The 56,086-nt window shown below is 66.2% G+C and carries 49 protein-coding genes; 34 read left to right on the forward strand and 15 right to left on the reverse strand.

The features are described from left to right. Window positions 1-203: 203 nt before the first annotated feature. The 10 genes from ACUTAF_RS07570 to gntR all read left to right on the forward strand — a co-directional run bounded on the left by ACUTAF_RS07570 (window position 204) and on the right by gntR (window position 13,469). Window positions 204-1,880 carry an AMP-binding protein gene (locus tag ACUTAF_RS07570; protein ID WP_445579394.1) on the forward strand — a complete coding sequence of 559 codons (1,677 nt, stop codon included), beginning with the start codon at window positions 204-206 and terminating at the stop codon, window positions 1,878-1,880. A gap of 68 nt (window positions 1,881-1,948) precedes the next feature. Then, entirely contained in the window at window positions 1,949-2,971 is a 1,023-nt protein-coding gene (locus ACUTAF_RS07575; protein WP_445579395.1) for an AraC family transcriptional regulator, read from the forward strand. Window positions 2,972-3,682: 711 nt separating this feature from the next. Further along, on the forward strand, window positions 3,683-5,302 hold the full coding sequence (locus tag ACUTAF_RS07580) for an acyl-CoA synthetase (RefSeq protein ID WP_445579396.1): 1,620 nt from the start codon (window positions 3,683-3,685) through the stop codon (window positions 5,300-5,302). Window positions 5,303-5,320: 18 nt separating this feature from the next. Next, window positions 5,321-6,088 carry a 3-hydroxyacyl-CoA dehydrogenase gene (locus ACUTAF_RS07585; RefSeq protein ID WP_445579397.1) on the forward strand — a complete coding sequence of 256 codons (768 nt, stop codon included), beginning with the start codon at window positions 5,321-5,323 and terminating at the stop codon, window positions 6,086-6,088. A 10-nt stretch (window positions 6,089-6,098) separates the two neighbouring features. Beyond that, entirely contained in the window at window positions 6,099-7,283 is a 1,185-nt protein-coding gene (locus ACUTAF_RS07590; RefSeq protein ID WP_445579398.1) for an acetyl-CoA C-acyltransferase, read from the forward strand. A 14-nt stretch (window positions 7,284-7,297) separates the two neighbouring features. After that, the gene (locus tag ACUTAF_RS07595) at window positions 7,298-8,425 is read left to right on the forward strand and encodes an acyl-CoA dehydrogenase family protein (RefSeq protein WP_445579399.1); all 1,128 of its coding nucleotides are present in this window, start codon (window positions 7,298-7,300) and stop codon (window positions 8,423-8,425) included. A gap of 223 nt (window positions 8,426-8,648) precedes the next feature. Continuing rightward, window positions 8,649-9,770: a gluconokinase, GntK/IdnK-type gene (locus tag ACUTAF_RS07600; protein WP_445579400.1), complete on the forward strand. Its 1,122-nt coding sequence runs from the start codon at window positions 8,649-8,651 to the stop codon at window positions 9,768-9,770. Between the two features lie 48 nt (window positions 9,771-9,818). After that, window positions 9,819-11,096: a TRAP transporter large permease gene (locus ACUTAF_RS07605; protein ID WP_445579401.1), complete on the forward strand. Its 1,278-nt coding sequence runs from the start codon at window positions 9,819-9,821 to the stop codon at window positions 11,094-11,096. A gap of 58 nt (window positions 11,097-11,154) precedes the next feature. Further along, window positions 11,155-12,168 carry a TRAP transporter substrate-binding protein gene (locus ACUTAF_RS07610; RefSeq protein WP_445579402.1) on the forward strand — a complete coding sequence of 338 codons (1,014 nt, stop codon included), beginning with the start codon at window positions 11,155-11,157 and terminating at the stop codon, window positions 12,166-12,168. 281 nt (window positions 12,169-12,449) lie between these two features. Continuing rightward, window positions 12,450-13,469 (forward strand): HTH-type transcriptional regulator GntR, encoded by a 1,020-nt coding sequence (gene gntR, locus ACUTAF_RS07615; RefSeq protein WP_445579403.1) that lies wholly within the window; start codon window positions 12,450-12,452, stop codon window positions 13,467-13,469. Between the two features lie 5 nt (window positions 13,470-13,474). Here the strand turns inward: gntR and ACUTAF_RS07620 are convergent, their stop codons facing one another. The 3 genes from ACUTAF_RS07620 to thpR all read right to left on the reverse strand — a co-directional run bounded on the left by ACUTAF_RS07620 (window position 13,475) and on the right by thpR (window position 16,245). After that, window positions 13,475-14,506 carry a lipase secretion chaperone gene (locus ACUTAF_RS07620; protein ID WP_445579404.1) on the reverse strand — a complete coding sequence of 344 codons (1,032 nt, stop codon included), beginning with the start codon at window positions 14,504-14,506 and terminating at the stop codon, window positions 13,475-13,477. 52 nt (window positions 14,507-14,558) lie between these two features. Beyond that, entirely contained in the window at window positions 14,559-15,512 is a 954-nt protein-coding gene (locus ACUTAF_RS07625; protein ID WP_445579405.1) for a triacylglycerol lipase, read from the reverse strand. A 187-nt stretch (window positions 15,513-15,699) separates the two neighbouring features. Next, on the reverse strand, window positions 15,700-16,245 hold the full coding sequence (gene thpR / locus ACUTAF_RS07630) for an RNA 2',3'-cyclic phosphodiesterase (RefSeq protein ID WP_445579406.1): 546 nt from the start codon (window positions 16,243-16,245) through the stop codon (window positions 15,700-15,702). 192 nt (window positions 16,246-16,437) lie between these two features. Between thpR and ACUTAF_RS07635 the strand changes: the two genes are divergently transcribed. Continuing rightward, window positions 16,438-16,746 carry a class I SAM-dependent methyltransferase gene (locus ACUTAF_RS07635; RefSeq protein WP_445579407.1) on the forward strand — a complete coding sequence of 103 codons (309 nt, stop codon included), beginning with the start codon at window positions 16,438-16,440 and terminating at the stop codon, window positions 16,744-16,746. Between the two features lie 135 nt (window positions 16,747-16,881). On the opposite strand, the gene greB is transcribed toward ACUTAF_RS07635, so the two are convergent. The 3 genes from greB to ACUTAF_RS07650 all read right to left on the reverse strand — a co-directional run bounded on the left by greB (window position 16,882) and on the right by ACUTAF_RS07650 (window position 20,694). After that, on the reverse strand, window positions 16,882-17,379 hold the full coding sequence (gene greB, locus ACUTAF_RS07640; RefSeq protein WP_445579408.1) for a transcription elongation factor GreB: 498 nt from the start codon (window positions 17,377-17,379) through the stop codon (window positions 16,882-16,884). Window positions 17,380-17,506: 127 nt separating this feature from the next. Beyond that, window positions 17,507-20,011, reverse strand: coding sequence for an ABC transporter permease (locus ACUTAF_RS07645; RefSeq protein WP_445579409.1), 2,505 nt, complete (start codon window positions 20,009-20,011; stop codon window positions 17,507-17,509). Beyond that, on the reverse strand, window positions 20,011-20,694 hold the full coding sequence (locus tag ACUTAF_RS07650) for an ABC transporter ATP-binding protein (protein WP_122109752.1): 684 nt from the start codon (window positions 20,692-20,694) through the stop codon (window positions 20,011-20,013). The genes ACUTAF_RS07645 and ACUTAF_RS07650 overlap by 1 nt, the downstream gene beginning before the upstream one ends. A 10-nt stretch (window positions 20,695-20,704) precedes the next feature. On the opposite strand from ACUTAF_RS07650, the gene ACUTAF_RS07655 reads away from it, so the two are divergent. The 3 genes from ACUTAF_RS07655 (at window position 20,705) to ACUTAF_RS07665 (ending at window position 22,675) form a co-directional block, all read left to right on the forward strand. Next, window positions 20,705-21,310, forward strand: a complete 606-nt coding sequence (locus ACUTAF_RS07655) for an arylesterase (protein WP_445579410.1) — start codon at window positions 20,705-20,707, stop codon at window positions 21,308-21,310. A gap of 56 nt (window positions 21,311-21,366) precedes the next feature. Then, a complete protein-coding gene (locus tag ACUTAF_RS07660; RefSeq protein WP_445579411.1) occupies window positions 21,367-21,648 on the forward strand; it encodes a hypothetical protein in 282 nt (93 codons plus the stop codon). Between the two features lie 70 nt (window positions 21,649-21,718). Further along, the gene (locus ACUTAF_RS07665; protein ID WP_445579412.1) at window positions 21,719-22,675 is read left to right on the forward strand and encodes a L,D-transpeptidase family protein; all 957 of its coding nucleotides are present in this window, start codon (window positions 21,719-21,721) and stop codon (window positions 22,673-22,675) included. A 139-nt stretch (window positions 22,676-22,814) separates the two neighbouring features. Here ACUTAF_RS07665 and oprI read toward each other — a convergent pair whose 3' ends face one another. After that, window positions 22,815-23,066 carry an outer membrane lipoprotei OprI gene (oprI, locus tag ACUTAF_RS07670; protein ID WP_003239826.1) on the reverse strand — a complete coding sequence of 84 codons (252 nt, stop codon included), beginning with the start codon at window positions 23,064-23,066 and terminating at the stop codon, window positions 22,815-22,817. Between the two features lie 264 nt (window positions 23,067-23,330). Here oprI and ACUTAF_RS07675 point away from each other — a divergent pair, with 264 nt between their 5' ends. Both ACUTAF_RS07675 and ACUTAF_RS07680 read left to right on the forward strand, forming a co-directional pair. Beyond that, window positions 23,331-24,704 carry a GntP family permease gene (locus tag ACUTAF_RS07675; protein ID WP_445579413.1) on the forward strand — a complete coding sequence of 458 codons (1,374 nt, stop codon included), beginning with the start codon at window positions 23,331-23,333 and terminating at the stop codon, window positions 24,702-24,704. Window positions 24,705-24,844: 140 nt separating this feature from the next. After that, window positions 24,845-25,123, forward strand: coding sequence for a GNAT family N-acetyltransferase (locus ACUTAF_RS07680; protein ID WP_445579414.1), 279 nt, complete (start codon window positions 24,845-24,847; stop codon window positions 25,121-25,123). 62 nt (window positions 25,124-25,185) lie between these two features. Here ACUTAF_RS07680 and ACUTAF_RS07685 read toward each other — a convergent pair whose 3' ends face one another. Both ACUTAF_RS07685 and ACUTAF_RS07690 read right to left on the reverse strand, forming a co-directional pair. Next, window positions 25,186-26,262 (reverse strand): 3-deoxy-7-phosphoheptulonate synthase, encoded by a 1,077-nt coding sequence (locus ACUTAF_RS07685; RefSeq protein WP_445579415.1) that lies wholly within the window; start codon window positions 26,260-26,262, stop codon window positions 25,186-25,188. Window positions 26,263-26,425: 163 nt separating this feature from the next. Further along, on the reverse strand, window positions 26,426-26,839 hold the full coding sequence (locus ACUTAF_RS07690) for a PilZ domain-containing protein (protein ID WP_445579416.1): 414 nt from the start codon (window positions 26,837-26,839) through the stop codon (window positions 26,426-26,428). Here ACUTAF_RS07690 and ACUTAF_RS07695 point away from each other — a divergent pair. The 5 genes from ACUTAF_RS07695 to cysB all read left to right on the forward strand — a co-directional run bounded on the left by ACUTAF_RS07695 (window position 26,838) and on the right by cysB (window position 30,757). Next, window positions 26,838-27,221, forward strand: coding sequence for a YbbN family protein (locus tag ACUTAF_RS07695; RefSeq protein WP_445579417.1), 384 nt, complete (start codon window positions 26,838-26,840; stop codon window positions 27,219-27,221). The two genes, ACUTAF_RS07690 and ACUTAF_RS07695, sit on opposite strands and share 2 nt — an antisense overlap. After that, window positions 27,221-28,174 carry a putative 2-dehydropantoate 2-reductase gene (locus ACUTAF_RS07700; RefSeq protein WP_445579418.1) on the forward strand — a complete coding sequence of 318 codons (954 nt, stop codon included), beginning with the start codon at window positions 27,221-27,223 and terminating at the stop codon, window positions 28,172-28,174. Before ACUTAF_RS07695 ends, ACUTAF_RS07700 begins: the two co-directional genes overlap by 1 nt. 3 nt (window positions 28,175-28,177) lie before the next feature. Then, window positions 28,178-29,101, forward strand: a complete 924-nt coding sequence (locus tag ACUTAF_RS07705) for a 5'-nucleotidase (protein WP_445579419.1) — start codon at window positions 28,178-28,180, stop codon at window positions 29,099-29,101. 91 nt (window positions 29,102-29,192) lie between these two features. Further along, window positions 29,193-29,693, forward strand: coding sequence for a universal stress protein (locus ACUTAF_RS07710; RefSeq protein WP_445579420.1), 501 nt, complete (start codon window positions 29,193-29,195; stop codon window positions 29,691-29,693). Between the two features lie 89 nt (window positions 29,694-29,782). Continuing rightward, on the forward strand, window positions 29,783-30,757 hold the full coding sequence (gene cysB, locus ACUTAF_RS07715) for an HTH-type transcriptional regulator CysB (protein WP_445579421.1): 975 nt from the start codon (window positions 29,783-29,785) through the stop codon (window positions 30,755-30,757). Window positions 30,758-30,807: 50 nt separating this feature from the next. Here the strand turns inward: cysB and ACUTAF_RS07720 are convergent, their stop codons facing one another. Continuing rightward, the gene (locus ACUTAF_RS07720) at window positions 30,808-31,542 is read right to left on the reverse strand and encodes a phosphoadenylyl-sulfate reductase (protein WP_445579422.1); all 735 of its coding nucleotides are present in this window, start codon (window positions 31,540-31,542) and stop codon (window positions 30,808-30,810) included. A 189-nt stretch (window positions 31,543-31,731) separates the two neighbouring features. Here ACUTAF_RS07720 and thrH point away from each other — a divergent pair, with 189 nt between their 5' ends. Then, complete coding sequence (gene thrH / locus ACUTAF_RS07725; RefSeq protein WP_445579423.1) at window positions 31,732-32,349, forward strand: bifunctional phosphoserine phosphatase/homoserine phosphotransferase ThrH; 618 nt, start codon at window positions 31,732-31,734, stop codon at window positions 32,347-32,349. A 265-nt stretch (window positions 32,350-32,614) separates the two neighbouring features. On the opposite strand, the gene pabB is transcribed toward thrH, so the two are convergent. After that, entirely contained in the window at window positions 32,615-33,961 is a 1,347-nt protein-coding gene (pabB, locus tag ACUTAF_RS07730; RefSeq protein WP_445579424.1) for an aminodeoxychorismate synthase component I, read from the reverse strand. Between the two features lie 163 nt (window positions 33,962-34,124). On the opposite strand from pabB, the gene ACUTAF_RS07735 reads away from it, so the two are divergent. From ACUTAF_RS07735 to ACUTAF_RS07765, 7 genes are all read left to right on the forward strand, one after another. Further along, window positions 34,125-36,839 carry a LuxR C-terminal-related transcriptional regulator gene (locus ACUTAF_RS07735; RefSeq protein WP_445579425.1) on the forward strand — a complete coding sequence of 905 codons (2,715 nt, stop codon included), beginning with the start codon at window positions 34,125-34,127 and terminating at the stop codon, window positions 36,837-36,839. Continuing rightward, window positions 36,836-39,559 (forward strand): helix-turn-helix transcriptional regulator, encoded by a 2,724-nt coding sequence (locus tag ACUTAF_RS07740; protein WP_445579426.1) that lies wholly within the window; start codon window positions 36,836-36,838, stop codon window positions 39,557-39,559. The genes ACUTAF_RS07735 and ACUTAF_RS07740 overlap by 4 nt, the downstream gene beginning before the upstream one ends. Before the next feature lie 240 nt (window positions 39,560-39,799). Then, the gene (locus ACUTAF_RS07745; RefSeq protein WP_445579427.1) at window positions 39,800-40,222 is read left to right on the forward strand and encodes a DUF6160 family protein; all 423 of its coding nucleotides are present in this window, start codon (window positions 39,800-39,802) and stop codon (window positions 40,220-40,222) included. A gap of 82 nt (window positions 40,223-40,304) precedes the next feature. Next, window positions 40,305-41,066 carry a C39 family peptidase gene (locus ACUTAF_RS07750; protein WP_445579428.1) on the forward strand — a complete coding sequence of 254 codons (762 nt, stop codon included), beginning with the start codon at window positions 40,305-40,307 and terminating at the stop codon, window positions 41,064-41,066. A gap of 38 nt (window positions 41,067-41,104) precedes the next feature. Further along, the gene (locus tag ACUTAF_RS07755) at window positions 41,105-42,109 is read left to right on the forward strand and encodes a transporter (protein WP_445579429.1); all 1,005 of its coding nucleotides are present in this window, start codon (window positions 41,105-41,107) and stop codon (window positions 42,107-42,109) included. Window positions 42,110-42,127: 18 nt separating this feature from the next. Further along, window positions 42,128-43,717 (forward strand): outer membrane protein transport protein, encoded by a 1,590-nt coding sequence (locus ACUTAF_RS07760; protein WP_445579430.1) that lies wholly within the window; start codon window positions 42,128-42,130, stop codon window positions 43,715-43,717. Window positions 43,718-43,721: 4 nt separating this feature from the next. After that, window positions 43,722-44,873: a MalM family protein gene (locus ACUTAF_RS07765; protein WP_445579431.1), complete on the forward strand. Its 1,152-nt coding sequence runs from the start codon at window positions 43,722-43,724 to the stop codon at window positions 44,871-44,873. Between the two features lie 153 nt (window positions 44,874-45,026). On the opposite strand, the gene ACUTAF_RS07770 is transcribed toward ACUTAF_RS07765, so the two are convergent. The 3 genes from ACUTAF_RS07770 to rloA are packed head-to-tail and all read right to left on the reverse strand — an operon-like array spanning window position 45,027 to window position 48,087. Further along, on the reverse strand, window positions 45,027-46,013 hold the full coding sequence (locus ACUTAF_RS07770) for an alpha-L-glutamate ligase-like protein (RefSeq protein ID WP_445579432.1): 987 nt from the start codon (window positions 46,011-46,013) through the stop codon (window positions 45,027-45,029). A gap of 4 nt (window positions 46,014-46,017) precedes the next feature. Continuing rightward, window positions 46,018-47,544 carry an osmotic stress tolerance membrane protein RloB gene (gene rloB / locus ACUTAF_RS07775; protein WP_445579433.1) on the reverse strand — a complete coding sequence of 509 codons (1,527 nt, stop codon included), beginning with the start codon at window positions 47,542-47,544 and terminating at the stop codon, window positions 46,018-46,020. A gap of 6 nt (window positions 47,545-47,550) precedes the next feature. After that, a complete protein-coding gene (gene rloA, locus ACUTAF_RS07780) occupies window positions 47,551-48,087 on the reverse strand; it encodes a retropepsin-like aspartic peptidase RloA (protein ID WP_445579434.1) in 537 nt (178 codons plus the stop codon). Window positions 48,088-48,385: 298 nt separating this feature from the next. Between rloA and ACUTAF_RS07785 the strand changes: the two genes are divergently transcribed. The 5 genes from ACUTAF_RS07785 (at window position 48,386) to prpF (ending at window position 55,111) form a co-directional block, all read left to right on the forward strand. Continuing rightward, on the forward strand, window positions 48,386-49,108 hold the full coding sequence (locus ACUTAF_RS07785; protein WP_445579435.1) for a GntR family transcriptional regulator: 723 nt from the start codon (window positions 48,386-48,388) through the stop codon (window positions 49,106-49,108). Next, window positions 49,105-49,989, forward strand: a complete 885-nt coding sequence (gene prpB, locus ACUTAF_RS07790) for a methylisocitrate lyase (RefSeq protein ID WP_445579436.1) — start codon at window positions 49,105-49,107, stop codon at window positions 49,987-49,989. Before ACUTAF_RS07785 ends, prpB begins: the two co-directional genes overlap by 4 nt. Before the next feature lie 30 nt (window positions 49,990-50,019). Then, complete coding sequence (prpC, locus tag ACUTAF_RS07795; protein ID WP_445579437.1) at window positions 50,020-51,174, forward strand: bifunctional 2-methylcitrate synthase/citrate synthase; 1,155 nt, start codon at window positions 50,020-50,022, stop codon at window positions 51,172-51,174. Window positions 51,175-51,176: 2 nt separating this feature from the next. Further along, entirely contained in the window at window positions 51,177-53,786 is a 2,610-nt protein-coding gene (gene acnD / locus ACUTAF_RS07800) for a Fe/S-dependent 2-methylisocitrate dehydratase AcnD (RefSeq protein ID WP_445579438.1), read from the forward strand. A 137-nt stretch (window positions 53,787-53,923) separates the two neighbouring features. Then, window positions 53,924-55,111 carry a 2-methylaconitate cis-trans isomerase PrpF gene (gene prpF, locus ACUTAF_RS07805; RefSeq protein WP_445579439.1) on the forward strand — a complete coding sequence of 396 codons (1,188 nt, stop codon included), beginning with the start codon at window positions 53,924-53,926 and terminating at the stop codon, window positions 55,109-55,111. Window positions 55,112-55,213: 102 nt separating this feature from the next. Here the strand turns inward: prpF and ppsR are convergent, their stop codons facing one another. Next, on the reverse strand, window positions 55,214-56,032 hold the full coding sequence (gene ppsR / locus ACUTAF_RS07810) for a posphoenolpyruvate synthetase regulatory kinase/phosphorylase PpsR (protein WP_445579440.1): 819 nt from the start codon (window positions 56,030-56,032) through the stop codon (window positions 55,214-55,216). Window positions 56,033-56,086 lie beyond the last annotated feature (54 nt).

Consider the following 56,086-nt stretch of genomic DNA (forward strand, 5'->3'; position numbering starts at 1 on the left):
GCCCGGCTCTCAGACCGAGGCATGTGCTCAGACCCGCCATGGCCGCGAGACCTTTAGGTGGCGCAGGCGCTATCGGCGCGGGGTATTCGACCAACAGATGACTGGACAGGAGCGGGGTCGGTGATCTAGGTTGCCGTTTGCGTAAACGGCAAAGCCGGGCCCGGCCCAGGCGTCCCATAACAAGCACAAGATCGAGGGAACCCATGACTTCACCCAGCTATACCCGCGGCCCGCAGGACAAGCCCCTGCTGGCGATGACCATAGGCGCGGCGTTCGATCAGACCGTGGCGCGCTTCGCCGAGCGCGAGGCGCTGGTGGTGCGCCATCAGCAACTTCGCTACAGCTGGGCGCAGCTGGCCGAGCAGGTCGAGCGCTGCGCCCGCGCGCTGCTGGCCATCGGCATGCAGCCGGGCGAGCGCCTGGGCATCTGGGCGCCGAACTGCGCGCAGTGGTGCATCGCCCAGTTCGCCAGCGCCAAGATCGGGGTGATCCTGGTTAACATCAACCCGGCCTATCGCCTGAGCGAGCTGGAGTACGCGCTCAAGCATTCCGGCTGCCGCTGGCTGATCTGCGCCGATGCGTTCAAGACCAGCGACTACCACGCCATGCTCGGCGAGCTGCTGCCGGAGCTGGCGGCCAGCGCCACCGGCGCGCTGCACAGCCGCATGCTGCCGGAGCTGCGCGGGGTGATCAGCCTGGGCCGCGAGCCTGCCGCCGGCATGCTCGGCTGGGACGCGCTGCTCGCGCACGCCGAGGCGGTCGGCGCCGAGCAGCTGCGCGCCTGCAGCGCCCAGCTGCAGTTCGACGAGCCGATCAATATCCAGTACACCTCCGGCACCACCGGCTTTCCCAAGGGCGCGACGCTGAGCCACTACAACATCCTCAACAACGGCTATATGGTCGGCGAGAGCCTGGGCCTGACCGAGCACGACCGCCTGGTGATCCCGGTGCCGCTGTACCACTGCTTCGGTATGGTGATGGGCAACCTTGGCTGCCTGACCCACGGCAGCACCATGATCTACCCGGGCGACGCCTTCGATCCGCTGACCACCCTGCAGGCGGTGGCCGAGGAGCGCGCCACGGCGCTGTACGGCGTGCCGACCATGTTCATCGCCGAACTGGATCACCCGCAGCGGGCGGAGTTCGATCTGTCCAGCCTGCGCACCGGGATCATGGCCGGGGCGACCTGCCCGATCGAGGTGATGAAGCGGGTGATCGGCGAGATGCACATGGCCGAGGTGCAGATCGCCTACGGCATGACCGAGACCAGCCCGGTGTCGACCCAGACCGCCGCGGACGACGACCTGCAGCGCCGCGTGGCCAGTGTCGGGCGCACCCAGCCGCACCTGGAGAGCAAGGTGGTCGACGAGCACGGGCGCATCGTCGCGCGCGGGCAGATCGGCGAGCTGTGCACCCGCGGCTACAGCGTGATGCTCGGTTACTGGAACAACCCCGAGGCCACCTTCGATGCCATCGACGGCGCGCGCTGGATGCACACCGGCGACCTGGCGGTAATGGACGAGGCGGGCTACCTGAGCATCGTCGGGCGCAACAAGGACATGATCATCCGCGGCGGCGAGAACGTGTACCCGCGCGAGATAGAGGAGTTTCTCTTCGGCCATCCGGCGGTGGCCGACGTGCAGGTGGTGGGCATCCCCGACGAGCGCTACGGCGAGGAGATCGTCGCCTGGATCAAGTGCCACCCCGGCCAGGCGGTCGACGACGAGCAGCTGCGTGCGTTCTGCAAGGGGCGCATCGCCCACTTCAAGGTGCCGCGGCATTTCCTCTTCGTCGATGCCTTCCCGATGACGGTGACCGGCAAGGTGCAGAAGTTCCGCATGCGCGAGATCAGCATCGAGCAGTTGAGCAGGACCGGCTGAGGCGATTGCCTGCGCGCCGGGCGCCTGCCACAGTGCGCGTCCCAGGTCCGTGACCGGCAAGGAGCACCATGAGCGCCAGCACCGGCGAGAAAGGCACCATCTCCGTTCAACTGGTGACCGAGGCGCTGCTCGAGTGGCGGCGCCGCGGCCTGCCCGATGAGCCGCTGCTGGAGCAGGCCGGCATTGCCCCGGCGCAACTGCTGCGGCCCTACGCGCGGGTGCCGGCGCAGGCCTATGCGCGCCTGTGGCTGGGTATCGCCGCGGCGATGGACGACGAGTTCTTCGGCATGGACGCGCGGCGCATGAAGTCCGGCAGCTTCGCCTATATGGCCCATGCGGCCCTCGGCGAGGCGGACCTCGGCGCCGCGCTGCAGAGCATGTTGCGCTTTCTCGCCCTGGTGTTCGACGACCTGCAGCCGCGCCTGGAGCACCAGGGCAGCCTGGTGCAGATCGTCTTGGGCGAGCGCGGCGAGGAGCCGGCGCGGGCCTTCGCCTGCTTCACCCTGTGGCTGATGCTGCACGGTCTGGCCTGCTGGCTGGTGGGACGGCGCATCGCCATTCTCGGCGTCGAGCTGCACGGCCCGGCGCCGGGCTACTGTGGCGACTACCGGGTGATGTTCAGCGACAACCTGCGCTTCGACCGCCCGCACAACCGCCTGCTGCTCAACGCCGACTGCCTGGCCCTGCCGGTGCGGCGCAGCGCGCGCGAGCTCAAGCGTTTTCTCGCCGGCGCACCGGGCAACATCCTGGTGCGCTACCGCGACCCGCAGAGCCTCGGCGCGCGGATCAAGGCCTACCTGCGCAGCCTAAAGCCCGAGCGCTGGCCGGATCTTGACGCGCTGTCCGGGCATTTCTACATGGCTCCCTCCACCCTGCGGCGCAAGCTGGCCCAGGAGGGGCAGTCCTACCAGGGACTCAAGGACCAGGTGCGCCGCGACCTGGCCATCGCCCGCCTGGATGCCGGCGCGAGCAACTTCACCGAGCTGGCCTTCGACCTGGGCTTCGCCGACACCAGTGCCTTCTACAAGGCCTTCAGGAAGTGGACCGGTACCACGCCGGGGCAATACCGCGCCCTGCATCATCCGGACTGAGAGCGGCCATCGAAGTGGTGCCCGCCAATCCGGTAGGAGCCGCGCCCCGCGGCGAATGGGCCAGTTCAGACCACGGAAAGGCTTCGCCCCGGGGCGGGGCTCCTACTGGCGGCCGCCGGCAGCTTGCGCGGGCACTGTCCAAAACGCTCGGACCGATCGACGCCTTTCGACACTGCCGGTAGCCAGCGCCGGCGCGAGCATCGCGGCACTCCAACAAAAACAAATATCCGGACTGAGGGCCGCCATCGAAGCGGCGCCCGTCAGTCCGGTAGGAGCCGCGACCCGCGGCGAAAGGGCCAGTTCAGACCACGGAAAGGCTTCGCCCCGGGGAGGGGCTCCTACTGGCGGCCGTCGGCAGCTTGCGCGGGCGCTGTCCAAAACGCTCGGACCGATCGACGCCTTTCGACACTGCCGGCAGCCAGCGCCGGCGCGAGCATCGCGGCACTCCAACAAACCCAAATATCCGGACTGAGGGCCGCCATCGAAGCGGCGCCCGTCAGTCCGGTAGGAGCCGCGCCCCGCGGCGAAAGGGCCAGTTCAGACCACGGAAAGGCTTCGCCCCGGGGAGGGGCTCCTACTGGCGGCCGTCGGCAGCTTGCGCGGGCGCTGTCCAAAACGCTCGGACCGATCGACGCCTTTCGACATTGCCGCTAGCCGGCGCCGGCGCGAGCATCTCGGCACTCCAACAAAAACAAACCGGGAGGCTACCCGATGCGCGATTACTTCACGGCTGCCCGCGAGTTCGATTACGCCAGTGCCGCGTCCAGCACCCTGGCGGGTGATCTCGATGCCATGAACGCCTGTGTCGAATGCTGCGACCGCCATGCCGACCCCGGGCGCATCGCACTGCATTGGGAGGGGCGCAACGGTGAGCGCGCCAGCTGGACTTTCGCCCAGCTCAAGGCGGCTTCCGCGCGCTTCGCCAACCTGCTGCAGGCCCGTGGCGTGGGCCCTGGCGATTGCGTGTCGGGCATGCTGCCGCGCACCCCGGAGCTGCTGATCACCATCCTCGGTACCTGGCGCGCGGGGGCGGTGTACCAGCCGCTGTTCACCGCCTTCGGGCCCAAGGCGATCGAGCACCGCGTACAGGGCGCCGGATCGAAACTGCTGGTCACCGACCTGGCCAACCGCGGCAAGCTCGACGAGGTCCGGGATGCGCCGCCGCTGCTGACCCTGGGCGAAAACTTCTGGGCCGAACTGGAGCGCCAGCCGGACGGTTTCGAACCGGTCATGCGCAAGGCCAGCGACCCGTTCCTGCTGATGTTCACCTCCGGCACCACCGGCCTGGCCAAGCCGCTGGCCGTGCCGCTGAAGGCCATAGTCGCCTTCGTCAGCTACATGCGCGATGCGGTCGACCTGCGTCCCGAGGACAGCTTCTGGAACCTGGCCGACCCGGGCTGGGCTTACGGCCTCTACTACGCGGTGACCGGGCCATTGGCCATGGGCCACGCCACCACCTTCTACGAAGGCGGTTTCAGTGTCGAAAGCACCTGCCGGATCGTTCGCGAGTACGGCATCACCAACCTGGCCGGCTCGCCCACCGCCTACCGCCTGCTGCTGGCGGCCAAGGACGAGGTGCAAGCGGCGCTCAAGGGCCAGCTGCGCGCCGTCAGCAGCGCCGGCGAGCCGCTGACCCCGGAGGTGATCCGCTGGTTCGCCGAGGGGCTGGGCTGCACCATCCACGATCATTACGGCCAGACCGAGCTGGGCATGGTGCTGTGCAACCACCACGCCCTGCAGCACCCGGTGCGCCTCGGCGCCGCCGGTTTCGCCATGCCCGGTCACCGCGTCGTGGTGCTGGACGACCAACAGCGCGAACTGCCGGCCGGCCAGCCCGGCATCCTCGCCCTGGACATGCCGCGTTCACCGCTGTTCTGGTTCCCCGGCTACCAGGGCATGGAAACCCGCGCCTTCGTCGGCGACTACTATCTGAGTGGCGACACAGTGGAGTTGAACGAGGATGGCAGCATCAGCTTCGTCGGCCGCGCCGATGACGTGATCACCACCTCCGGCTACCGCGTCGGCCCCTTCGACGTGGAGAGTGCGTTGATCGAACACCCGGCGGTGATCGAGGCCGCGGTGATCGGCAAGCCCGACCCGGAGCGCACCGAACTGGTCAAGGCCTTCGTCGTGCTGCATGCCGGCCACGAGGCCGACGCCGAACTGGCCGAGGCGCTGCAGCAGTACGTGCGCAAGCGCCTGTCCGCCCATGCCTATCCGCGTGAGATCGAGTTCGTCGCGGAGCTGCCCAAGACCCCGAGCGGCAAGATCCAGCGCTTTCTCCTACGCAACCAGGAGATCGCCAAGGCCCAGACGGCCGCCGCTCACTGATCCCAAGGAGTCAACAACGTGCGTATCGAGAATTCCGTTTTCCTGGCCACCGGTGGCAGTTCCGGCCTGGGCCTGGCCACTGCCCGCGAACTGCTGGGGCAGGGCGGCAAGGTGGTGCTGGTCGACATCAATGCCGAGGCCGGCGCCGCCCGCGCCGAAGAACTGGGCGAGGGTGCCCGCTTCGTCAAGGCCGACATCACTCGCGAGGAGGACGCCCGCGCCGCGGTGAGCGCCGCCGTCGAGGCCTTCGGCGGCCTGCACGGGCTGGTCAACTGCGCGGGGGTGGCGCCGGCCGAGAAGGTCATCGGCCGCAACGGCGTACATGGCCTGGACAGCTTCGCGCGGACCATCAGCATCAACCTGGTCGGCAGCTTCAACATGCTGCGCCTGGCCGCCGAGGCCATGGCCCAGGGCCAGCCGAACGCCGAGGGCGAGCGTGGGGTGATCATCAACACCGCCTCGGTCGCCGCCTTCGACGGGCAGATCGGCCAGGCCGCCTACTCGGCCTCCAAGAGCGGCGTGGTCGGCATGACCCTGCCGATCGCCCGCGAACTGGCGCGTCACGGCATCCGCGTGATGTGCATCGCCCCCGGTATCTTCGAAACCCCGATGATGGCCGGCATGCCGCAGGAGGTTCGCGACTCCCTCGGCGCTGCCGTGCCGTTCCCGTCGCGCCTCGGCCGTCCGGCCGAGTACGCCGCGCTGGTGCGCCACATCGTCGAGAACGCCATGCTCAATGGCGAGGTGATTCGTCTCGACGGTGCCATCCGTATGGCCGCGAAATAAGGAGCACGCCATGAACAAGAATTCCATCGTCATCGTCAGTGCCGCGCGTACCGCCATGGGCGGCTTCCTCGGCGACTTCAAGGACATGAGCGCCGCCCAGCTCGGCGCCGCCGCCAACCGTGCCGTGCTCGAGCGCGCCGGCCTCGCCGGTGAGGCCGTCGACGAGCTGATCATGGGCTGCGTGCTGCAGGCCGGTCAGGGCCAGGCGCCGGCGCGCCAGGCGGCCCTCGGCGCGGGCCTGCCGCAGGGCGTGGCCTGCTCCACGGTGAACAAGATGTGCGGCTCGGGCATGAAGGCGGTGATGCTGGCCCATGACCTGCTGCGCGCCGGCAGCGCCGAGGTGGTGCTGGCCGGCGGCATGGAGAGCATGTCGGGCGCACCCTACCTGCTCGAGCGCGCCCGCTCCGGCTACCGCATGGGGCATGGCAAGGTGCTCGACCACATGTTCCTCGACGGCCTGGAAGACGCCTATGACAAGGGGCGCCTGATGGGCACCTTCGCCGAGGATTGCGCCCAGGCCTACGGCTTCACCCGCGAGCAGCAGGATGGCTTCGCCATCGCCTCGCTGACCCGCGCGCAGCAGGCCATGGCCGAGGGCCGCTTCGCCGCCGAGATAGTGCCGGTGCAGGCCAGGTCAGGCCGCGAGGAGGTGACCATCAGCCAGGACGAACAGCCGCCCAAGGCCCGCCTGGACAAGATCCCCACCCTCAAACCGGCCTTCCGCGAGGGCGGCAGCGTGACGGCGGCCAACTCCAGCTCGATTTCCGATGGCGCGGCGTCCCTGCTGCTGATGCGCCTGGAAGAAGCCGAGAAGCGCGGCCTGACGCCCCTGGCCCAGGTCGCCGGGCATGCGTCGTTTGCCCAGGCGCCGAACCTGTTCACTACCGCGCCGGTGGGCTCCATCCAGCGGCTGCTGGCGCGCACCGGCTGGAGCCTGGGTCAGGTCGACCTGTTCGAGATCAACGAAGCCTTCGCCGTGGTGCCCATGGTCGCCATGCGCGACCTCGACATTCCCCGCGACAAGCTCAACGTGCATGGCGGCGCCTGCGCCCTCGGCCACCCCATCGGCGCGTCCGGCGCGCGCATCCTGGTGACTCTGCTCAATGCGCTGAGCCAGTACGACCTCAAGCGCGGGGTGGCCTCGGTGTGCATCGGCGGCGGCGAGGCCACCGCGGTGGCCATCGAACGTATCTGAAAAGGAGCTGCGAGATGATTCCATCCGAACAGGACATCCAGATTCGCGACATGGCCCAGCAGTTCGCCCAGGAACGCCTCAAGCCCTTCGCCGCCGACTGGGACCGCGAGCACCGCTTTCCCGCCGAGGCCATCGCCGAGATGGGCCAGCTGGGCTTCATGGGCATGCTGGTGCCGGAGCAGTGGGGCGGCGCCGAGACCGGTCACCTGGCCTACGCCCTGGCGCTGGAGGAAATCGCCGCCGGCGACGGCGCCTGCTCCACCATCATGAGCGTGCACAACTCGGTGGGCTGCATGCCGATCCTGAAGTACGGCAGCGAGGCGCAGAAACAGCGCTTCCTGCGTCCGCTGGCCGAAGGCCGAATGCTCGGCGCCTTCGCCCTCACCGAGCCGCAGGCCGGCTCCGACGCGAGCGACCTGCGCACCCGCGCGCGACGCGACGGAGAGCACTACGTGCTGAGCGGCAGCAAGCAGTTCATCACCTCCGGTAACCACGCCGGCATGGTCATCGTCTTTGCCGTCACCGATCCGGGGGCCGGCAAGAAAGGCATCAGCGCCTTTATCGTGCCCACCGATACGCCGGGGTTCTCCGTGGTGCGGGTGGAGGACAAGCTCGGCCAGCACGCTTCGGACACCTGCCAGATCCAGCTCGACGAAGTGCGCATCCCGGCCGAGCTGCGCCTGGGCGAGGAGGGCGAGGGCTACCGCATCGCCCTGGCCAACCTGGAAGGCGGGCGTATCGGCATCGCTGCGCAGGCGGTAGGCATGGCCCGTGCCGCGTTCGAGGCGGCGCGCGACTATGCCCACGAGCGGGTCACCTTCGGCAAGCCGATCATCGAGCACCAGGCGGTGGCGTTCCGCCTGGCCGACATGGCCACCCAGATCGCCGTGGCGCGGCAGATGGTGCACCACGCCGCCAGCCTGCGCGAAGCCGGCATGCCCTGCCTGAGCGAGGCGTCGATGGCCAAGCTGTTCGCCTCGGAGATGGCCGAGCGGGTGTGCTCGGCGGCGATCCAGACCCTCGGCGGCTACGGCTACCTCAAGGACTTCCCGGTCGAGCGCATCTACCGCGACGTGCGCGTCTGCCAGATCTACGAGGGCACCAGCGACGTGCAGCGGATGGTGATCGTGCGCAGTCTGTGATCGGTCCGGCGCCTCGCCGGCTGGGCCCGCGTAGGGTGGATCACGCTTCATCGATCCACCGTTGCAAGCGGATAGAGGGTAGGGCGGGTGAAACCCGCCAGGTCGGCGATGGCGGGTCTCCCCGTCCTATGAGCAACAAGTTAGGCTTGTCGAACGATTTGGATAGCGCTAACATCCGGCCAAACAATGAGCGGCACCACGCAGATGGCGCCCTGGAGTTCCCATGCAGCAACAGCCTTTCGTACTGCCTGCCCGCACCACCCTGGTGGTCATGGGCGTCAGCGGCTCCGGCAAGAGCGAGATCAGCCAGGCGGTGGCCACCACCCTCGGCTGGCGCCATATCGAAGCCGATCACTTCCATCCCCGCGAGAACGTCGAGCGCATGCGCGCCGGCATCCCCCTGAGCGACGACGACCGCAGCCACTGGCTGGACGCCTTGAGCGAGCAGATGCGCGCCGCCCAGGCGGCGGGCGATGGCTTCGTGCTGGCCTGCTCGGCGCTCAAGCGCGCCTACCGCGAGCGCCTGCGCGCGGCGGTGCCGGGCCTGCAGTTCGTCCACCTGCATATCGACCATGCCACCGCGTTGCAGCGGGTCGGCGCGCGTCCCGGGCATTTCATGCCCACCTCGCTGGTCGACAGTCAGTTCGCCACCCTAGAGGTGCCCGCCGACGAAGCCCATGTGCTGATTCTGGAGGCGACCGCCAGCCGCGAAGCGCTGCTGGCGGATATCTGTGCCTGGCTGCGCCGCGACATGCCGGAGGTCGCCCTGGTCGAAGCCGATGCTGCGTCCGTGGCTGAGATTGATAGCGCTAACCAAGGGTCGCAGCTGGGCGCGGAGCCGATCTACGAGGGGCGCCTGGCGCGCGCCTTCGATCGCCTCACCGACGGCATGATGGCCGTGCTGATGGCCTTCATGGTGCTGGCGGTGTTCACCAACGTGGTGCTGCGCTACGCCTTCGGCACCGGCTGGCCGGGCGCCGAGGAGCTGTCGCGGCTGGCGTTCGTCTGGCTGGTGTTCGTCGGCGTGGCCTCGGGCATGCGCCGCGGCGAGCTGATGACCTTCCGCATGATCCGTGATCGCTTCCCGCTACTGGCGCAGCGCCTGGTGGATTCGCTGAGCTGGCTGCTGGTCGCCGGCGCTAGTCTGCTTTCGGCCTGGGGCGCCTGGAATCAGGTGCAGTACGGCTGGGGCAACCACAGCACCGTGGTCGGCTATCCGGTGGTGCTGGCCATGCTGCCGGTGCTGGGGTGCATGGCGGTGCTGGCCGTCCTCGCTCTGGTGCAACTGGTCAATCTGTGGCGCCGCGCGCCGCAGGCAAGCCTGGCTCACGCGCAGGCCGAATAGGCCGCGTCAATTCGAACAATACGGGCACAGCCCGCCGAGGACCTGTCGATGACCGTCGCCGTCTTCCTTTCATCCCTGCTGGGCTTCATGGCCTTCGGCATGCCCATCGCCTTCGCCCTGATCCTCACGGCGGCGGTGCTGATGTGGTACCTGGACTTCTGGGACGTGCAGCTGCTGGCGCAGAACCTGCTCGCCGGCGCCGACAGCTTCCCGCTGTTGGCCGTGCCCTTCTTCATTCTCGCTGGCGAGCTGATGAACGCCGGCGGCATCTCGCGGCGCATCATCGCCATGGCCCAGGCCTATTTCGGTCACCTGCGCGGCGGCCTCGGCTACGTCGCCATCGCCGCCGCGGTGCTGCTGGCGAGCATGTCCGGCTCGGCCCTGGCCGACACCGCCGCGCTGGCCACCCTGTTGCTGCCGATGATGCGCCAGCGCGGCTACCCGCTGCATTCCTCGTCCGGCCTGGTGGCCGCCGGCGGCATCATCGCGCCGATCATCCCGCCGTCGATGCCCTTCGTGATCTACGGCGTGGTCACCAATACCTCGATCAGCCAGCTGTTCATGGCCGGCCTGGTGCCGGGGCTGATCATGGGAGCCGGGCTGATCGTCGCCTGGACCCTGATCGCCCGCGGCTTCACCGAGCCGACCCCGCCCAAGGCCAGCGCCGCCGAACGTCGCCGGGTGCTGGTCGACGGCGCCGCGGCGCTGATGCTGCCGGTGATCATCGTCGGCGGCCTGCGTTTCGGCATCTTCACCCCGACCGAGGCGGCCGTGGTCGCCGCGGTCTATGCCCTGGCAGTGTCGACCCTGCTGTACCGCGAACTGAGCTGGAACGACCTGATCGAGACCCTGACCCGCGCCAGCCGCACCACCGCCTCGGTGATGTTCCTCTGCGCCGCCGCCACGGTATCGGCCTACATGATCACCCTGGCCCAGTTGCCGGACGAGATCGGCGCCATGCTCGGGCCGCTGGCCGAGCACCCGCAGCTGCTGGTGCTGGCGATCATGCTGCTGATGATCGCGGTGGGCATGGTGCTCGACCTGACCCCGACCATCCTCATCCTTGCCCCGGTGCTGGCGCCGATCGCGATCAAGGCCGGGGTCGACCCGGTGTACTTCGGCGTGATGTTCGTGCTGATCGGCTCCATCGGCCTGATCACCCCGCCGGTGGGCACCGTGCTAAACGTGGTCGGCGGAATCGGCCGGCTGCGCATGGAGGTGCTGGTGCGCGGGGTGATGCCGTTCTTCCTGATCTACCTGGGTATCGTCGCGCTGCTGATCGCCTTCCCGCAGATCGTCACCGTGCCGCTGGCCTGGCTGCGCTGAATCCACCCCACCGGCGCGGGTGCGCCGGCTTCGTTCACAACAATAAGAGGTAGTCCCGATGAAACGTCCGCTGCTCGCCATCCTCACCGCTGCCATGCTGTGCAGCCCACTCGCCGCCGTCGGCGTCCACGCCGACGAGGTCCGCTCGCGGATGATCCGCTTCGGCTACGGCCTCAACGAGAACAGCAACCAGGGCCGCGCGGCCAAGCTGTTCGCCGAGGAGGTGGCCAAGGCCTCGGACGGCAAGCTCAAGGTGCGTACCTTCGGCGCCGCCAGCCTGGGTTCGGACGATCAGATGCAGAGCGCGCTGATCGGCGGCGCCCAGGAAATGATGGTCGGCTCCACCGCCACCCTGGTCGGCATCACCAAGGAAATGGCGGTGTGGGACACGCCCTTCCTGTTCAGCAGCGCCGAGCAGGCCGATGCCGTGCTCGACGGCCCGGTCGGTCGCCAGGTGATGGACAAGCTGGAGGAGAAGGGCCTGGTCGGCCTGGTGTACTGGGAGAACGGCTTCCGCAACCTGACCAACAACGCCCGGCCGATCAGCAAGCTGGAGGACTTCTCCGGCATCAAGCTGCGCGTGATGCCCAACCCGGTGTTCCTCGAGACCTTCAAGCTGATGGGCGCCAACGCCGTGCCGCTGCCATTCTCCGAGCTGTTCACCGCGCTGGAGACCAAGGCCGTGGACGGTCAGGAGAACCCGTTCAACACCATCCTCTCCTCGAAGTTCTACGAGGTGCAGAAGTACCTGACCGTGACCAACCACGTGTACAGCCCGTGGATCGTCACCGTGTCCAAACGCTGGTGGGACGGCCTGTCTGCCACCGAGCAGGGCATCCTGCTGGAGGCGGCGAAGAAGGCCCGCGACTTCGAGCGCCGGGACACCCGCGAGGAGGCCGCCCGCGCGCTGGCCGAACTGAAGGACAAGGGCATGCAGATCAACGAGGTGGACGCCGCCGAGGTGCAGCGCATGCGCGAGCAGGCCGCGCCGGCGATCCAGAAGGTGGTCGATACGGTCGGCCAGCAGCTGTTCGATCAGGTGCAGGCCGAGGCCGAGAAGGCGGCGCTGTAAGAACCTGTTCACGATCTCGCGAGCTAGAGCCATACAAGGCAAAAACAGGCGAGGAACGGTCGGAGTCGCGCTCGACTTTACGAGCTGTAAATGAGCAGTCCGAGCCTGTTTTTAACGCAGTAGGGCCGACGCGCAGCAGATTGTGGATAGGTTCGTGGTTTCGCGGGGCACGTTGGGACGGCCGCTCCTTGCATGGTGGCGGCCTCCCGGGCGGCGTGTTTCCGCGCTTTATTCGTCGTCCGGGCTGGTAGAATCGCCGCCAGCCCAGTCCTGGAGGCGCTATGAGTCAACGCCGTCGCCGTTCCGCCGAACGCGTCACCCTGTCCGATGTAGCCAAGGCCGCCGGCTGCTCGCTGATGTCCGCCTCGCGCGCGCTGTCGCAGCCGGGACGGGTTTCCGACGCCTTGCGCGAGCAGGTGATGCGCGCCGCCAAGGCGCTCGGCTACGTGCCCAACCCGGCGGCGCGGGCACTGGCCAGTTCGCGCTCGAACTTGGTGGCGGTGGTGATTCCCTCGCTGTCCAACTCGGTGTTCGTCGACACCGTCGAGGCGATCCAGCGGGTGCTGATGCCGGCCGGCTTCGAGATGATGATCGGCGTCAGCCACTACCGGGTCGAGGAGGACGAACGCCTGCTGCGCTCCTACCTGGCGCACCAGCCGGCCGGCCTGCTGGTCACCGGCTTCGAGCGCAGCGACGCGGCGCGCGAGATTCTCGGCGCCAGCACCTGCCCGCTGGTGACGCTGATGGAGCTGAGCGACGAGCCGGAGGACTACTGCGTCGGCTTCTCCCAGGTCGAGGCCGGCGCCGCCATGACCCGCGCCCTGGTGCAGCGCGGCTATCGCCATATCGCCTTCGCCGCGGCGCAGCTCGACCCGCGCACCCTGCAGCGCGCCGAGGGCTATCGCCAGGTGATGCGCTACCTGGACCGCCACGACCCGGCGCTGGAACTGCTCACCCCCGAGCTGTCGTCCATCGGCCTCGGTGCCGAACTGCTCGACCGCCTGCTGGCGCAGCAGCCGCAGATCGATGCGGTGTTCTTCAACAACGACGACCTGGCCATGGGCGCGCTGTTCCGCGCCCGCCAGCTGGGCCTCGAGGTGCCGGGGCGCCTCGCCATCGCTGGCTTCAACGACCTGCCGGCGGCGGCCTGGATGCATCCGGCGCTGAGCACCGTGCGCACCACCCGCGGACGCATCGGCGAGCTGGCGGCGAACATGCTGCTGGCCCTGATGCGCGGCGAGACGCCGGCGCAGCACTGCATCGACGTCGGCTTCGAGCTGGTGATGCGCGACAGCGCCTGACGGCGTTACTGGCGTTTGTCGGCGGCTGCCAACTGTTCGGCTGCATCCAAACGCAGACGCTCGCGTTCGTCGAAACGTTCCGCCGCCAGTGCCTCGATGGCGGCGCGCTTGTCGCCGCTGCTCAGTCCGTCGTTGGCCTGGATACCCGCCTTGGCGGCGAGATACTCATCGAGACGCTTCTGCCAGCCCTGGCGCTGGCTGTCCAACGCCTCCAGGCGCGCGGTGGCCTCGGCGCCGACCAGCTGCTGGCGCAGCTGGCGAATCTGTGCGGCGCTGGCGCCTTCTGCCTGCAGGCGCGTGGTGTGCTGGCGCAGCTCCTGCTGCAGCTGCGGCAGCACCATGTCCTGCAGCTCCTCGGGCAACGACGCGCGCAGCCGGTCGACGGCCAGACCCTTTTCCTCGTCACTCAGTCCGGTGTCCTGGCGGATCGCCAGGCGCTCCAGGGTGAAGCGGTTGTAGCCTTCCTCGCGGGCGAAGAAGGCCTGATGGGTCTCGCCGTCGAACAGCCGCGCGCGCAGCGCCTGCACTGCCGCTTCGCGCTGACGCATGGCGTCCAGGCTGGCCAGTTGCGGCAGGTCGCGCTCCAGCAGCACCAGCTCGCGCTTGTAGGCCAGGTACTGGTCGAGCAGCGCCTGCGCGCGGGCCCTGGCCGGCTCCTGCAACTGGCCGTCGATATAGCCGCGCAGGCGCGTGACGCTGGCGTCCAGGCTCTCCTCGCCGAGGCTGGCGAGGAAGTAGTCGAAGATGCGGCGAACATCCTCGCTGACGATCAGGTTGCCGGTGGCATCGACGCGAAAGCGGCCGTCGACCTCGGTGCCGACGAAGGACGCCGGCAAGCCGGGAACGGCGATTTTTCCTTGCGGCGTGTCGGGTGCAGGCAGCGACTCCAGCGACGCGGGTGGCGACGCTGGCGCCGAGGTGCGGCCGGCGGCAGTGGGTGGATCCAGTCGATCGGGCAGATGCCCGGGCTCGAGATAGAGCATCAGCGCCAGGCAGGCGGCGAACAGCAGGGGCAACAGAAACAAAGTTTTGCTCACGGCAGGTTTCCCTACTGCGTCCGGGCTGGACAGCTCCGGCCCGGACAGTGGCTCAAAGCCCGGCGTTCTTCAGGCGGTTGGCATGCTGGCGGTAGACGCTCACCGGGTCGGTCTCGAACAGGCTGGTCAGGCCCAGGGTCTGGTTGACCTCGTCGAGGTGATTCATCCGGTAGTCGTCGCGGATCACCTGGCCCATGTGCGAGCTGCAGCGACCGACCAAACCGTCGTTGGCTTCGCTGCCGAAGGTCAGCGACGAGGCGCCCATCAGCAGGTCGCTGGGGTCGAGCAGGTTGGTCAGCGGGCTGGTGCCGCTCCAGGAGTAGTAGCGCACGCCGTTCACGCTGTAGGCGCCTTCGCCGCAGGCGCTGGTGGGAATGCCTTGCGGGAACTTGGCATTGAAGCGCGCGGCGCCCTCGCTGTTGAGCGATTCCAGCGAACCCAGGGCGTTCTGCTCCGTGGTGCTGGAGCTGCCGGAGAGGAAGTTGATCAGCGTGCCGAGGCCATTGATGATGCCCGCCAACAGCGGGGTAGCGACCGGGCCGGCCGGGCCGTCGCTGATGCCCTTGAGGAAGTCGGCGGTGGCCGAGCCCTTGTGCGGGGCGCCGACGCTGGTGACCGAGGCGACCAGGTCCGGCCGCACGGCGGCGACGTAGCGGGTGGTGGGGCCGCCATGGCTGTGGCCGATCAGATTGACCTTGGCCTTGCCGCTGATGGCGACGATCTCCTCGACCTGCTGCAGCAACTGCTCGCCGCGCGCCTCGGAGGTATCCAGCTGGCTGACTTCGGTGATGTAGACGCTGGCGCCGTCGCGGCGCAGGGCGGCGGGGATGCCGTACCAGTAGTCGACGCCGAGGATGCTGTCGAAGCCGAGCATGCCGTGGCCAAGGACGATGGGGTACTGGGTCTGGGTATAGCCGGAGGAACCGAACCAGAAGGCCTGGGTCTGGCCGCTGGCGAGCAGGCCGGCGCCGAGGCAGAGGGCGAGCAGTGTCTTGTTCTTGTTCATGGGCGCTCTCGATGGGAATTGGTCGAAGTGCTTCCTGCAGCAAGATCGCGCCCATCCCGTGGCGCGTGCGGCCAGAGCTCGGTGGCAGGAAACATGCCAGCGATGGGTTCTCCCGATTGAGCCCTCTAACGCGGCACTTTTCCGGAGATTGCCCTGTTTTCCCCGCGATATCGCCCAGGCTTCGCTGTTACGGGGCGCTACGCCCGGCTGGGGTCGCAGGCCGCAATGGCCACCGCCCGAGCTGCCGATAGAGCGTGCCCCGGCGATCATTTTCCGAGCAAAACAGGGCGAAATGGCGCAGCGGCCAATCGAAGGTTGGGGCGACGCAGGTTGGCGGGTGCGGGTAATGGCGCGCCAGCGTCAGGTGCGGGCGGAAGGCGCGCTCTTCCAGCTCGAAGCCGGCCGCCAGCAGGCGTGCATGCAACTGCTGCTGCAACTCGTCCAGCGTCGGCGGTACCCGGCTGGGCGCGAGATGCAGCAGGCCGCCGCGCCACAGGCCGAGGCGATCCAACTGCAGGGTGCAGCGCTCGCCCTGCAGCTCGGCTGCCAGCGTCAGCAGCGGCGCCAGGCGACTGGCCGGCTGCGAGCCGAGAAAGGCCAGGGTCAGATGCAGGTTGCGCGCCTCCACCGCCTTGCCTGCCGGCAGGGCGTCGGCACGCCAGGCGCAGATCGTCGCGGCCAACGAGGGTGGACAGGGCAGGGCGAAGAACAGGCGCAACGGATCGCTGGTCATGACATCTCGCTATCGATGGGCGCCTTGACAGTATCGCGCGGGCTTCTCTAGGATGCCCGCTGCGCCGATTTAAACAGCTACTTGCGGGGCGCCACAGGGTGTTGCTTCCAGCACCTGAAATTCCGCTAAAGCGCTGGTTCGGTGTCGCCTCCCACCGCTGCCCAGCGGGATTTCCGAGGCGGAGACTCGAGCATGACCTGTCCCCAACCGCACATTCGCCTGGCCCCCATCACTTCGGGGCTGTTGCTGCGCAACCCGCGCATCCTGCTCGGCGGCAATCACCAACCGACCCTGCTGCGCTACCTCGACGGCTGGCCCAAGCGCTGGAGCGGGCCGCGTACCTTTCGCATCCAGTTCGTGCAGGCCGGCGAGTCGCTGGCGCGCTTTCCTCGCGACAGCTTCGACCTGGCTGTGGTCCAGGCGTCGACCGCCGATGCCCTGGCGGAAACGGTCGCCGAACTGGTGCGGGTGGCGCGCCAGGGGCTGATTACCCGGCGGTAGGGGCGTGCGCTGCCCGCCTGATTGTTCGTTGCAGCCCGGAGGCAATCCGGGGCGGGCTGCGAAATATCCCCCGGATTTCATCCGGGATTCTTCTTTATGTTTCGTAGGGAGCACCAGGCGCCGCAGCGCATCGCCTCAGGGGTAATCGATCTCGACTATGTAGCAGGTCTGCTCGCCGCTCGGGCTGTGTACCCGCACCTCGGCCTCCAGCTCCTTGCCCACCAGGGCGCGGGCCAGCGGCGAGTCGATGCTGATCAGCCCCTGTTTGAGGTCGAGTTCGTCCGGGCCGACGATGCGGTAGCGCGACTGTTCGCCGTCTTCATTCTCGATGGTGACCCAGGCGCCGAAGTAGACCTTGTGCGGGTCCGAGGGCCTGTCGCTGACTACCTTGAGCTTTTCCAGGCGCTTGGTAAGGAAGCGTACGCGGCTGTCGATCTCACGCAGCATCTTCTTGCCGTAGGTGTATTCGGCGTTCTCCGAGCGGTCGCCCTGGGCGGCGGCCTCGCTGACGGACTGGGTCACCTGCGGCCGGCGTACGTGCCACAGCTCGTGCAGCTCGGCACGCAGGCGTGCCTCGCCTTCAGGAGTGATCAGCGGCGTGCCGGCGGGGCGAGGGGGGCGGTAGCGGCTCATGATGTCTCTGGTGGCTGGGTGGGGGGGGCCAGTCTAGCAGGCCGCTCAGGGCAGTCCCATGGAGCAGGCGTAGGGTGGATCACGCCTCACCGATCCACCGTGCGGGCTCCGATCCACCTCAGGTTCTTCAACCCTCGCGCAGCACGCTCAGCGGGCTGGCGTTGAGCGCGCGGCGGGTGCCGAGCACTCCGGCGGTGCCCACCAGCAGCGCGCCGATCAGCGGCAACAGCAGCAGCCAGGGGTGCGGTTGCCAGCTCATGTCGAAGGCATAGCGATAGAGCAGGAAGCTGACCAGTTCGCAGCCGAGCGCGGCGAGCAGGCCGGCAGCGGCGCCGAGCAGGCCGAATTCGGCACGGCGGGCGCTGACCAGCAGCTGGCGTTCGGCGCCCAGGGCGCGCAGCAGGGCGCCCTGGCGGATGCGTTCGTCGAGTGTCGCCTGCAATCCGGCGAGCAGCACGGTGATGCCAGCGGCGAGCACGAACAGCAGCACGTACTCGATGGCCAGGGTGACCTGGGCGAGGATGCTGCGCAGCTGCGCCAGCAGCGCGTCGACCTGCAGCAGGGTAACGCTGGGGAAGGCGCGGCTGAGGGTGACCAGCTCGGCGTCCTGGCCCGGCGGCAGGTAGAAGCTGGTCAGGTAGGTGGCGGGCAGGTCCTGCAGGGTCTGTGGCTCGAAGATCATGTAGAAGTTGGGCTGGAAGCTGTCCCAGTCCACTTCGCGCAGGCTGCTGACCTGCGCCTCGCGTTCGATGCCGCCGACGTTGAAGCGCAGGCGGTCGCCCAGCTTGAGCTGCAGGCTCTCGGCCAGTTCGGCTTCCACCGACACACCCGGCAGTTCGCTGGCATGCGCCGCGCCCCACCAGCGGCCGCTGGTGATCTGGTTGTCCGCGGGCAACTGTTCGGCCCAGGTCAGGCTGAGGTCGCGCTGGATCGCCCGTTCGCCGCGGCTCTCCTTGCTCACCAGTTGGCGCACAGGCTCGTCGTTGATCGTCACCAGACGGCCCGGCACCACCGGGTAGAGCGGCGCCGGATGCGGCGAGAGTTCGGCCAGGCGCGCGGCGAAGGCGTCGCGCTCGGCCGGCAGCACGTTGAGGGCGAAGTGGTTGGGTGCGTCTTCCGGCAGCTGATCCTGCCAGGTATCGAGCAGCTCGCCGCGCAGCAGGGCGATCAGCGCCATGGCCAGCAGAATCAGGCCGAAGGCCAGCGACTGGCCAGCGGCGGCCAGCGGGTGACGCAGCAGTTGGCCGAGGCCCAGGCGCCAGGGCAGGGCGGCGCGTTGCAGCAGGCGGCGCAGGCTCTGCAGGCCGAGCAGCAGCAGGCCGCCGAGCAGCAGGGCGGCGAGCAGGCCGCCACCGAGCAGCGCCAGGGTCAGGCGCAGATCCAGGCTCAGGCGCCACATGATCAGGCCGAGCGCCAGCAGCGCCGCGCCGTACACCAGCCAGGAGCTGGCCGGCACCGGCAGCAGGTCGCGGCGCAGCACCCGCAGCGGCGGCACGCGGCCGAGTGCGGCCAGCGGCGGCAGGGCGAAGCCGGCTAGCGCCACCAGGCCGGTGGCCATACCGGCCAGGGCCGGCCAGACGCCGGCCGGCGGTAGATCGGCGGGGATCAGCCCACGCAACAGATGGAACAAGACGTGCTGGCCGAGCCAGCCGAGTAGGGCGCCCAGCAGGCAGGCGAGCAGGCCGAGCAGCGCCAACTGCAGGGCGAACAGCGTCAGCGCTTCAAGGCGCGACAGGCCCAGGCAACGCAGCAGCGCGCTGGCATCGAAACGGCGGACGGCGAAACGCGCCGCCGACAAGGCCACGGCTACCCCGGCGAGCAGCACGGCGGCCAGGCTGGCCAGGTTCAGGTAGCGCTCGGCGCGGCTCAGCGCGCCGCCGACCTGGCGGTTGCCATCGCGAGCATCCTCTAGGCGCTGGTTGGGTTCGAGGCTGGGTTCCACAGCCTGACGGTAGGCGGCCAGCGCGTCGGCATCGCCGCGCCAGAGTTCGCGAAAGCGCACGCGGCTGCCCGGTTGCACCACTTCGGTGGCGGCCAGATCGTCGAGATGCATCAGCACCCGCGGCGTGAGGCTGTAGAAGTCGCCGGCGCTGTCCGGGTCGTAGGTCAGCACGCGGGTCAGGCGCAGGTGCTTGGCGCCGATCTCGATCTGGTCGCCGATCTGCAGGCCCAGGGCGACCAGCAGGCGCGTCTCGGCCCAGGCTTCGCCGGGCGCCGGACCCGCGCCGGGCTCGTCCGGCTGATAGGGGGCGGCGGCACTTTTCAGTTCGCCGCGCAGCGGGTAGGCGTCGCTGGCGGCCTTGACGCTGGCCAGCTGGATGCCATCACCGGCGGCGACCACGCTGGAGAATTCGACGATCTGCGCGTGATCCAGGCCCAGGCGGGTGCCGGCCTCGATCTGTTCGGGTTTGGCCGGGGTGCTGCCGCTCAGGCGCAGGTCGGCGGCGAGGAATTCGCTGGCGCGCAGCAGCATGGCGTCGTTCAGCCGCGCGCTGAAATAGCCGATGGCGCTGCTGGCCGCTACCGCCACCAGCAGGGCGAAGAACAGCACGCGCAGCTCGCCGGCGCGGGCGTCGCGCAGCAACTGGCGGGCGGCCAGTGCCAGCAGGCGGACGAAGGGCACGCGGTTCATCAGGGCTCCACGCGGTCGATCAGATGGCCGGCTTCCAGGCGGATAAGGCGCTGGCAGCGATGGGCCAGGCGCTCGTCGTGGGTGACCAGCACCAGGGTGGTGCCGCGCTCCTGGTTGAGTTCGAACAGCAGGTCGCTGATGCGCTCGCCGGTGTGGCTGTCGAGGTTGCCGGTGGGCTCGTCGGCGAACAGCACGTCCGGCTCGGCGGCGAAGGCGCGGGCGATGGCCACCCGTTGTTGCTCGCCGCCGGACAGCTGGCGCGGGTAGTGGCTCAGGCGCTGGCCCAGGCCGACCCGCTCGAGCAGGGCGCGGGCGCGCTGGCGGGCGTCGCCATGGCCTTCCAGCTCCAGCGGCAGCATGACGTTCTCCAGCGCGTTGAGGCTGTCGAGCAACTGGAAGGACTGGAAGACGAAGCCGACATGCTCGGCGCGCAGCCGTGCGCGCTGGTCTTCGTCGAGTTCGCCGAGGTCCTTGCCGGCGAGCAGCACGGTGCCGCCGCTGGGCAGGTCGAGCCCGGCGAGCAGGCCGAGCAGGGTGGATTTGCCCGAGCCGGAGCTGCCGACTATGGCCAGGCTGTCGCCTTTGGCCAGGTTCAGGTCGAGGTCGTGGAGGATGGTCAGCTCGCCTTCCGCGCTCTCGACCACTTTGCTAAGGTTCCGCGCAGCGAGAATGCTCGAAGTCATGGAGATTCCAATGCGTGCATGGTGGCTCAGTGGTGCCTTGGCCCTGCTGTTCTGGGCCCAGGGGGCGGTCGCGGGCACCCTGCTTGTGGTCGGCGATAGTATCAGCGCGGCTTTTGGCCTGGATAGCCGCCAGGGCTGGGTCGCCCTGCTGGAAGAGCGCCTCGCACAGGAGGGTTTCGACCATCGCGTGGTCAATGCCTCGATCAGCGGTGACACCAGCGCAGGCGGCGCCGCGCGCCTACCTGCGCTGCTTACCGAGCACCGGCCCACGCTTGTGATCATCGAGCTGGGCGGCAACGATGGCCTGCGTGGCCAGCCGCCAGCGCAATTGCAACAGAATCTTGCGTCGATGATCGACAGGTCCCAGGCCGCCGGCGCTCGGGTGCTGCTGCTCGGCATGCGTTTGCCGCCGAATTATGGCACTCGTTATACCACCGCCTTCGCCCAGGTGTTCGTCGATCTGGCCGAGCAGAAGCAGGTGCCGTTGGTGCCGTTCTTTCTCGAAGGCGTGGGCGGCGTGCAGGCGATGATGCAGGCCGACGGCCTGCATCCGGCCGCGGCGGCGCAGGCGAAGCTGCTGGAGAATGTCTGGTCGACCCTCGAACCCTTGCTCTGAGACTTTTCCGGCCACGGCCTTTCGGCTAATGTGGCCGGCCCGCCATGGAGCCCCAGATGCCGCGTCTCGCCTGGTCCCTGTACGCCTATCAGTTGATCGAACCGGACGAGCAACTGGACCTGTTCGCCTGCCGCGAGGTGCGTCTGCACCTGGTCGCGCGGCAGCTGCGCCTGGGCGGCCATGCCGATCGCACCTTGTGCGGCGGGCTGCTGCCGGCCCAGCCGCGCTGGCGTCAGCTGGACAAGCCACAGTTGCGCGACAAGCGCCTGTGCCCGGCCTGCCTGGCCACCCTGACGGCCCAGCGCCAGGGGCTGTGCTCGAATTGGGCGGATAGCTGACGGCTGCGCTGGGTCGTGGTGGCGGTGTACAATCGCGGCACGATAGTCAACCCTTCAAGGATTCTCCCGGATGTTGTCGCGATTCTCTGCGGTCAACCGCTGCCTGACCGCTCTGGCTCTGTGCTCCAGCGCTGCGGTGCAGGCGCTCGAACTCCCCCTGCCTCCGCCCGGTGAGGACGTGGTCGGCCAAGTGCAGGTGATAAAGGCCAAGTACGAGGATACCTTCGCCGACCTGGGCACTGCGCACGATCTGGGCTATCTGGAAATGGTCGCCGCCAACCCAGGTGTCGATCCCTGGCTGCCGGGCGAGGGCGCCGAAATCATCCTGCCGACCCGCTACGTGCTGCCGCCTGGCCCGCGTGAGGGCATCGTGATCAACCTGGCCGAGTACCGCCTGTACTATTACCCGAAAGGCCAGGACGTGGTGCACACCTTTCCCCTCGGCATCGGTCGCGAGGGCTGGGGGTCGCCCTTGGGGGCCGGTCGGGTGACGGTCAAGACGCCGAACCCGGCCTGGTATCCGCCCAAGTCGATCCGCGAGGAGCATGCAGCCGAAGGCGACATCCTGCCCACCGTGGTGCCGCCAGGGCCGGACAATCCGCTGGGACCGTACAAGCTGACCTTGTCCTTCCCTGGCTACCTGATCCACGGCTCGAACAAGAAGTTCGGCATCGGCATGCGGGTCAGCCATGGCTGCTTCCGCATGCTCAATCACAATGTTCTCCAGCTCGCCGGCATGGTGCCGGTGGGTACCGCGGTGCGCATCATCAACGAGCCCTACAAGTTCGGCGTGAGTGGCGGCAAGGTCTATCTGGAGGCCCATGCCCCGCTGGACGACGAAGGCGTTGCCTCGGTGGTCGACAAGCACACGGCGGTGATCAATACCCTGCTCCAGCGCGAGGAGCTCAGCGGTCTGCGTCTCGACTGGGAGATGGTGCGTGAAGTGGTCGCCTCGGAAGACGGCCTGCCGGTGCCGATCGCCGCTCAAAGCGATAACGTGTTGGCGAGTAGCACCCAGCCGTTCTGATGCCTGTCCTTATCGAAGAGCCCGCCCGCATTCTCGCCGGCGGGCTTTTTTCTGCCCGGCGCATGGTCCTGGGGCTGATCGCGAATATAAAAAAACCGACCCAGTTGCCTGGGTCGGTTTTAGAAAAGCCGGTCGCCTATTACTTGCGGCTGGCTTTTTCCAGCATGCGCAGAGCGCGCTCGTTGGCTTCGTCAGCGGTCTGCTGAGCCTTCTGAGCGGCAGCCAGAGCTTCATCGGCCTTGCGGTAGGCTTCGTCGGCACGGGCTTGAGCGCGAGCTGCTGCGTCTTCGGTAGCAGTCAGACGAGCTTCGGTTTCTTTGGACATGCTGCTGCAACCGGTAGCCAGAACTGCGGCCAGAGCCAGAGCAGAGAATTTCAGAACGTTGTTCATCGTGTTCCCCTTGAGGTGGAGTTTTCCATATAAAGCAATTCCCCAACTGCGGGAAATTAGCCGGCCTACATACTACCTATTACTTTTAGTAAGTAAACGGAGGGCGAGCAAGAGTTGCGTGTTTTTTTACTGGCTGAGTCGTTTTCAGGCCACTGGTTGTGCTCTTTGGATAAAAAGTAGTCAGCTCCGACGCTGTTAGGACGTGCTCGCGGCCAAGCTGTTATAACTGTCGCGCAAGAACTACAACAATAAGGGGGGGTGAAGATGTTGGGTAACTTGGGTTTGTTGCTGGGTTTGGCGCTGCTTATCGTCATGGCACTGCGTGGCGTGAATATCTTCATTGCAGCATTGCTATGCGCCATTCTGGTCGCCTTGAGCAACGGCGTGGCCGTGCCCAAGGCCTTGCTCGAGCATTTCCCGTTCGGTCCGCTGGGCGCCTTCACCTTCGCCGGCAAGTTCTTCGTGCTGTTTCTCTGCGGCGCCATCTTCGGCAAGGTCATGGCGGCCAGCCAGGCCGCCGCCAGTATCGCCCAGGCGATCACTCGCGGCCTCGGCACCCAGCGCACGCTGTGGGTGGCCATGCTGGTCTGCGCGGTGCTGACCTATGGCGGTGTGGTGGTGTTCGTTGTGATCTTCACCATGTACCCACTGGGGATCACCCTGATGCGCGAGGCCAATCTGCCCAAGCGCCTGTTCTGCGCAGCGACGGCCTTGGGTGCGGGCACCTTCACCATGACCGCCCTGCCGGGTTCGCCGTCGATCCATAACGTGATCGCTGCCAGTGCGCTGGGCACCGACCTGTTCGCCGGCGCCTGGATCGGCCTGCTCGCCAGCCTGGTGATGATCGGCCTGGGCATGGCTTACCTGCAGCGAGAATGGCGCCTGGCCCGCGAGCGGGGCGAGGGTTTCGAGGCCAATGCCCAGGATGCACGCATGGAGCAACTGGCCGGCACGCCGGGAACCGGGCCGCATTGGGGCATGGCGCTGGTGCCGATCATTGTGGTGCTGGGCATCATCCTGCTGCCGCGTCTGCTGGCCTTGTCCGGCGCGGTCGCGCCCGGCGAAGGTGTCCTGGGCGGGCTGTTGGCGTTCAGCCAGGCACAGCCGATTCTCTGGCCGAGCCTCGCGCTGGTACTGGCCACTGGGGTCACGGTGCTGATGTTCCCGCCCCTGCGCCGCAACACCCTGGGCGTGCTGGGGCAGGGCGCCGACGATGCGATCATGCCGCTGCTCAATACCGCGGCGGTGATAGGTTTCGGCGGGGTGGTCACGCAGACCGCGGGCTTCGCCCAGTTCGCCCAGTGGATACTGGCGGTGGACCTGCCGCCGCTGCTGTCGGTGTTCGCCTCGGTCAGCGTGGTATCCGGTATCGTCGGCTCCTCGTCCGGCGGCCTGCAGATATTCATGCAGACCCTGGCGCCGCGTTACCTGGAAATGGGCGTGGAACCCGAGGTGCTGCACCGCATCGCCAACATCGCCGCCGGCGGCCTGGATTCACTGCCGCACTGCGGCGCGGTGATCGCCATGCTGATGATCATGGGGCTGACCCACAAGCAGGCGTACAAGGACATCTTCGTCATCACCGTGCTGATCCCGGTGCTGGCGGTCCTGCTCTGCATTGCGGTACTGAGCCTGTGATTGCGCATGACTGAGCGGTCTTTCGCCTGATAAGCTGTCGTCTTCCACTGCCGAGACGAGGCAGTGGGATTTGCGCTTTCGGCAAAGCATCGGTATGAAGTACGAATGTGTCGTGACAGCTTGGCACTACAGGAGGGGAGATGAGCGAGGGGTTGTCCATTCACCACGATCAGGCGGGTCACCAGTTCGTGACGTCCATTGACGGTGATCGTGCCTACTTGGCCTATATGGATCTCGGTAAGCAGACCCTGGACATCTATCGCACCTTCGTACCCAACGCCCTGCGTGGTCGCGGCATCGCCGCGGCGCTGACCGAGCACGCCCTGCGCTATGCCGAAGGCAAGGGTTATACGGTGATTCCATCGTGCTCGTACGTCGAGCGCTATATGGAACGGCGTCAGCGCCATCAGGCTGGCTGAGGTCGAAAGCGGATATGAAAACGCCGGGCATTGCCCGGCGTTTTCATTCGTGCTGCCTGCGATCAGCCGCGCTGGCGCTTGGGCAGCACCTCCTTGAGCTTGGCATGCATGCTGCGCAGGCTCTTCTCGGTGGTGTCCCAGTCGATGCAGGCATCGGTGATGGATACGCCGTACTTGAGGTCGCAGAGATCCTTGGGGATCGACTGGTTGCCCCAGCCCAGGTGACTTTCGACCATCAGGCCGACGATTGAGTTGTTGCCTTCGAGAATCTGGTTGGCGACGTTTTCCATCACCAGCGGTTGCAGCGCCGGGTCCTTGTTGGAGTTGGCGTGGCTGCAGTCGACCATGATGTTGGGGCGAATGCCGGCCTTGGTCAGTTCTTGCTCACAAATGGCAACGCTGACCGAGTCGTAGTTGGGTTTGCCGTTGCCGCCGCGCAGCACCACATGGCCATAGGCGTTGCCCTTGGTGGTGACGATGGAGACGCCGCCTTCCTGGTTGATGCCGAGGAAGCGGTGCGGGCTGGACACCGACTGCAGGGCATTGATCGCCACCGTCAGGCCGCCGTCGGTGCCGTTCTTGAAGCCGACCGCCGAGGACAGACCCGAGGCCATTTCGCGGTGGGTCTGCGATTCGGTGGTGCGTGCGCCGATAGCCGACCAACTGATCAGGTCCTGCAGGTACTGCGGGGAAATCGGGTCGAGTGCCTCGGTGGCGGTGGGCAGGCCCATCTCGGCCAGGTCGCGCAGCAGCTGGCGGCCGATATGCAGGCCGTCCTGGATCTTGAACGAGTCGTCCAGGTAGGGATCGTTGATCAGGCCTTTCCAGCCGACCGTGGTGCGCGGCTTCTCGAAGTACACGCGCATGACCAGGAACAGGGTGTCGGACAGCTCGGCGGCCAGCCCCTTGAGACGTTCGGCATACTCGTGGGCGGCCTTGATGTCGTGGATCGAGCAGGGGCCGACCACCACGAACAGACGATGATCCTTGCCGTCGAGAATGTCGCGTACCACCTGACGGCCATGGGCCACGGTCTTCAATGCGGCATCGGTCAGGGGAATTTCGCGTTTCAGTTGATCGGGGGTGATCAGGGTTTCGTTGGAGGCGACGTTGAGGTCGTCGATCGGTAAATCAGCCATCGTGCTATTCATCGGGTCAGGTCGTCAGGTCACGGGTGCCGGCCGCCAGCGAACCCCTGTGGCGGTGCACAGCTAGTTGGCGCAGGGGAAGGCCGAACCTTAGCGCGTACGAGACGGCGCGACAATGGGCGTTAAGTTCAATGGGGTCTGTGGATCGGTGGCATCAGGCCGGATAGGGGAAGTCGGCGGCATGCTTGGCGATCCATTCGCGGGCGCAATGCTCGATGGCCATGGGCTCGCCTGATTCCCGCTCCAGTTGCTGGCGGTAGTGCTGAATCTGGCAGACCTGCTCGACCATGCGCGCGCGGAACAGGGTGTCTTCGTCGATGAAGGCGATGCCCACCAGGTAGCCCTGATCCTGCCTGCAGCACCAGGCCACCACGCCCGGATAGCGCGCCTGCTCGCCGAACAGAGGAATGCACAGTTCCACCGAGGTGCCGCGGCGGAAGCTGCGCGCCGAGTTGCACGCCACGCCGCCGAGGCTGATATTGTTCAGCCGTTGCTGGGGAACGCGGGCCTGTTTGCATAGGACCAGTTCCACCGGCATGTCGCTTGGATGACGCAGAAACTTACGCATGAGCACTGACCTTGACTGGCAAACTGACATCACTGATTTCAGTATAGCGGCGCAATTGGAACTGACCGATCTGGATGCGGACCGCCGCCTGCTCGATCTTCCCGGCACCTCGCTGTTAGTGTTCACAGGCACGGGTTGTGCCAGTTGCCGCTGGGCGCGTCGCGCGTTGCCGCGCATGTCGCTGCCGTTGACGCATTTGTGCTGGGTCGACGCCGGGCACAACGCCGGCCTGGTGACGCGCTACGAGGTGTTTCACCTGCCGGCGCTGTTTCTGATCCGCGACGGTCAGTTCTTTGGCGCGCTGCAGTCGCGTCTTACCCCTTCCGATCTTGTTGCCGCCATGGGCGAAGCGCTGCGTCGCCCGGCTGAGGAGCTTCCCTGATGTCTCAATCCCCCGCGCCGCGTATCGGCATCATCGGCACCGGTGCCATCGGTGGCTTCTATGGCCTGTTGCTGGCGCGCGCCGGCTACGACGTGCATTTCCTCCTGCGCAGCGAGTATCGCGCGGTGGCCGAGCGCGGCCTGCAGCTCGACAGCGCGGCGCATGGCGCCTTGCTGCTGGCGCCGGTACAGGCCTATCGCAATACCGGTGACATGCCGCCGTGCGACTGGCTGCTGGTCGGCGCCAAGACCACCGCCAACACCGAGCTGGCGCCGCTGATCGCCCAGGTCGCGGCGCCCGGCGCCAAGGTGGTGCTGTTGCAGAACGGCCTGGCGGTGGAGGACGAGCTACGTCCGCTGCTGGCGGACGACCTGCACCTGCTCGGCGGGCTCTGCTACATCTGCGTGCACCGCAGCGGCCCCGGGGTGATCGAACACCAGGCGTTGGGCGCGATCAATCTGGCCTACCATTCCGGCCCGGCGGCGGGTGACGCGCGTCTGGCGCTGGTTGAGGAGGGGGCGGGCATGTTCCGCGCCGCCGGGCTGGATTCCGCGGCCATGCCCGATCTGGACCAGGCGCGCTGGCAGAAGCTGGTGTGGAACGTGCCCTACAACGGCTTGTCGGTACTGCTCGACGCCGACACTCGCCAGTTGATGGGCAACGCCGACAGCCGTGCGCTGATCCGCGACCTGATGCTGGAGGTGGTGCAGGCCGCCCAGGCGCTCGGTCACGCTATGCCGGAGAACTATGCCGACAAGCTGTTGGCGGCCACCGAGCGGATGCCCGATTATCTGCCGAGCATGTACCACGACTTCGCCCAGGGCCGGACGGCGGAGCTGCCGGCGATCTATGCGGCGCCGCTGGCTGCAGCCGCCACGGTCGGTTGCGACATGCCCAAGGTGCGCGCGCTGTATCAGGCGCTCAGCTTCATTCAGGCTCGTCGGGAGGGCTAGGCGATGGCGCAGGGATTGGGCGACAAGTTGGTCTTGGCGATATCCTCGCGGGCCTTGTTCGATCTCGGCGAGAGCCATCAGATCTACGAGAACGATGGGGTCGAGGCCTACCGTCGTTATCAGATCGAGCACGAAGACGAGGTGCTGATGCCGGGCGACGCCTTTCCCCTGGTGGAAAAGCTGCTCGGCCTGAACAGCCGGCTCAGCGAACAGCGCGTCGAAGTGATCCTGGTTTCGCGCAACAGCGCCGACACCGGCCTGCGCGCCTTCAATTCGATCCAGCACTACGGCCTGGGCATCTCCCGCGCGGCCTTCGTGGGCGGTCGCAGCCCGGATCCCTACCTGGCAGCTTTCGGCTGCCACCTGTTCCTTTCGACCCACGCCGAAGATGTGCGCAATGCGCTACGGGCCGGATTCGGGGCGGCGACCCTGCTCTCCGGGGGCACGCGCCGAGCCACCAGCAACGAGCTGCGCATCGCCTTCGACGGCGATGCGGTGCTGTTTTCCGACGACTCCGAGCGGGTCTATCAGAACGGCGGGCTGCACGCCTTCCAGAGTCACGAACGCGAGGCGGCACGGCAAGCCTTGCCTGGCGGGCCGTTCAAGCCGTTTCTGGCGGCGCTGCATAGCCTGCAGCAGGAGTTCCCGGAGGCGGACTGCCCGATTCGTACCGCGCTGGTCACCGCCCGTTCGGCGCCGGCCCACGAGCGGGTGATCCGCACCCTGCGCGAGTGGAACATCCGCCTGGACGAGTCCTTCTTCCTCGGCGGCCTGGACAAGTCGGCGGTGCTCGAAGCCTTCGCCGCCGACGTGTTCTTCGATGACCAGACCGGCCACTGTGAAAAGGCGCGCCAGGTGGTGGCGACCGGGCATGTGCCCCATGGCGTGAGCAACGAACCACAGCCTGCCGCACCGGACGGTATATAGCCATTCGTCCTAAATAGCGTCTCCGATCTTGCTTTGGCCGATGCGCTGCTAAGCTCAATCAAGGGCCTGCATCGGTAGTCAAGGAGGCCGCGTGATTCGTTCGATACTCTATGCCACCGATCTTGGTCTGTATGCCTCCTACGTGTTGCAACACGCGCTGACGCTGAGCCGCAGTTTCAACGCCGATCTTTACGTTGTGCACGCGGTGGAGCCCATGGGCTTGTTCGCCGAGTCCGTACTGCAGACCTATCTCGACGAAGACACCCTCGGCGAATTGCGCCGCAATGGCCTGGGGACGGTCATGGCCAGCATCGAGCAGCGGGTGCTGGAGGGCTTTCGCGACGAACTGGGGGAGGGCCAGCAGGACCTGCAGCTGATTCGGGCGGTGCGCGTGCTGCAGGGCGATCCGCCGACGGTGATTCTCGAGGAAGCGCAGAAGTTCGGTGTGGATTTGCTGGTGGTGGGCAGTCACAGCCACGGCGCGGCGTTGGCCGTGCCGCTGGGGCGTACCGCGGCGCGGGTCGTGCAGCTGTCGGAAGTGCCGGTGTATCTGGTGCCGATGCTGCAGCACCGCGGTAGAGGTGATTTATAAAAAGCGGTCTATGTTTATCGCTGGAACCAATAATATGGTTATATAGCGTCGGCGGCCACCGGCATGCCTACCAGCTTTGAGGGAAACATATGAAGCTTCAGCAACTGCGCTACATCTGGGAAGTCGCGCACCATGACCTCAACGTATCGGCCACCGCACAGAGCCTTTACACCTCGCAGCCGGGCATCAGCAAGCAAATCCGCCTGCTCGAGGACGAGCTGGGGGTGGAGGTCTTCGCCCGTAGTGGCAAGCACCTGACCCGCGTGACTCCGGCCGGTGAGCGCATCATCACCACCGCCGGCGAGATACTGCGCAAGGTCGAGAGCATCAAGCAGATCGCCCAGGAATTTTCCAACGAGAAGAAGGGCACTCTGTCCATCGCCACAACTCACACCCAGGCGCGCTACGCCCTGCCGCCGGTGATCAGCGCCTTCATCAAGCAGTACCCGGACGTCGCCCTGCACATGCACCAGGGCACGCCGATGCAGATCGCCGAGATGGCCGCCGACGGCACCGTGGATTTCGCCATCGCCACCGAAGGTCTGGAGCTGTTCAACGACCTGATCATGATGCCCTGCTACCGCTGGAACCGCTGCGTGGTGGTACCGCAGGGGCACCCGCTGACCAAGCTGCCGAAGCTCACCCTGGAGGCGTTGGCCGAGCACTCCATCGTCACCTACGTGTTCGGTTTCACCGGTCGCTCCAAACTGGACGAAGCCTTCAGTCACCGCGGCCTCACGCCCAAGGTGGTATTCACCGCAGCCGACGCCGACGTGATCAAGACGTACGTGCGCCTGGGGCTGGGGGTGGGGATCGTGGCCAGGATGGCGATCGACCCCAAGCTCGACCCCGACCTGGTGGTGCTCGACGCCAGTACTCTGTTCGAGCCCAGCGTGACCAAGATCGGCTTCCGCCGCGGCACCTTCCTGCGCGGCTTCATGTGCGACTTCATCGAGAAGTTCGCCCCGCACCTGACCCGCGAGGTGCTGGCCAAGGCGGTGCAGTGCCATAACAAGTCGGAGCTCGAGGAGCTGTTCCACGACGTCGAGTTGCCGACTTACTGACGGTCGCTGTCGTCCATGAAAAAGCCCGCGTTGCGCGGGCTTTTTACTGCTCAATGTTTGGCGATCAGGTTGCCGGCGTGCAGGCCGCATTCCTTCTGCGTGGCTTCCTCCCACCACCAGCGGCCCTCGCGCTCGTGCTGGTTGGGCAATACCGGGCGGGTGCAGGGTTCGCAGCCGATGCTGATGTAGCCGCGCTCGTGCAATGGGTTGTAGGGGATCTCCAGCATGCGGATATAGGCCCAGACCTCCTCGCTGCTCATCTGCGCCAGCGGGTTGAACTTGTACAGGCTGTGCTCTGCGGTGGAGAAGGCCTTGTCCAGTTCCAGCACGGCGACCTGGCTGCGCGTGCCGGGGCTCTGGTCGCGGCGTTGGCCGGTGGCCCAGGCCTTGACCGTGGCCAGCTTGCGCCTGAGCGGGGCGATCTTGCGCACGCCGCAGCACTCCTCGTGCCCGTCCTTGTAGAAGCTGAACAGGCCCTTGGCCTTGACCAGCGCCTCGAGTGCGGTGGCGTCGGGGCTGAGCACCTCGATGGCGATGCCGTAGTGTTCGCGCACCTGTTCGATGAAACGGTAGGTTTCCGGGTGCAGGCGACCGGTGTCGAGGCTGAACACCTTGACGTTCTTGTTCAGCTTCCAGGCCATGTCCACCAGCACCACGTCCTCGGCGCCGCTGAAGGACAGCCAGAGTTCGTCGCCAAAGTGCTCGAAGGCGAGCTTGAGGATGTCCTGGGGGGATTTGCTGGCGTAGGTCGCGGCCAGTTCGGCGACGTCGAAGGGGTGGCTCATCAGGCGGGCTTCCTTATTGATCGGGATGGCGCTGGGCGCTCTGGCGGCGATGGTAGCAAAAGCCGGTTATGCGTCTAAATAACCAATACCCCTGTCTACTGCATGATTCGGCTATAAGAGCTGCGTTGCGCGGCTTCTGGCGAGCCGTTAGAGTGCCGCCTTCTTTCAAGCTCAATCGAGGAGTGGCCTGTGGAAATCGCGTGTCTCGACCTGGAAGGCGTGCTGGTCCCGGAGATCTGGATCGCCTTCGCGGAAAAAACCGGCATCGAGTCGCTCAAGGCGACCACCCGGGACATTCCCGACTACGACGTGCTGATGCAGCAGCGCCTGCGCATCCTCGACGAGCACGGCCTGAAGCTGCGCGACATCCAGGAAGTGATAGCCACCCTCGAGCCGCTGGACGGCGCCGTGGAGTTCGTCGACTGGCTGCGCGAGCGCTTCCAGGTGGTGATCCTCTCCGACACCTTCTACGAGTTCTCCCAGCCGCTGATGCGTCAGCTGGGCTTCCCGACGCTGCTGTGCCACCGCCTGATCACCGACGACACCGATCGGGTGGTGAGTTACCAGCTGCGCCAGAAGGATCCCAAGCGCCAGTCGGTGATCGCGCTGAAGAGCCTGTACTACCGGGTGATCGCGGCCGGCGATTCGTACAACGACACCACCATGCTCAGCGAGGCCCACGCCGGCATCCTGTTCCACGCGCCGGACAACGTGATCCGCGAGTTCCCGCAGTTCCCGGCCGTGCATAGCTATGCAGATCTCAAGCGCGAGTTCCTCAAGGCGTCCAATCGCCAGCTGAGCCTGTAAGGCCGATGTATGAAAAAACGCCGCGATTTCGCGGCGTTTTTGTGAGCGCATAGAGTTGCTAATCCAGGTACGCCTGGGGGCGCCGGCAACGGTAGTGTGGGTTAGTCGCCTGTCGCTGCCATTGACCGTCTCACCAGTTCCAATGCGGCGTAACCCACCTTGGGCGCAGCGCGGTCTCTCGGCTGGTGGGTTACGCGGCGCGCCACTTCCATTCGCGCTTGCAAGGCAGGCGTTCAGCGCCGCTAACCCACCCTACACGGTTCGTCTACTGCAGTCCTTCCAGGGTCTGCAACAGCACCTTCACTTTGGTGATGGACTCCTGGTATTCGGCCTGCCAGTTGGAGTCGGCGACGATGCCGCCGCCGCCCCAGCAACTGACCTGGCCGTCCTTCACCAGCAGGCTGCGGATGGCGATGGAGCTGTCCAGTTCGCCGCGCACATCCAGATAGAGCAGCGAGCCGCAGTACAGGCCGCGGCGGGTCGGTTCCAGCTCGTCGATGATCTGCATGGCGCGGATCTTCGGCGCGCCGGTGATGGAGCCGCCGGGGAAGCTGCCGGCGAGCAGATCCAGGGCGTCCTTGCCCGGCGCCAGTTCGCCGGTCACCGCACTGACCAGATGGTGCACATTGGGGTAGCTCTCCAGGGCGAACAGCTCCGGCACCCGCACCGAGCCGATGCGGCAGCTGCGCCCCAGGTCGTTGCGCAGCAGGTCGACGATCATCAGGTTTTCCGCGCGATCCTTGGCGCTGGTCAGCAATGCCTCGGCCTGCTCCCGGTCGTCCGCCGCATCCGCGCCGCGCGGGCGGGTGCCCTTGATCGGGCGGGTTTCCACCTGGCCTGCGCTGACCTTGAGGAAGCGCTCCGGCGACAGGCTGAGGATGGCGCCGCCATCGGCCAGGCGCTGGAAGCCGGAGAAGGGCGTCGGACAGGCCCGGCGCAAGGCCTGGTAGGCGGCCCAGGGATCGCCCTCGCAAGGCGCCTGGAAGCGCTGGGCGAAATTCACCTGGTAGCAGTCGCCGGCCAGGATATAGCCCTGGATGCGCTCGATGGCGTGGCGGTAGGCGGCCTGGTCGAGGTCGGCGCGAAACGGCTGCAGCAGCCGGAAGCCCGCGCCCGTTTCCTGTGGCGGCACGGCGAACAGCTGGCACAGGCGCATGCGTTCGGCCTGTGCCAGGGTCGGATGGAACACGAGCTGAGTGGTGCCGAGTCGGTGGTCGCTGATCAGCGCCCAGCCGTACAGGCCGAAGCGCGCATCGCCCAAGTCCAGGTCGTCGCGGCTGTGCGCGGGCAGGCGCTCGAGGCGCCGACCGAAGTCGTAGGCAAGGTAGCCGATAAGCCCGCCGACGAACGGCAGCTCGCTGTCGGCCGGCGCCTCGGCCGGGCCGAGGCTCTGCAGTGCGGCACGCAGACGGGCAAGGAAGTCGTTGGCCGATTCGTCGGCGGTTGGCGCCAACTCTGCCAATGGCCAGGCGCTCATAAGGTCATAGCGTCCACGCTCGGCGCCTGGCCGTCCGGCATCAAGCAGTACGGCACCTGGAGCCTGACGGAGACGCTGGAAATACTCGGCGGGATCGGCCCGGTAGGGCAGAGGATGAAGGGAGCAGCTAGGCATGCGCGGCAGTCGAAAAGGCTGAAAGCGCGATTGTAGTCCGCCGCTAACATTCATCCTAGAGCCGTGCTCGGGTTTACTCGGGGCGCGCGGGCTGATTAGTATCAGGCGTTGCCAGTGCCTTGAAACGTCGTACCAGAACAATAATCAAGAAGGGATCCAGGCTATGGACGAAGTTATAGATCCGGCCGCCGGAAGCCTGCTGCGTTCGAAACTCTCGCCGCCCCAGGCCTCCACCGACTATCTGGCAAGGCCCCAGCTTGAAGCCGCGCTTTCAGCCCATCCGCATGCCCGGCTCGTGCTCTTCGCCGCCCCCGCCGGCTTCGGCAAGACCACCGCCCTGGCGATGTTCGCCGCCGAGCGGCGTAACGCCGGCGCCGACGTTGCCTGGCTGTCGCTTGGCTCTGACGACGATGAGCCGGTGCGTTTCTTCCAGCACCTGCTCGAGGCGCTCGGCTCTGCGCTGCCCGGGCTGGGCGCCGACGCCCTGGGCTACCTGTGCAATACCATGCGCGTGCCGGTAGCAGCGGTGATGGAGAGCCTGCTGGCGGATCTGGCGCAACACCAGGAGCCGCTGCTGCTGGTGCTCGACGATCTGCACTTGATCCAGGACGGTGAGCTGCTCGGCTCGCTCAACCGCCTGGTCAAGCTGGCACCGCCGAATTTCACCCTGGCCATCGGCAGCCGCTCGCAACCGCCGCTGAACCTGGCCACGTTACGCGCCAAGGGGCTGTTGCTGGAGCTCGGCAGCGAGGATCTGCGGCTCGACCCGCAGGAGGCGCGGCGCTATCTCGAGCGCAGCGGCCTGCAGCTCGACACCGACGCATTCGGCGCGCTGTACGGTCACACCGAGGGCTGGATGGTCGGCCTGCACCTGGCCAGTCTGTGGCTGCGTCATCAGCCCCAGCCCGGCTCACGCATGGCCGAGCTGGGCGCGGATCAACACGCGGTGGGCGACTACCTGCTGCGCTCGGTGTTCGAGCAACTGCCGGTGCAGCGCCAGGAGCAGTTGCTGGCGCTCGGCGTGGCGCAGCAGCTCAGCGGCGATCTGGCCAACGCGCTGACCGGCCGTCAGGACGGCCAGCAACTGCTGGAGGAGCTGGAGGCCATGCAGCTATTCCTCCTGCCCCTCGACCGTGAGCGACAGTGGTACCGCTTCCACAACCTGTTCGCCGAATTCCTGCGCAACCGTCTCAAGGAACGCGACCCCGAGCGTCTCAAGCAGCTGCATTTCAATGCCAGCCTGTGGTTCACCAATCACCACATGCAGAACCTGGCCATCGAGCACGCCTGCTTGGCCGAGGATGCGCAGATGCTCGCCGCGCTGCTCGACGGCTGCGGCCTGGAGCTGATCAATCGTGGCCAGCTCAACCTGATCTACAAGTGGCGCCAGCGCGTGCCGGACGAGATCGCCGGGCGTTTTCCCGTACTGGTGCTCGCCGACGTCTGGACCCGCGCCGCCGAGCTCGGCCTGAGCGAGGCCAACCGCATGCTCGACGAGCTGCTCGAGCGCTGGGGCGAGTCGCGCAGCAGTGGGCCGCTCAGCGACAAGCTGCTGGCCACCCTGGCGATCAAGGCGGTGATCGCCCTGCAGAAGGACGACCTGGACACCTGCGTCAAGCTGGCACGGCGCATCGAGGCGCAGCTCGGCCAGCATGCAGCCTTTCTCGAGGTGGCGATCCTCACGGTCGGCGCCCTGGCCCAGGTCATGCTCGGTCAGGCCGAACAGACACGCCGCCTGCTGGCCCTGGCTCAGCAGCGCAACCATTTCCTCGAAGGGCGTTTCCTCGACATGCAGCTGGCCAACGTCGAGATACTGCTGTGCCTGGAGCAGGGGCAGATCAAACAGGCGCAGTTGCTATTCGAGCAGATGCGTGTCCGGGTGATGCCCTGGTTCGGCGAGAAATCCCGTGCGCTGGCCCTACCGACCATCACCGAGGCGCTGATCGCCTACCGTCAGGGGCGCCTGGGCGGCTTGCAGGAGCGCCTGCGCTGGGCCCTGGCTACTGTCGATGTGATCAACCCGATCGATCTGTACGCCCAGGCCATGCTTTGCCTGGCACGGGTACAGCGTATGCAGGGTGCGCCCAAGGAGGCGGGCGCCAGCCTGGTGCTGATGCAGAATCTGGCGGCGCGCAATCATTCCTGGCGCTTCTATGCCCAGGCGGTGGGCGAGGAGATCGCCCTGATTCTGCAGGAGCCGGCGGCCGACCGCAGCAAGCGCGCCGAGCAGCGCCTGAAGGCGGTGGACTGGCACAAGCTGGCTGCGCACTACAAACAGCGCAGCTTCAACCCGGTGCTCTGGGTGCTGGGGCTGACGCGCATTCGTCTGCAGCAGGCACGCGGCCATTACAGCGAGGCGCTGCACGAGATCACCCAGCTGCGCAGTCAGTTGCAAAGCGACTGGCATGGTCTGCAGCGACTGCGCCTGGACTTGCTGGCGGCGCTCAGCTATCAGCGCCTGGGTTATCAGGAGCGGGCGCAGAGTCTGCTGGTGCAATGCCTGATCGGTGCCGAGCGGGAGGAGGCGCGCAGCCTGTTCATCGAAGAGGGCGAGGCCATTCGCCAGTTGTTGCTGCAGTTGGAGGCCGCCGAGCGTCAGCCGGCGCTGCAGGGTTTCATTCGCAGCCTGCTGACGATCTGGCCGGGGCAGGAGTCGCGTCAAGCCATGGAGACGCTGGAGGAGGGGTTGACCGAGCGCGAGCGCGAAGTGGTCTGCCTCGCCGCCCAGGGCTTGTCCAACGACGAGATCGGCCGGCAGCTGTCGCTGGCGCTGGGTACCGTGAAATGGCACCTGCACAACATCTATGAAAAGCTCAAGGTGCGTAACCGCACCCAAGCCATCCGTCGCGCCCGCGAGCTGAGCCTACTCGAATCATGACCAGTCAGAACCAGCCCCAGCTGCAGGGTTTCCCCTTGTTGCGTACCAAACTCTATCCCGCCCATGGCCAGGGTGCACCGCTGCTGGAGCGCTCGGCGTTGCTCGCGCGCCTGCTGGCCGCGCGCGAACAGCGTCTGCTGATCCTCAGCGCGCCGGCGGGCTTCGGCAAGAGCACCGTGCTCAGCCAATTGCGCCGCTGTCTGCAGGAGCAGGGGGCGAGAGTCGCCTGGTTGTCGTGCGATGAAGCCGACAGCGAGCCGCAGCGTTTCCTGCAGTACCTGATCGCCGCCATCGAGTCGGCCCGTCCGGGCTTTGGCAGTGCCGCCTCGGCGCTGCTGCAGGGCGATATCAGCTGGCCGCTGGAGGCGGTTATCGATGCCTTCATCGACGACCTCAAGGGCCTGCCCGACGAGCTCTACCTGATGCTCGACGACTTCCACCGCATCCGCCACCCGTCCCTCGGCCAGGGTGCGCGTTATCTGGTCGAACGCCTGCCGAGGCAGGTGCATCTGGTGGTCAGCACACGCTATCAGCCGCGCTTTCTTGACGAGCCACCGTCGCTCGGCGCCTGGGCCTTCTGGCTCAAGGCGGAAGATCTGCGCCTGAGTCGGGCGGAAACCGCCGCCTACTTTCACGAGATCAAGCAGTTGGAGCTGGAGGAGGGCGAGCTCGACCAGCTCTATGCGCGCACCGAAGGCTGGATCACCGCGTTGCACCTGGCGGCGCTGGCCCTGCCGCGTCAGCGCGACCGCTCCGCCTTTCTCGCCGGGTTGTCCGGCGCCGAGCGCGATATCGCCGACTACCTTGCCGAGGATGTGGTGGCCAGTCTGCCCGAGGCGCTGCAACTGTTTCTCGACCAGACCTCGGTGCTCGACGAGTTCAACGCCGAGCTGTGCAATGCCCTGACCGGCCATCGTGACGGGCGCGACATGCTGCGCCGGCTGCAGGGCGAGCAGTTGTTCGTGATCGCGCTGGACGAGCAGGGCGAGTGGTTCCGCTATCACCATCTGTTCGCCGAGTTCCTTCAGGCGCGCTTGGCCAAGCGCGGCGATCCTGCCCATCTGCTGCATGCGGCGGCGCGTTGGTGCGAGAGCCATGATCTGGCCGACAAGTCGATCAAGTATGCCCTGCGTGCGCGCGACTATGGCTTCGCCGCCGAACTGCTGGAGCGCCAGGGGGCGCGGCTGATTGCCGGCAACCGGGTGTACGGCATCCTCGCCATCCTCAAGGATGTGCCGCCGCTGGTGATCGGCGAGCAGCCGGTGTTCCAGATCTTCTATGCCTGGCAGCTGGCTTTCGAGCAGAAGTTCGCCGAGTCCGAGGCGCTGATCGAGGAGGTCAGCACGCGCCTGACCCAGGGGCGCGGCAAGGGCATGCACTTCGGCCTGATCGAGCTGCTGGCTGCCGCCCAGGTGCTCAAGGCACTGGTGCTGCTGTATCAGGACAAGCTGGAGGCCTGCCTCAAGGTGGCCGGGCACTGGCTGGCGCTGGTGCCGCAGAATCAGCCGGTGTTTCGTGCCAGCCTGGCCTGCGTACAGGCCGCGGCCTTCGCCCTGCTCGGCGAGTTCGGCGAGGCGGCCAAGGCCATCGCAGTGGCGCGGGAGAATCTGCGCCACTGCGAAAGCGAATACCTGCATGTGATGGCCAGCCTGATCGAGGCGCTGATCTGCAAGGAATATGGCGAACTGGAGCGCGGCCGCGCCCTGGCAGAGGCCGCGCGGGCGCGGGTGGAGCAGGTGTTCGGCCGGCGTAGCCGGGTGGGCGGGCCGCTGGGCCTGGCCTATGCCGACCTGCTATACGAGCAGGATCGGCATGGCGCCATTCTCGCCGAACTGCCGCTGGCCACCACCTGGCGCGATGTGGCCACGCCGATCGAGCTGATCAGCCGCGGCAAGCTGGTGATGGCGCGTGCGCGTTTCTTCGCCGGCGAGGCCGAGCAGGGGCTGGCCGAACTCGATGAATGGCTGGCCGGGTTGCACGGGCCGGGCTACGAACGGGTATTCGCCTTGGGCATGAGCTGCAAGGTGCAGTTTCTTCTGTGGTTGCGCCGGCCCAACGAGGCGCAGCGCATCTATCTGCAACTGGAGCGCCACCTGGCGGCGCTGCCCATCGAACGCTATGGCGATGCCCATACTGCCCTGGCCCTGAGTCAGGCGCGCCTGGCCTTGGCCGAGCGCCGGGTGGAAAAGGCTCAGGCCAGCCTGGAAACCTGCCTGGCCAAGCAGGGCGCCGAGCACCAGCGTGACCGCCGGCTGCGTCTGGCCCTGTTACTTTCTGTGGCGTACTGGCGCAAAGGTAACAGCGATAAGGCCTTCGCTCTGTTCCATGCGACCCTGGAGGAGGCCTGGCAGTGCGGCTACCGCCGCCTGTTCCAGGACGACGCCCTGTGGCTGCTGCCGCTCTGGGACGCCTGGAGCAGCGCCGAACCCAAGCGCGCCGCGACCTGGCAGGGGCTCGCCGAGCTGCTCCGCGAGCAATGTCGACGGCTGGCCATAGATCCGCAGAGTTTCGAGGAAAATCAGGATGTTAGTCATCGTGAGCGGGAGATCCTGCGACTGGTCGCGGCAGGCCTGTCGAATCGCGACATCGCCCAGGCGGTGCACCTGTCGGAGGCCACCATCAAGTGGCATCTGCACAACCTGTTTTCCAAGCTGGAGGTGCGCAGCCGTACGCAGGCGGTATTGAAAGGCAAGAGCCTGGGCCTGCTCAGCGAGGCTTGAGCTGGCCGGTGAGGAAAGCGAACGGCCGTGCTCCATCCCTTGGATGGGCTGGCAGTCGGGGAGGGGGTTAGTAGTTTGTAGCCAGGTCGAGAAGCACGCTGCTTCGCGAATCCAAGCCTGGCGCGCCTAGGGAAACAGCGGCAGGCCTGGTGATCGGTATGAGCCGATCCAGCTGTCCGCGACAGGGAGTCGCAGGCAGAGCCCCGGGGAACCCCCATTAGAACTGTGGAGATAACAACAATGATGACCCTGAAGAAAATCGCTCTTGCCGCCGCCGTAATGGCCGTTCCGTTCATGGCTCAGGCCGACCTGAAGGCGCTGGACGACGCCGACCTGGCCGGCGTGACCGGTCAGGCCGGGATCAGCATCGCCGGTAACTTCGATGCCACCATCGGCTCCATCGTGTACACCGACACCGAAACCGGCGTCATCGACGGCAGCAACACCCTGAGCCTGAATACCGTCACCCTGTCCGGCTTCAACATCGACGAAGCCAGCCCGCTGACCATCGACGTGGTCGACAGCAAGCTGCAGATCGGCCTGCCGGCCATCAACGGCGGCGTTGCGGTCGACTCGGTGAAGATCGGCGCCAACAGCATCGGCGGCCTGGCCATCAACAGCCTGGACATGGCCGGCTCCACGATCAAGGTCTGGGGTCATTGATCCTGGTCTGACCTGGTCCGCAGGAGCCCCGTCGCCAGGCGCGGCGGGACTCCTGCCTTGTTGTAAGCAGTCGGATTGACCAATGATCGAGATTCTCGTGGGCAGCCTGATCGGTTTATACGGCTTTACCGAGGCGGTCGACATCAAGCCGCAACCTGCCGGAGTCGTGAATATCAGCCAGCCGCTGGTGCCCAACGGACCGCTGCGTGAGTCGGTGGTGCTGGAGCCGATGAGCCAGCTGCAGTTTCGCAACGTGATCCGCCAGGCCTATGACTACAGCTGCGGTTCCGCGGCGCTGACCACCCTGCTCGACTATTACCTGGGGCGCAACCTGGAAGAGCGCCAGGTGATGGAAGGGCTGCTGCACTTCGGCGAAGCGGAGAAGATCGTCGAGCGCCGCGGCTTCTCACTGCTCGACATGAAGCGCTTCGTCACTGCACTGGGCTACCAGAGCGGCGGCTTTCGTGCCGACTTCGCCGACCTCGAGCAGCTCGAGCATCCGGCCATCGTGCCGATCGAGTACGCCGGTTTCAAACACTTCGTGGTGGTGCGCGACGTCCACGATGAGCACGTCTTCGTCGCCGATCCGGCCCTGGGCAACATCAGTTTCACCCGGGTGCGCTTCGAGCAGGTCTGGGATCAGAACGTGCTGTTCGTGATCTTCCCCAGCGGCAACGAGCCGGCCAATGCCCTGGCTTTGACCGACCGCGACCTGCGCATCATCGACGACCGTACCGTCAGCCTGCTGGCCTTCCGCGAATTTCCGCAGATGGCCAAGTTCACCGCCAATCAGGCCGATCGGTTGGGCTCGGGAGGCGACATCCAATACATTCGCCGCAAGTGATTCACCCGGCATAACAATAACGACCTGGGGATAGCGTCATGGGATTTTGGGGGTACGCAGGGCTCGCCGCGCTGGCGCTGGCCGTGGCACAGCCGGCCAGCGCTGAGCAGGCGGCGGTCGACGAGGCGCGCGAGGCGCTGACCAAGAAGGAAGACGATGCCGACAGCGCCAAGGCGCTGGAAGAGGTGTTCCAGGCCGCCGAGAAGAGCTACACCCTGCTCAAGAAGGGCGAACGCACCCTGACCTACGGTTTCGACTATTCGCTGCTGCGCGATACCCAGATCCAGACCGTGCGCACCGGGCAGAACGTGTTCAGCGTGATCGGCCAGAGCGAAGCGCAACACACCTTCACCAATTCCTTCACCTTCGACTACGGGGTGTGGGACAACCTGACCTTCAGCATGCGCGTGCCGTTCCTGGCCAAGTACGACACCGAGCGCGACCTCAGCACCTACAGCCTCGGTGACGTCTCCGCCAGCCTGCGCTGGCAACCTTGGTCGTCAGCGCGCGGGCGGCCGGTCTCCACCCTGTTCGCCACCCTCGGCCTGCCTACCGGCGACAGCCCCTACGATGTCAGCCTGGACGACGGTCTATCCACCGGCAACGGCTATTACAGCCTGGGTGTCGGCGCCAACCTGTCCTACGTGATCGACCCGGTCGTGCTGTTCGGCTCGCTCGGTTACACCTACAACCTGCCGATCCGCGACGCCGATCAGGTGCGCGCCGGCCGTGTACTGGAAGAAGTCGACCCTGGCTCGAGCCTGTCGCTGAGCATGGGCTTCGCCTACGCGCTGTCCTACGACGTATCGCTGGCCACCTCCCTGCAGATGGCGCACAACCTGGCGCCGACCTTCAAGTTCAGCGACGCCAGTTTCGAGGGCAACGAGCAGACCAGTGCGGTGATGAACTTTTCCCTCGGTCTGCGCACCTCGCCGGACAACATCGTCAACGTCAACGCCGGCTTCGGCATGACCGAGGATTCGCCCGACGTCCTGCTCGGGCTCTCCATGCCCCTGGACATCAAGGGCCTGAAGGCCGAATAAGCAGCGAGCGAAGCCGATATGACCCATCTTGCCAAGCTGCAGAGCCTGCTGCTGGTCGGCCTGTGCCTGGGCTGCGTCCTGCAGGCCCAGGCCCAGTTGGCCACCAACCTGACCATCGGCAATCCCAAGGCCATGGCCATGGGCAACGCGGTGACCGCCGACTCCACCGGTATCGATGCCGTGCACTACAACCCGGCCGCGCTGAGCAAGCTCAAGGGGCGGCAGACCACGGTCAAGCTGCTCAGCGGAGTGATGGACATCCGCGCCGAGTTCGATGCCAGGGAAAACTACGGCTTCATGGGCTACGACGACGACCCGTTCAAGCACTCCAGCAGCCGCACCCTTACGCCGACCATGTACCTGCCCGGCCTCGGTGGCATGACCGAGGTGCCGGTGCTGGTGGCGCCGCTGGCGGGGCTGTCGATCAACCCGCCGGGCTCGAAGTTCACCTTCGCCACCAACGTCTACGCGCCCATGGCGCTGGGCTATTCACGTGATTCGGACAGCGATCCTGGGCGCTACCAGGGGCGTCAGGTATCGCTGCAGCGCATCACCTACTTCTCGCCATCGCTGGCCTATCAGGTCAACGACGAGCTGTCCGTGGGGCTGTCCGTGGGCTTCTCGCACCAGGCGGTGGCGCTCAATCAGGATTTCCGCAATCCCGGCATGCTCACCGGCCTGACCCGCATCCTCAACGAGGCGCTGTGCCTGCCCGGGCTGGAGGAAATGCTCGGCCCCTTCATCAACGTCTGCAGCGGCAAGATCGGCCCCTTCGACTCGCTGGCCAATCTAGACCTGGACCTGCAGCAGAGCCTGTCGCCCAGCTACAACCTGGGCATTCTCTGGGAGCCCACGGGCTGGTTCGCCTGGGGCGCCACCTACCAGAGCGAGGCGCGGATGAACCTGCAGGGCAAGTATCGCGTCGACTACAGCGACGACTGGGCCGGCTTCTGGTCCGGCCTGCAGGGCTCGCTGTTCGGCCAGATACTGAGCCCGATCTTCCCCTACGGCGCCGACGAGGAGAGCGGCAACGCTTCGCTCAAGCTGACCTATCCGGACGCCTTCAGCACCGGCATCAAGCTGCGTCCGTTGGACAAGTGGCAGTTCAACCTCGACCTGCGCTGGGTCGGCTACAGCGACTGGAACAACTTCGAGATCGAGTTCGACCGTGAGCTGGATCTGCTGCGCATCGCCAAGACCTTTGGCGGCGGCAACGCCACCGATCGCAGCATCATCCTCGACCGCGGCTACCGCGACACCTGGAGCTGGGGCCTGGGCGTGCAGTACGAGGTCAACGACCGCCTGGCGCTGCGCGCCGGTTACGAGTACCGACCCTCGGCTATCCCGAAGGACAAGGCCGACGTGCTGGCGCCGGTGGGCGACGCCGATCTCTACGGCCTGGGCCTGGGTTACCGCTGGGACAAGGACTCCAGTATCGATGTCGGCTTCAACTACTTCATCTCCAAGCAGAGCATCCCGGCCGGCAGCAGCTGCAACGTCAGTTGCGAGGGGTTGGACAACCTGGTCTACAACCCTTACGCCGGGCTCCATGTCGAAACCACGGTCAAGGCCTATATCTTCTCCATGACCTATACCTCGAGGTTCTGAGGCGATGCGCAGTCTGCTGTTCGTTCTGTTGCTGCTGTCGGCCCTGCACGCCGCTGCCGGCAGCCGCTACCTGACCTGGGTCGACGACCTCGGCCGGGTGCACAACACCTTCGTCGATACCCGCTTCGCCGAGCAGCAGCGCCTGGCCCAGCGCCGCGCGCAGCAGAGCGATCAGGCCCGCCTCGGCGACGGCGGCGCCTGGCCGGGCAGTGCGCCGAGCACGGGGGAAAGCAAGCGCCGCTATTTCACCTGGGTCGACGGCAGCGGCCAGTTGCACAACGGCTTCTATGCTGGCGAGCAGGTCGCCGGCGTGGCCCGGCACGACCAGTTGCTGGCCAGCGGCGAGCGGGCAGGGGACTATATCGACTCGGCGGTACTGGAGGGGCGCGGCTTCCTGCGCGATAGCCATGACAGCCCCTATTACACCTGGGTCGACGAACAGGGCCGCATGCACAACTCGCCGGTCGCCGCCGGCCAGCGAGGTGCCCGTGGCAGCGGACAAAGCGCGTCGGTGCGCTACAGCGAGGGCCGGCAGATCGAGTTCGCGCGCGCTCAGCCGGCGCTGCCGCAGCTCGACGGCCAGCCGACTGCAGCCATGCAGGCGCTGCTCGCCGGCAGCCAGGCGCGCGGCGACGGCCTCTACCGCGAATTGCTGACGCGCTGCTGCGGCCAGCTGCGCGACGACGACTTCACCGCGCTGTCGGCCGACGAGCCACGCTACGAGGAGCTCGACCGCTTCTCGCCCAGCTTCGACTTTCCCATGGGGCGCAGCTACTACGCGGCGCTGAAGTTGCCGGCATCGCGCCAGACCTACGGCCTGCGCGTGCGCAGTTTCGCCAATCGCCAGGTGGTCTACCCCTCGCTGCTGTTTCTCGACGAGGCCAAGCGGCCGACGCGCCTGGTCAGCGATGCGGTGTACCAACTGCACCCGGAAACCTGGTATCGCTACGCCTTTATCGAGGGCACGGTGCAGGTGCGCGCCGAGCGCGGCGAGCGCTACGTGCTGCTGCTCACCACCGACGAGGATCGCGGTCTGCAGACCCTCGACAACAAGCCGTTCAAGCGTCCGCTGCAGGAACTGGTGACGGATGCGGCGGGCATGCAGCGCCACGCCCATGCCGACGAGGGCGCCTTCGAACTGGCGATCATCCGGTAGGGCGCGCCATGCGCACCGACCAATGGCGAGCGCACCCCATAGCCCGGATTTCATTCGGGTTACGCGAACTACGAGGGGAGGTCAGGCGCAACCCGCCGTGCGCGCCAATCCTTCCGGAGAGTCGGTGCACACGGCAGCTGCGCTGCTTGGACGTCAGGCTTCCTTGCTGACGACGTGGCCGAACAGCTGCTGGGCGAAGCGCACGCGTTCTTCCACGCTCTCCTGGATGCCTTTCTTCTGCAGCTCTTCCAGGTGCGCCTCGACCGCGTGGGTGCGCTGGGTCAGGCCGCAGTCGTTGGCAATCTGGATATTCAGGCCGGGGCGGGCGTTGAGCTCGAGAATCAGCGGGCCCTTGTCCTGGTCCAGCACCATGTCCACGCCGATGTAGCCCAGCCCGCACAGCTCGTAGCAGCCGGCGGCCAGTTTCATGAAGCCGTCCCAGTTCGGCAGCTGCACGCCGTCCACTGCGTTGGTGGTGTCGGGGTGCTTGCTGATCTTGTTGTTCAGCCAGGTACCGCGCAGGGTCACGCCGGTGGCCAGGTCGACGCCGACGCCGATGGCGCCCTGGTGCAGGTTGGCCTTGCCGCCCGACTGGCGCGTCGGCAAACGCAGCATGGCCATCACCGGGTAGCCCATCAGCACGATAATGCGGATGTCCGGTACCCCTTCGTAGCTGATGCTCTTGAAGATGGTGTCCGGGGTTACCCGGTACTCGATCAGCGCGCGGTCGCGGTGGCCGCCGAGCGAGTAGAGGCCGGAAAGGATGCTGGAGATATGCTGCTCCAGTTCCTCGTGGCTGACGATCTTGCCGGATACCGTCTTGAAACGATCCTCGAAACGGTCGGCGATCACCATGATGCCGTCACCGCCGGCACCCTGGGCCGGCTTGATGACGAAATCGGTGCGCCCGGCGATGATCTCGTCGAGCTTGTCGATGCCCTTCTCGGTCTCGATGATGCCGTACTGCTCGGGCACGTCGATGCCGGCCTCGATGGCCCGCTGCTTGGTGATGATCTTGTCGTCGACGATCGGATACAGGTGGCGCTTGTTGTACTTCAGCACGTAGTCCGCATTGCGTCGATTGATGCCCATGATGCCCTTGGCTTCGAGGGCCTTCCACGTCTTGATCAGGCCGAACATGGCGTTAGTCCTTGAGGAAGGCTTTGAAGCGGAACAGTTCGGTCAGGCGGTAGCCACGGTAGCGACCCATCGCCAGCATGAAACCCACCAGGATCATCAGCACGGCGGGGAAGGTGAACACGAAGTACACCAGCTCCGGCACGCTCATCAGCAGGTGTGCCAGGGTCGCGGCGATCAGGGTGCCGATGGCGACCTTGAAGGCGTGGCCACCACCGCGTTCTTCCCAGGTGATCGACAGGCGCTCGATGGTCATGGTCAGAATCACCATCGGGAACAGCGCCACCGACAGTCCACGCTCCAGGCCGAGCTTGTGACTGAACAGGCTGATGGCGGCGATCAGCACCACGACGAAGGTCAGCACCACCGACAGACGCGGCAGCATCTGCAGCTTGAGGTGTTCCAGGTAGGAGCGCAGCGACAGGCCGAGGGCGGTGATCACGGTGAACAGGAAGATGCCGAAGCCCAGCTGGGTCTCGCGGAAGGCCAGGGCGATCAGCACCGGGGTGAAGGTGCCGAGCGTCTGCAGGCCGCCGAGATTGCGCAGGATCAGGATCACCAGCACGCCGATGGGGATGACGATCATGATCTGGAAGGTCTGCTGGGTCGACAGCGGCAGGCCGTACAGCGAGTACTCGAGGAAGTCGGCGTCGGTGGTTTCGTCGGTCAGCTTGGCCAGGCGGATGGCGTTCATCTCGCTGTTGTTCAGGCTGAAGCTGACCTGCGCCTGCTTGCCGCCTTCGAGATTGACCAGTTCGCCGTCGCCGATCCACCAGACCAGGCGGTCGGCGGGCAGGCCCTGTTCGCCGCTTTCCGGATGGAAATACAGCCATTTCTCGCCGTTGAAGCTGCGCAGCCACAGCTCCGGCGACTGGCTGGTCTCGGCCTGCAGGCGGATGGTGTGGACGCGCTCCATCGGCACATGGGCGATGGACAGCAGCAGATCGATGACCTTGGCCTTGTTGGCGCTGGAGGCGTCGCCGCCGAGCAGCAGCTTGACGTTGTCGTCCCCCGTGTTGTTGACCCGTTTGATGGTCTCGCCAATGAAGGTCTCGACGTCGGCCGAATGCTGACGGATGGGGGCCAGCAGGGCCTCGGCGGCGATCTTCTCCGGACCTTCGACCGGGATGCTGTCACGGAAGATCGGCCCCTTCACGGGGGACTGCTCCCCGCTATAGCGCTTGGTCAGTACCAGGCGGTAGTAGAGCGTCTGTTTGCCGCTGGCGCGACGTGCCGACCAGGTCACCCGACGGTTGCCCTCGGCACGATTGACGCTGACGCCATAGTTGTTGGAGATGAAGCTTTCGTTGAGGCTGACGTAGTCCTGGTTCAGCGGCGGCACGTACATCTGCAGCTTGACCGGCTCGCGCGGGCTGGCCTGGAATTCGACCTTGGCGTCGATATTCCACAAATCGTCGGTCTCGTCCTCGGTCACCGGGATGCCGAGAATGAAAATCTGGTATGCCGTAATCAGAACGCCCAGGGCCACCAGCAAGGTGATCAGGACTTTCAGATGCAGGTTGAGAGAGCGCATGGGGAGTTACTCGCCAGGGGTTGCGTCAGAGGTGCAGCCGGGTTTGCCGGCGGCATATTTAAGGCTTGGATCGACCAGGGCTTCGAAGCGCTTGAGTGCCTCGGAGCCAATCAGAAGCGGGTATTGGAATGCACTGCGGTCGGTCAAGTTCACTTCGACCGTGCGCAGCGTCCGCCCCATGCACAGTTGCAGTTCGATCACCGGGCGTGCGGTGTAGGTCTTGCCTTCGTCCGGGTCGTAATCGCCGGCGCGGCGTTTGATCTTGCTGATGCGGGCCAGCGGGCGTTCGATGACCTGTTCCTGATCGCCATCTCGCGCCAGAACGAAACGTACCCAGGTCTCGCCGTCGCGCTTGAAGCGCTTGATATTCCGGGCGTTGAGCGAGGCGGTCTTGGCGCCGGTGTCGAGTTTGGCGGCGACTTCCAGATCGAAATCGAGCACGTGCGTGTACTCGTTGAGGCCGTAGATGGTTTTGCCGGCCGCGAGGCTCGGGCAGGACAAGGCCAGCAGGCAAAGCAACAAGGCGAAGGGCTTGAGAGTCATAAGTCCTTGACGGAGGTCTTGCCAGAAGGCAGTGGGAGCGACCGGCGGCGGTTTGCCGACGCGCTTGCCTGCAGCGAGTCTAGCAGGCGCGGCCGGGTACGGCCCGGCCTGAGCGGGCGCCATTCTAACATGGGGTTTTTCCACGCCGACAGACGCTTATGCGTCTTTGTGCAAGTGGCTTGGGTGATTCATTCGGCTCTTTCTTTTGCCGATTGTCGACAATGAGCTGGGTTTCTTTGACAGCTATGGTCTTGCGGCGTAGATTTGCCGGCACTGATTTTAAATGGTGTCGACAATCATGTTCGCCGATTCAAAACTGCCGGTTGCCCCGCAAGTGGATTCGGAAACACTCTCCGAGCACGTCTTCCGCCTGATCCAGGCTGCCATCGTCCAAGGCGAGATCGCCCCGGGCAGCAAGATCTCCGAGCCCGAGCTGGCGCGCACCTACGGCATCAGCCGCGGCCCGCTGCGTGAGGCGATCCATCGCCTGGAGGGGCAAAAGCTGCTGGTGCGCGTGCCCCACGTCGGTGCGCGCGTGGTGTCACTGTCGCACGCCGAGCTGATCGAACTGTACGAAATCCGCGAGTCGCTCGAGGGCATGGCCTGTCGTCTGGCGGCCGAGCGCATGAGCCCGCAGGAGATCGACGAGCTGCGCCGGGTACTCGACCTGCATGAGCAGGACGCTGCTTTCAAGGCTGGCGTGGGCTACTACCAGCAGGAGGGCGACTTCGATTTCCACTACCGGATCATCCAGGGCAGCGGCAACAAGACCCTCAGCCAGATGCTCTGTGGCGAGCTGTACCAGTTGGTGCGCATGTATCGCCTGCAATTCTCCGCCACGCCCAACCGGCCGCGCCAGGCCTTCGCCGAGCACCACCGGATCCTGGACGCCATCGCCGATCGCGATGGCGAACTGGCCGAACTGTTGATGCGCCGCCATATCGGCGCCTCCAAACGCAACATCGAGCGCCATTACCTGGACGCTCAGTCCAAGACAGCCAAGAAACGAGGTGAGTCATGAGTCAGCTTTCCCCCGGTCAGCGTTTCCGCCAGGCCCTTGCCGAAGAGCATCCGCTGCAGGTGATCGGCGCGATCAACGCCAACCATGCGCTGCTGGCCCAGCGCGCCGGTTTCAGGGCCCTCTATCTGTCCGGAGGCGGCGTCGCCGCCGGCTCGCTGGGTCTGCCGGACCTGGGCATCAACACCCTGGACGACGTGCTCACCGACGTGCGCCGCATCACCGATGTGTGCGACCTGCCGCTGCTGGTGGACATCGACACCGGCTTCGGCCCTTCGGCGTTCAACATCGAGCGTACGGTCAAGAGCCTGATCAAGGCCGGCGCCGCCGCCGCCCATATCGAGGACCAGGTCGGCGCCAAGCGCTGCGGCCATCGTCCGGGCAAGGAAATCGTCTCCTGCGAGGAGATGGTCGACCGCGTGCGCGCCGCCGCCGACGCCAAGACCGACCCGGACTTCTTCCTCATCGCCCGTACCGACGCGATCCAGGCCGAGGGCGTGGATGCCGCCATCGAGCGCTGCCAGGCCTATGTCGAGGCCGGTGCCGACGGCATCTTCGCCGAGGCGGCCTATGACCTGCCGACCTATAAACGCTTCGTCGAGGCGCTGAAGGTGCCGGTGCTGGCCAACATCACCGAGTTCGGCGCCACTCCGCTGTTCACCCGCGACGAGCTGGCCTCGGTCGGCGTGGCCATCCAGCTCTACCCGCTGTCGGCCTTCCGCGCGGCGAACAAGGCGGCCGAGGCGGTGTACACCGCGATCCGCCAGAGCGGCCACCAGAAGGACGTGATCGAACTGATGCAGACCCGTGCCGAGCTGTACGAGCGCATCGGCTACCACGCCTTCGAGCAGAAGCTCGACGCCCTGTTCGCCGCGAAAAAATAACAACGTTTCACCGGATTTGAGGAGATAACCATGAGCATCGAGACCACCCCGGGCTTCAAGCCGAAGAAATCCGTGGCCCTCTCCGGCACGGCCGCCGGTAACACTGCGCTGTGCACCGTCGGTCGCACCGGCAACGATCTGCACTACCGTGGCTACGACATTCTCGACTTCGCCAATGCCTGCGAATTCGAGGAAATCGCCCATCTGCTGGTACACGGCAAGCTGCCCAACGTCGCCGAGCTGGCCGGCTACAAGGCCAAGCTCAAGGCCCTGCGCGGCCTGCCGGCCGGGGTCAAGGCGGCTCTCGAACAGCTGCCGCCGTCCGCTCACCCGATGGACGTGATGCGCACCGCCGTGTCGGTGCTCGGCTGTCTGTCCCCCGAGAAGGACGACCACAACCATCCGGGCGCCCGCGATATCGCCGACAAGCTGATGGCGTCCCTGGGTTCGGCGCTGCTGTACTGGTACCACTTCAGCCACAACGGCAAGCGTATCGAGGTCGAGACCGACGACGACTCCATCGGCGGTCACTTCCTCCACCTGCTGCATGGCGAGAAGCCGCGCGAGTCCTGGGTGCGCGCCATGCACACCTCGCTGATCCTGTACGCCGAGCACGAGTTCAACGCCTCCACCTTCACCTCGCGGGTGATCGCCGGTACCGGCTCCGACATGTACTCCTGCATCGCTGGCGCTATCGGCGCCCTGCGCGGTCCCAAGCACGGCGGCGCCAATGAGGTGGCCTTCGAGGTGCAGAAGCGCTACGACACTCCGGACGAGGCCGAGGCCGATATCCGCGCTCGTGTCGAGAGGAAGGAAGTGATCATCGGTTTCGGCCACCCGGTCTACACCGTCAGCGATCCTCGCAACAAGGTGATCAAGGAAGTGGCTCGCGAACTCTCGGCCGAGCAGGGCAATACCAAGATGTTCGACATCGCCGAGCGCCTGGAAAGCACCATGTGGGAAATCAAGAAGATGTTCCCCAACCTCGACTGGTTCAGCGCCGTCAGCTACCACATGATGGGCGTGCCCACGGCCATGTTCACCCCGCTGTTCGTCATCGCCCGCACCTCCGGCTGGTCCAGCCACGTCATCGAACAGCGTATCGACGGCAAGATCATTCGTCCGAGCGCCAACTACGTCGGTCCGGAAGACCTCAAGTTCGTGCCGCTCAAGGAGCGTCCGTAACCATGAACAGTCAATACCGTGAACGCCTGTCCGGCACCGACCTGGACTACTACAACGCCCCGGCGGCGGTGGATGCCATCGAAGCCGGTGCCTGGGCCAAACTGCCCTATACCTCCCGCGTGCTGGCCGAACAACTGGTGCGCCGCTGCGAGCCGGAGCTGCTGAACGATGCGCTCGAGCAGCTGATCCATCGCAAGCGCGACCTGGACTTCCCCTGGTACCCGGCCCGGGTGGTGTGCCACGACATTCTCGGGCAGACCGCGCTGGTGGATCTCGCCGGCCTGCGCGACGCCATCGCCGAGAAGGGCGGTGACCCGTCCAAGGTCAACCCGGTGGTGCCGACCCAGCTGATCGTCGACCACTCCCTGGCCGTGGAAGCCCCGGGTTTCGACCCGGATGCCTTCGCCAAGAACCGCGCCATCGAGGACCGGCGCAACGAGGATCGTTTCCACTTCATCGAGTGGACCAAGACCGCGTTCAAGAACGTCGACGTGATCCCGGCCGGCAACGGCATCATGCACCAGATCAACCTGGAGAAGATGAGCCCGGTGATCCAGGCGCGCGGCGGCGTGGCCTTCCCGGACACCTGCGTAGGTACCGACTCGCACACCCCGCATGTCGATGCCCTGGGCGTGATCGCCATCGGCGTCGGCGGTCTGGAAGCGGAAACCGTGATGCTCGGCCATCCGTCGATGATGCGCCTGCCCGACATCGTCGGAGTCAGGCTCACCGGCAAGCGCCAGCCCGGCATCACCGCCACCGATATCGTCTTGGCCCTGACCGAGTTCCTGCGCCAGCAGCGGGTGGTGGGCGCCTACGTCGAGTTCTTCGGCGAGGGGGCCGACAGCCTGTCGATCGGCGACCGCGCCACCATCTCCAACATGTGCCCGGAATACGGCGCCACCGCGGCGATGTTCTATATCGACGGCCAGACCATCGACTACCTCAAGCTCACCGGTCGCGAGCCGGAGCAGGTGGCCCTGGTCGAGACCTACGCCAAGACCCTCGGACTGTGGGCCGATGCGCTGAATACCGCCGAATACGAGCGGGTGCTGAGCTTCGACCTGTCCTCCGTGGTGCGCAACCTGGCGGGCCCCTCCAATCCGCACAAGCGTCTGCCGACTTCGGCTCTGCATGAGCGTGGCATCGCCGACGAGGCCAAGCTGGCCGCCGGCAAGGCCGAAGAAGCCCAGGGCCTGATGCCGGACGGCGCGGTGATCATCGCCGCCATCACCAGTTGCACCAACACCTCCAACCCGCGCAACGTGGTCGCTGCAGGCCTGCTGGCGAAAAAGGCCAACCAGCTGGGCCTTGTCCGCAAGCCCTGGGTCAAGACCTCCTTTGCCCCGGGTTCCAAGGTGGCCAAGCTGTACCTGGAAGAATCCGGTCTGCTGCCCGAACTGGAAAAGCTCGGCTTCGGCATCGTCGGCTACGCCTGCACCACCTGCAACGGCATGTCCGGTGCGTTGGAGCCCAAGATCCAGCAGGAGATCATCGACCGCGACCTGTACGCCACCGCTGTACTGTCCGGCAACCGCAACTTCGACGGGCGTATCCACCCGTACGCCAAGCAGGCCTTCCTGGCCTCGCCGCCGCTGGTGGTGGCCTACGCCATCGCCGGTACCGTGCGCTTCGATATCGAGCAGGACGTGCTGGGTACCGACAAGGCCGGCAACCCCGTCACCCTGAAGGATCTGTGGCCGAGCGACGAGGAAATCGACGCCATAGTCGCCGCCTCGGTCAAGCCGGAGCAGTTCAAGCAGATCTATATCCCGATGTTCGATCTGGGTGCGGTGAAAGAGGCGGAGAGCCCGCTGTACGACTGGCGGCCGATGTCCACCTATATCCGCCGTCCGCCGTACTGGGAAGGCGCCCTGGCCGGCGCGCGTACGCTCAAGGGCATGCGCCCGCTGGCGATCCTGCCGGACAACATCACCACCGACCACCTGTCGCCGTCCAACGCCATCCTGGCCGACTCGGCAGCGGGTGAGTATCTGGCCAAGATGGGCCTGCCGGAGGAGGACTTCAACTCCTACGCCACCCACCGCGGCGACCACCTGACCGCGCAGCGTGCCACCTTCGCCAACCCGCAACTGGTCAACGAGATGGTCGTGGTCGACGGCCAGGTGAAGAAGGGCTCGCTGGCCCGTGTCGAGCCGGAAGGCCAGGTCATGCGCATGTGGGAAGCCATCGAAACCTATATGAACCGCAAGCAGAACCTGATCATCGTCGCCGGCGCCGACTACGGCCAGGGTAGCTCGCGTGACTGGGCGGCCAAGGGTGTGCGCCTGGCTGGTGTCGAGGTGATCGTGGCCGAGGGCTTCGAGCGCATCCACCGCACCAACCTGGTGGGCATGGGCGTGCTGCCGGTGGAGTTCAAGCCGGGCACCACCCGCCTGACCCTGGGCCTGGACGGTACCGAGACCTATGACATCGAAGGCGAGGTATCGCCGCGCTGCGAGCTGACCCTGGTGGTCAATCGCCGCAACGGTGAGGTGCTCAGGGTACCGGTGACCTGCCGCCTGGACACTGCCGCCGAAGTGCGCGTGTACAAGGCCGGCGGCGTACTGCAGCGCTTCGCCCAGGACTTCCTGGAAGGCGCAGTGGCCTGAACCTGTAGGGTGGATCAGGCTTCACCGATCCACCGTTGCGCTCTGCACGGTGGATGGGAAAACGCCATCCACCCTACGCCAGTCGCGTAGTCCGGATGCTATTCGGGCTACCTTCATCTCTCAGTCAGGACGCAACCATGGCTTATCCACCCCAGATCAAGATTCCCGCCACCTTTATGCGTGGCGGCACCAGCAAGGGCGTGTTCTTTCGCCTTGAGGACCTGCCGCAAAGCTGTCAGGTGCCGGGTGCGGCGCGCGATGCGCTGTTTATGCGGGTGATCGGCAGTCCCGATCCCTATGCTGCCCATATCGACGGCATGGGCGGCGCCACCTCGTCGACCTCCAAGTGCGTGATCCTGTCGAAAAGCAGCCAGCCCGGGCACGACGTCGACTACTTGTACGGCCAAGTCTCCATCGACAAGGCCTTCGTCGACTGGAGCGGCAACTGCGGCAACCTGTCGACCGCAGCGGGCGCCTTCGCGATCCATGCCGGGCTGGTCGACCCGGCGCGCATTCCGGACAACGGCATGTGCGTGGTGCGCATCTGGCAGGCCAATATCCAGAAGACCATCATCGCCCATGTGCCGGTCACCAATGGTCAGGTCCAGGAAACCGGCGACTTCGAGCTGGACGGGGTGACCTTTCCGGCGGCCGAGATCGTGCTGGAGTTCCTCGATCCGTCCGACGATGGCGAGGAGGGCGGCTCGATGTTCCCCACCGGCAATCTGGTCGACGATCTCGAAGTGCCGGGCGTCGGCACCCTCAAGGCGACCATGATCAGCGCCGGCATTCCCACGGTGTTCGTCAACGCCGAGGACATCGGCTACCAGGGCACCGAACTGCGCGAGGCCATCAATGGCGACCCGGCGCAGCTGGCGCGCTTCGAGCAGATCCGCGTGGCCGGCGCGCTGCGCATGGGCCTGATCAGGACCGCCGAAGAAGCCGCCACCCGCCAGCACACGCCGAAGATCGCCTTCGTCTCGCCGCCCAAGAGCTACCAGGCCTCCAGCGGCAAGACCATTGAGGCCGGTGAGGTGGACCTGCTGGTGCGCGCGCTGTCCATGGGCAAGCTGCATCACGCCATGATGGGCACCTGTGCGGTAGCCATCGGCACGGCGGCGGCGGTGCCGGGCACCCTGGTCAGCCTCGCGGCCGGCGGCGGCGAGCGCGAGGCGGTGCGTTTCGGTCATCCGTCCGGCACGCTGCGCGTCGGCGCCCAGGCGAAGCAGGTCGACGGCCAGTGGTCGGTGACCAAGGCCATCATGTCGCGCTCCGCGCGCATTCTGATGGAAGGCTGGGTGCGGGTGCCGGGCGATTCGTTCTGACAAGCGGAACCGCAGGCGCCTCACGCCTGTCGTAACCCAGTAACGCAACAAAGCGCCGCCCGCATCGACACGCGGGCGGTGCTGCTGGCGACTCTGGTCGGGTTACTTGAGCCGGCGTTCGACGCCTTTTTCCACCAGGATCTTGGCGGAAATCTCTTCGACCGAGAAATGGGTGGAATTGATGTAGGCGATGTTCTCGCGGCGGAACAGGTTTTCCACCTCGCGAACCTCGAACTCGCACTGGGCGAAGCTGGCGTAGCGGCTGTTGGGCTTGCGCTCGTGGCGGATGGCGGTAAGCCGGTCGGGGTCGATGGTCAGGCCGAACAGCTTGTTCTTGTACGGCTTGAGCGCGGCCGGCAGCTGCAGGCGCTCCATGTCGTCCTCGGTCAGCGGGTAGTTGGCGGCGCGGATGCCGTACTGCATGGCCATATAGAGGCAGGTGGGCGTCTTGCCGCAGCGCGAGACGCCGACCAGGATCAGGTCGGCCTTGTCGTAGTAGTGGGTGCGCGCGCCGTCGTCGTTGTCCAGGGCGAAGTTGACCGCCTCGATGCGCTCCATGTAGTTGGAGTTCTGGCCGATGGAGTGGGACTTGCCCACCGAGTAGGAGGAATGCGAGGTCAGTTCCTGTTCCAGGGGGGACAGGAAGGTGGAGAAGATGTCGATCATGAAGCCGTTGGCTGCGGCCAGCACGTCGCGGATGTCCTGATTGACGATGGTATCGAAGATGATCGGACGCACGCCGTCCCTTTCGGCAGCCAGATCGATTTGTTGTACCATGGCGCGCGCTTTATCGACGCTGTCGATATAGGGACGCGTCAGTTTGGTGAATTGAATATTCTCGAACTGCGCGAGCAGGCTCTGGCCCAGGGTTTCGGCAGTGATGCCGGTGCCGTCGGAGATGAAGAAAGCGGTTCGTTTCATTTGCGCCAAAGGCCTTAAGCTGAGATCGATTCTTGGCTATGATAGGCCGCGTTT

The organism is Pseudomonas sp. SP16.1, from assembly GCF_052682975.1.

Excerpts from the sequence above, each read along its gene's own strand:
- ACUTAF_RS07570 (WP_445579394.1), top strand. The coding sequence starts at position 204 with ATGACTTCACCCAGCTATACCCGCGGCCCGCAGGACAAGCCCCTGCTG.
- ACUTAF_RS07575 (WP_445579395.1), top strand. The coding sequence starts at position 1,949 with ATGAGCGCCAGCACCGGCGAGAAAGGCACCATCTCCGTTCAACTGGTG.
- ACUTAF_RS07580 (WP_445579396.1), top strand. The coding sequence starts at position 3,683 with ATGCGCGATTACTTCACGGCTGCCCGCGAGTTCGATTACGCCAGTGCC.
- ACUTAF_RS07590 (WP_445579398.1), top strand. The coding sequence starts at position 6,099 with ATGAACAAGAATTCCATCGTCATCGTCAGTGCCGCGCGTACCGCCATG.
- ACUTAF_RS07595 (WP_445579399.1), top strand. The coding sequence starts at position 7,298 with ATGATTCCATCCGAACAGGACATCCAGATTCGCGACATGGCCCAGCAG.
- ACUTAF_RS07600 (WP_445579400.1), top strand. The coding sequence starts at position 8,649 with ATGCAGCAACAGCCTTTCGTACTGCCTGCCCGCACCACCCTGGTGGTC.
- ACUTAF_RS07605 (WP_445579401.1), top strand. The coding sequence starts at position 9,819 with ATGACCGTCGCCGTCTTCCTTTCATCCCTGCTGGGCTTCATGGCCTTC.
- ACUTAF_RS07610 (WP_445579402.1), top strand. The coding sequence starts at position 11,155 with ATGAAACGTCCGCTGCTCGCCATCCTCACCGCTGCCATGCTGTGCAGC.
- gntR (WP_445579403.1), top strand. The coding sequence starts at position 12,450 with ATGAGTCAACGCCGTCGCCGTTCCGCCGAACGCGTCACCCTGTCCGAT.
- ACUTAF_RS07625 (WP_445579405.1), bottom strand. The coding sequence starts at position 15,512 with ATGAACAAGAACAAGACACTGCTCGCCCTCTGCCTCGGCGCCGGCCTG.
- thpR (WP_445579406.1), bottom strand. The coding sequence starts at position 16,245 with ATGACCAGCGATCCGTTGCGCCTGTTCTTCGCCCTGCCCTGTCCACCC.
- ACUTAF_RS07635 (WP_445579407.1), top strand. The coding sequence starts at position 16,438 with ATGACCTGTCCCCAACCGCACATTCGCCTGGCCCCCATCACTTCGGGG.
- greB (WP_445579408.1), bottom strand. The coding sequence starts at position 17,379 with ATGAGCCGCTACCGCCCCCCTCGCCCCGCCGGCACGCCGCTGATCACT.
- ACUTAF_RS07645 (WP_445579409.1), bottom strand. The coding sequence starts at position 20,011 with ATGAACCGCGTGCCCTTCGTCCGCCTGCTGGCACTGGCCGCCCGCCAG.
- ACUTAF_RS07650 (WP_122109752.1), bottom strand. The coding sequence starts at position 20,694 with ATGACTTCGAGCATTCTCGCTGCGCGGAACCTTAGCAAAGTGGTCGAG.
- ACUTAF_RS07655 (WP_445579410.1), top strand. The coding sequence starts at position 20,705 with ATGCGTGCATGGTGGCTCAGTGGTGCCTTGGCCCTGCTGTTCTGGGCC.
- ACUTAF_RS07660 (WP_445579411.1), top strand. The coding sequence starts at position 21,367 with ATGCCGCGTCTCGCCTGGTCCCTGTACGCCTATCAGTTGATCGAACCG.
- ACUTAF_RS07665 (WP_445579412.1), top strand. The coding sequence starts at position 21,719 with ATGTTGTCGCGATTCTCTGCGGTCAACCGCTGCCTGACCGCTCTGGCT.
- oprI (WP_003239826.1), bottom strand. The coding sequence starts at position 23,066 with ATGAACAACGTTCTGAAATTCTCTGCTCTGGCTCTGGCCGCAGTTCTG.
- ACUTAF_RS07675 (WP_445579413.1), top strand. The coding sequence starts at position 23,331 with ATGTTGGGTAACTTGGGTTTGTTGCTGGGTTTGGCGCTGCTTATCGTC.
- ACUTAF_RS07680 (WP_445579414.1), top strand. The coding sequence starts at position 24,845 with ATGAGCGAGGGGTTGTCCATTCACCACGATCAGGCGGGTCACCAGTTC.
- ACUTAF_RS07685 (WP_445579415.1), bottom strand. The coding sequence starts at position 26,262 with ATGGCTGATTTACCGATCGACGACCTCAACGTCGCCTCCAACGAAACC.
- ACUTAF_RS07695 (WP_445579417.1), top strand. The coding sequence starts at position 26,838 with ATGAGCACTGACCTTGACTGGCAAACTGACATCACTGATTTCAGTATA.
- ACUTAF_RS07690 (WP_445579416.1), bottom strand. The coding sequence starts at position 26,839 with ATGCGTAAGTTTCTGCGTCATCCAAGCGACATGCCGGTGGAACTGGTC.
- ACUTAF_RS07700 (WP_445579418.1), top strand. The coding sequence starts at position 27,221 with ATGTCTCAATCCCCCGCGCCGCGTATCGGCATCATCGGCACCGGTGCC.
- ACUTAF_RS07705 (WP_445579419.1), top strand. The coding sequence starts at position 28,178 with ATGGCGCAGGGATTGGGCGACAAGTTGGTCTTGGCGATATCCTCGCGG.
- cysB (WP_445579421.1), top strand. The coding sequence starts at position 29,783 with ATGAAGCTTCAGCAACTGCGCTACATCTGGGAAGTCGCGCACCATGAC.
- ACUTAF_RS07720 (WP_445579422.1), bottom strand. The coding sequence starts at position 31,542 with ATGAGCCACCCCTTCGACGTCGCCGAACTGGCCGCGACCTACGCCAGC.
- pabB (WP_445579424.1), bottom strand. The coding sequence starts at position 33,961 with ATGCCTAGCTGCTCCCTTCATCCTCTGCCCTACCGGGCCGATCCCGCC.
- ACUTAF_RS07735 (WP_445579425.1), top strand. The coding sequence starts at position 34,125 with ATGGACGAAGTTATAGATCCGGCCGCCGGAAGCCTGCTGCGTTCGAAA.
- ACUTAF_RS07740 (WP_445579426.1), top strand. The coding sequence starts at position 36,836 with ATGACCAGTCAGAACCAGCCCCAGCTGCAGGGTTTCCCCTTGTTGCGT.
- ACUTAF_RS07745 (WP_445579427.1), top strand. The coding sequence starts at position 39,800 with ATGATGACCCTGAAGAAAATCGCTCTTGCCGCCGCCGTAATGGCCGTT.
- ACUTAF_RS07750 (WP_445579428.1), top strand. The coding sequence starts at position 40,305 with ATGATCGAGATTCTCGTGGGCAGCCTGATCGGTTTATACGGCTTTACC.
- ACUTAF_RS07755 (WP_445579429.1), top strand. The coding sequence starts at position 41,105 with ATGGGATTTTGGGGGTACGCAGGGCTCGCCGCGCTGGCGCTGGCCGTG.
- ACUTAF_RS07760 (WP_445579430.1), top strand. The coding sequence starts at position 42,128 with ATGACCCATCTTGCCAAGCTGCAGAGCCTGCTGCTGGTCGGCCTGTGC.
- ACUTAF_RS07765 (WP_445579431.1), top strand. The coding sequence starts at position 43,722 with ATGCGCAGTCTGCTGTTCGTTCTGTTGCTGCTGTCGGCCCTGCACGCC.
- ACUTAF_RS07770 (WP_445579432.1), bottom strand. The coding sequence starts at position 46,013 with ATGTTCGGCCTGATCAAGACGTGGAAGGCCCTCGAAGCCAAGGGCATC.
- rloB (WP_445579433.1), bottom strand. The coding sequence starts at position 47,544 with ATGCGCTCTCTCAACCTGCATCTGAAAGTCCTGATCACCTTGCTGGTG.
- rloA (WP_445579434.1), bottom strand. The coding sequence starts at position 48,087 with ATGACTCTCAAGCCCTTCGCCTTGTTGCTTTGCCTGCTGGCCTTGTCC.
- ACUTAF_RS07785 (WP_445579435.1), top strand. The coding sequence starts at position 48,386 with ATGTTCGCCGATTCAAAACTGCCGGTTGCCCCGCAAGTGGATTCGGAA.
- prpB (WP_445579436.1), top strand. The coding sequence starts at position 49,105 with ATGAGTCAGCTTTCCCCCGGTCAGCGTTTCCGCCAGGCCCTTGCCGAA.
- prpC (WP_445579437.1), top strand. The coding sequence starts at position 50,020 with ATGAGCATCGAGACCACCCCGGGCTTCAAGCCGAAGAAATCCGTGGCC.
- acnD (WP_445579438.1), top strand. The coding sequence starts at position 51,177 with ATGAACAGTCAATACCGTGAACGCCTGTCCGGCACCGACCTGGACTAC.
- prpF (WP_445579439.1), top strand. The coding sequence starts at position 53,924 with ATGGCTTATCCACCCCAGATCAAGATTCCCGCCACCTTTATGCGTGGC.
- ppsR (WP_445579440.1), bottom strand. The coding sequence starts at position 56,032 with ATGAAACGAACCGCTTTCTTCATCTCCGACGGCACCGGCATCACTGCC.